This window comes from Pseudomonas sp. 58 R 3 (assembly GCF_900006605.1).
GTDB lineage: Bacteria > Pseudomonadota > Gammaproteobacteria > Pseudomonadales > Pseudomonadaceae > Aquipseudomonas > Aquipseudomonas salomonii.
On the sequence record NZ_CVTT01000035.1, the window covers coordinates 1 to 56184 of the forward strand.

Below are 56184 nucleotides of genomic sequence, written 5' to 3' on the forward strand. Positions count from 1 at the left end.
GGCCTGGCGCTGGTGGCCGAGCCGCTGCCCGCGGCGGATACATCCTGCGACACGCTGGTGATCGCCGGCGGCTGGGGCGTGTACGGCGCCGCCGAAGACCCCGCGTTGGTGCAGTGGGTGCGCGAAAAGGCCAGGCACACACGGCGCATGACGTCGGTGTGCACCGGGGCTTTTTTGCTCGCCGCCAGCGGCCTGCTCGACGGCTGCCGTGTGGCCACCCACTGGACCCGCTGTGAAGAACTGGCGCGCAAGTTTCCCGCGCTGACGGTGGAGTCCAACCCGATCTTTATCCAGCAAGGTGCGGTGTGGACCTCCGCGGGCGTCACCGCCGGCATCGACCTGTGCCTGGCCCTGGTGGAAGAAGACCTCGGCCGCGCCGTCGCCCTGGAAGTGGCGCGGCATTTGGTGGTGTTCCTTAAACGCCCGGGCGGGCAATCACAATTCAGCGCAACCTTGTCGCTGCAAAAGGGCGACAGCCGCTTTGCCGACTTGCATGCCTGGATGGCCGACAACCTCACCCTGGACCTGAGCATCGCCACCCTGGCCGCCCAGGCCGGCATGAGCGAGCGCAGTTTTGTGCGCCACTACCGCACCGAAACCGGCCAGACCCCGGCCCGCGCCGTCGAATTGATTCGCGTGGAAACGGCGCGGCGGCAGTTGGCCGACAGCACTGCATCGATCAAACGCATTGCGGTGCAATGCGGTTTTGGCTGTGAGGAAACCCTGCGGCGCAGCTTTCTGCGGGCCCTGGATGTCACGCCTCAGGCCTACCGGGAGCGCTTCTGCCAACCGGTTTGAATGAAAACGTACAGCGTTGAACCAAGGTGCTATTTTGGCGGCAGTACCCCGTGCAGCGACTTGCGTCCCTCTTCCCTCCGCCCCCGGCGTGACCTGCCCCATGAAGCCATTGCCTGCGATCAACGCCAATCCCCTGCGGGACGATTGCGCGAGCGAGCCCATTCACATTCCAGGGACCATCCAACCCCACGGGTTGTTGTTAACGCTGAGCGAACCGGCGTTGGTGGTGCTGCAAGCCAGTACTAACCTCAATGCAGCCTTGGGGCTGGGGCCTGGAACCTTGACCGGGAAGGCCTTGGCCAGCCTCGTTGGCGATGCGGCGTTGGCCGGCATTCGGTTGGCGCTGGCAGACCTGGATGCGGATGAAGATGAACTGCATCAGGTGACGCTCAATGGCGAGTTGTTTGATGCGTTATTGCACCGCCATCAAGGCCTGTTATTGCTCGAGTTGGAGCGCTCCGTGACGCCCCGGCATGCGGCCCAGATGCACGTGGCCCGAACCTTGCGCCGCCTGCAGTCGGCCAAGAGCCTCGATGGGCTCTACCAGACCTGCGTCACCGAGATTCGCGCCCTGACCGGCTATGACCGGGTTACCCTGTATCGCTTCGAGCAGGAGGGCCACGGCAAAGTCATCGGCGAATCCCTCAGCGACGGTATGCAGCCGTACCTGGGGCTGTGTTTCCCTGCCTCGGACATCCCGCCCCAAGCCCGCGAACTCTACCGGCTGAACTGGATTCGGGTGATTCCCGACGCCGAGTACCTGCCGGTGCCGATCCTGCCGGCCCTGCGCCCGGACACCGGTCAAGCCCTGGACCTCAGCTTTGCGGTGCTGCGCAGCGTTTCCCCGGTTCACTGTCGCTATCTGAAAAATATGGGCGTGCGTTCGTCGATGAGCATTTCCCTGCTCAAGGACGATCAGCTCTGGGGGCTGATTACCTGCGGTCACCGTGAACCCTTGCGCGTGCCCCATGAGTTACGCACCGCCTGTATCAGCATCGGCCAGCTGTTGTCGATGCAGATCACGTTGCTTCAGGAACAGGAGGCGCGTCGTCAGCAGCAGGAAAAAACCGGCATGATCGACAGGTTGGTCGCCGCCATGGCGGCGCAAACGTGCGATGTACTGGAGAGCCTGTTGCCGCACGCCGACACCTTGCTGAGCCTGACAGCCGCCGAGGGGCTGGCCATTCTGGTGGAGGAGCGCCTGCATCGCTTTGGCGTTTGCCCCAGCGAGGCTGACATTCGCGCGCTGTACCCGTGGATTCAGCAGCAAGGTAAAGGCGTGGTCGCCAGCCACCAATTGTCCGCCGACTTCCCGCCGGCTGCCGCCTGCCAGGCCTTCGCCAGCGGCTTATTAGCCTTGCGACTGCCCAAGCCTACGGACAACGCAGTGATGTGGTTCCGCCCTGAGGTCAAAACCACCGTGCAGTGGAGTGGCGAACCGATCAAACACAGCGAGGCGGGTGCGGCGGCGTTAAGCCCGCGTCAGTCATTTGCCCTATGGAAACAGCAGGTCGACGGCAAGGCGCTGCAATGGTCGGCCTCGGAGTTACAGGCCGTGGAGAGCCTGCGCCGTAACGCCCTGGAGCATGACCTGGCGCGCCAGGTACAGCGCGAGCATGCAGCCGTGCGGGCGCGGGATGAGCTGGTGGCGGTGGTTTCCCATGACCTGCGCAGCCCGCTGACGATCCTGCTGATGCAATGCGGCATGATGCACAAGATGATGCCCGCCGACGACACCAAAGCCACCCTTCGCTTGAACACCGCGATTCAAACCATGCAAACCGCGACCGCGCGTATGAACACGTTGCTGACGGACTTGATCGACCTTTCCCGCATTGAAGCGGGGCGCTACCAGGTCGCCTTGCAAGCGGTGGACGTGGCGCCCACGCTCGAGCAGCTCGGGTTGATGTGGCACCCGCTGGCAGCGGCCAAGGGCGTCAACCTCACGTGGCGGACCCAGCCAGGGCTGTGCGTGCAGGCCGACCCTGAGCGTCTGTTCCAAGTGTTTTCAAACCTGCTGAGTAATGCCCTGAAGTTCACTGGCCTGGGCGGGGCGATCGAGGTGATCGCTCAGGCAGCAGGCGACGATGTGCTGTTTCGCGTGTGTGACAATGGCGCCGGTATCGGCGCGGCGCAGTTGCCCTGCATCTTCGAGCGCTACTGGACGTCCCGCGAGGGCAACCCCAATGGCAGCGGCCTGGGCTTGTATATCTGCCATGGCATCGTCCAAGCCCACGGCGGCTCGCTTTGGGCAGAAAGCGTGGTGGGGCAGGGCAGTGTCTTCAGCTTCAGGATCGCGGCGGCGCTCTCAGGTTCTGTCGAGTAGTTCAAACAGCGCCTCAAGGGTCACCTGCGGCGCTTCCTGGAACACATTGTGGCCAACCCCCGGCAACACCTGACGCCGATACACGCCGCTGAAGCATGCCACATCGTCGTCCTCGAGCGGGGCCGGGCCGACGCCATCATCGGCGCCGCACAGCGAGATGCTCGGCACCGAAATCGGCGGCTGCAGCGCCAGTGCCTGCTCGATGGCTTCCAGCGCCGGGTCGCCGGGGGCGTACATGAAGCGATGGCGATAGGAGTGAATGACCACCTCGACAAAATCCGGGTTATCAAACGACGGCGCGGTCTTGGCGTAGAGGCTCGGCCCTGCGGCCCAGGTCGGCGACCACAGCGTCCACAGCAGTTCGCACAGCTCGCGGCGATTGGCGGTCAAGCCGTCCACGCCACGCTGGGTGTGAAAGTAGAACTGATACCACAGGCGATGCTCTGTGTCGGGCGCGCGCGGCTTGAGTGAATGGGCGATGTCCTGAATGTTGTAGCCATCTCCCGTCACCAACCCACGTACGCGCTCGGGCCACAGCGCGGCGACGATACACGCGGCGCGGCCACCCCAGTCAAAACCCGCCAACGTGGCTTGCGGGATGTGCAGGGCATCCATGAAATCCAGCAAATCCTTGGCCAACGCCGCCTGTTGGCCGGAGCGCATGACCTGCGCATTGATAAACCGCGTCGGGCCATAGCCGCGCAGGTAGGGCACCAGCACACGGTAGCCACGCTCGGCCAGCACCGGCGCGATGTCATCGTAGCCACGCGGGTCATAGGGGAAACCGTGCAGCAGGATAATCGGCGCACCGCCTTCGGGGCCGTGGGCTTCATAGGCCACGTCGAGCATGGAGGTGCGCACGTAGAGCAGTGGGGCGAGTGGGGTCATGACGGTCTTCTCGTAGCTGGCCAAAAGTGAAAAACTTTAGTCGAACGCTGTGACGGGAGATCGAACGATCGAAGGCAATATTCTGACTTGTCTGGACACTCGCGCACCAATAATCCCAGTGCTGTCAGGTCATGCCGCTGGCCATTCCAGAATCCGGCCTCTCGCAATGTGCCTTCGGTTTTAAAACCCAGGCGTTTCAATAGCGCTAGCGAAGCAGAGTTTTGCGGATGCACCATCGCTTCTACCCGATGCAACTGCATATGCTCAAAGCCCCAATCAAGCATGGCCTGCAAGGCTTCGCGCATCAAACCTCGCCCGCGAGCAGCAGGTGCCAGTTCGCAGGACAAAGCGCAGCTGTTCCAGGCGCGGTTCCACCTGAACAGGCCACAACTGCCGATCAATGTGCCTTGGTGTTCAAGGCCCCAGCGGGTGCCTGGGTTGGGGTGAGTGCGCCACTGGGCGAAGGTGTCGATAAGGGCTTCGGCCTGGGCGAGGTCAGTCATGGGGTCGGCGCCGAACCAGCGCATGCTCGCGGCATCGGCGTGGATGGCGAACAGCGCGGGGGCGTCGGTGACTTGCAGTTCTCGCAGGCGCAGGCGTGGGGTTGCGAGGGTAGGAAATCCGCTCATGGCGCCAGTGTCGCGACAACCGGATCGCGATCAACGATTTTGACTAAAGGATGCCGCTCCACCTCTACCTCCATGTTTTGCGCACAACCCAACGACGGGTCTGGCCATTGTGCCCAGCCCGCCTCAGGGTTGCCACACGGTCTTTACCCCACTGAGCTTGCGGTCCAGAAAAGTCGCCGCGCTGATCAGCGCCAAGTGGCTCAGCGCCTGGGGCGTATTGCCCAGGTGACGGGCCTGGCTGTCGAATTCTTCGGCGTACAGGCCCAGCGGGTTGGCGTAGCGCAGCAGTTGTTCGAATTCCAGGTGGGCTTTCTCCACCTGGCCGGCGCGGGCCAGGCATTCGACGTACCAGAACGAGCAGGCCGTAAAGGCGCCTTCGGTACCTTGCAGGCCGTCGATCTGGCTGTCGTCGTTGCGGTAGCGATAGACCATGCCGTCACGCACCAGGCTTTTCTGGATCGCTTCCAGGGTCGACAGCCAGCGCGGGTCGGTGGCCGCGACGAAGCGCACCAGCGGCATCAGCAGCATCGAACCATCCAGCGCGGTGCTGCCGATATGTTGCACAAAGTGCCCGCGCTCTTCGTTCCAGAAGTTGCTCCAGATATCGGCGTAGATGGCCTGGCGGGTCTGGTCCCAGCGTGCAAATGGGGCCGGCAGCGAGCGTTTGGAGGCCAGGCGGATCGCGCGGTCCAGCGCTACCCAGCACATCAGCCGCGAATGCAGGAAGTGATGCTGTTCGCCGCGCATCTCCCAGATGCCCACGTCTTTCTGGTTCCAGATTTCGCAGACCTGGTCGGCCACTTCCACCGTGTGCTTCCAGCCTTCATGGGAAATCGCCTCGCCGTATTTGTTGACCAGGTACACCGCGTCCATCAGCTCGCCGTAGATATCCAACTGGATCTGGTCGAATGCCTCATTACCGACGCGCACCGGCTTGGCATCGCCATGCCCGCTCAAGTGGTCGAGTGTGGTTTCCGGCAGTTGCTGACGCCCATCGATGCCATAGAGGATATTGATTTTGGTCGGCTGCCCGCAGCAGTCACTGACCCGGCCTTTGAGCCAGCGCATGTAGCTGTTGGCTTCCTCGACAAAGCCCAGGCGCATAAACGCGTAGACGGTGAACGAGGCGTCGCGGATCCAGGTGTAACGGTAGTCCCAGTTGCGTTCGCCGCCGGGAGACTCGGGCAGGCCGAAGGTGGCGGCGGCGATGATCGCGCCGTGTTTGCGCGAGGTCAAAAGCTTCAAGGCCAGCGCCGAGCGGTTGACCATTTCGCGCCAGCGCCCACGGTAATTGGATTGCGCGATCCAGCCGCGCCAGAACTTCAGGGTGCGTTCCAGGTACAGGTCGGTGCAGTCGTTGGTGACGCGCGGGTCGTCGGCGCCACCGAGGACAAACTCGGCGCCTTCGTCCTGGCTCAGGCTAAAGCGTGCGACTGCCGCCTGGTCTTCGAGGTTCAGCGGATGGCTGCCGACCAGGCGCAGGCCCGGCTGGCCGTCAGCCGTAAACAGCACGCCACCGTTATCGGCCTTCGCCTGGGTCGGCGCGCGCGCATAGTCATGGCGCACGGCGCAGCGCAGGTGAAGGGTGGCTTCGCCGCTGACCACACGCACGCGGCGAATCAGCAGCGGCAGTTCGTCGACGTCTTCGCTGACGGTCAGCAGGTCAGTGATTTCCACCACCGCTTCATCACTCAGCCAGCGGGTTTGCAGCACATTGGTGTCGGGCAGGTAGATTTGCTCGCGGCGCGCGTTGGGCAGGTCGGGAGTGAGCTGGAAAACACCGGCCTCGGGCGTGTCCAGCAGCGAGCAGAAGACCGACGGGCTGTCGAATTCCGGCCAGCAGAAAAAATCGATGCTGCCTTTATCGTTCACCAGCGCGGCGCTGCGCATATCGCCGATGATGCCGTGGGCATCGATGGCGCTTTGGGGTTCGTTCTTGAAATCAACCATTGCCACGAAACTCCGGATAAAGGCTCATGCCGCCATCAATAAACAAGGTGCTGCCCACCACGTAGTCGGAGGCATCACTGGCCAGCCAGACCACCGCATTGGCCACGTCTTCCACGTCGCCTACGCGGCCGTAGGGAATCAACTTGAGCAATTCTTTTTCAGCCGCGCCTTCCGTGGCCGCACGGTTGATTGCGGTGCGAATCGCCCCTGGCGCGATGCCATTGATGCGGATGCGCTGTTCACTGACTTCCTGGGCGAGGGTGCGCATCAGCATCTCCACGCCGCCCTTGGAGGCTGCGTAATTCACATGCCCGGCCCACGGGATGACCTGGTGCACCGAACTCATGTGGATGATTTTGCCGGCCGCCCGCGAGACGCCATCGCGAATGCCTTGGCGGTTGAAGATCCGTACGGCGGCGCGGGCGCACAGGAACTGGCCGGTGAGGTTGACGCCGATCACGGTGTTCCAGTCATCGAGGGTCATGTCGACCAGATTGGCGTCTTTTTGCAGGCCCGAGTTGGCCACCAGAATGTCCAGGTGGCCGAAGGCCTCGACGGTCTGGGCAAATAAACGCTCCACGTCGGCTTCTTTGGACACGTCGCCACCGATGGCAATCGCTCGCCCGCCGCCTGCGTTGATCTGAGCGGCAAGGGCTTGCGCCGGCGCCGCCTGAGAATTGTAGTTAAGCACCACGGCCGCCCCGGCCTCGGCCAACGCCTTGGCCGCACCTGCGCCGATGCCGGAGCTGGCGCCGGTGACCAGGGCCACTTGTTGCTGCAAGGAGATCTGCATTGCCCGCCCACCGTTTTATGAGAGTCCTTTGTGCTGACTGACACGCGTCGGTAGAAGTTCAGCCAGCTCAAATGGGTTTCCCCATGGTGGCGTCGCCTTTATCGGAATAAAAAACACGTTATAAATAATTAAAAGTAATTAATAATCCACTAAAAATCGTTTGACAGGTTATTGCCCTGAGGGTCTTATAGGCACTCATCAATGTGCTCCGCTGGTAGTTCAGAAGTCATCGCGGATATACCTATAAGAGATGCCTATGCACCCATTGGCCTTTATAGGGGAACTACCAGTTCAGGAGGCAGCGCCTGTCCGCGTGGGCGTGCCTAAGTTAGTGATCTTCGATTGCGACGGTGTATTAGTGCAAAGCGAAGAAATCACCCTGTCTGTATTGATTTCCCTGCTGAATGAACAAGCACGTCGTGACGCGCCAGAGGCTAAGGGGCTTGACTCAGTAGAATTCATTGAGCGCTTTCGTGGGCGCAAGATTGCCGACTGCTTACGTGAAGCAGAACAGCGCTTGAATATTTGCCTGGACAGTCAATTCGAACAAACTTTTCGTCAGCATGCACGCGTCGCTTTGACTGCGCAGTTAAAACCTACCGATGGAATCCATGAAGTGCTGGAAAGTCTGACGCTGCCTTTTTGCGTAGCCTCCAGTGCGCCCCTTAATAAAATAGAGCACTGTTTACGCCTCACGGGACTGTTGTCTTATTTTGAGGGGCGCATATTCAGTTGTTACGAACTAGGCCGTTGGAAACCAGACCCTTTGGTGTTTTTAACGGCGTGCGCTGCTTATAACGTCGACCCCCTTGATGCACGGGTTATTGAAGACAGTGTTGCCGGTATTCACGCGGCGGTTGCAGCCAATATAAGTGTGTTGGGTTTTGGGCCAGTGGACCGACATTCAGTGTTGGCCGATGCCGGGGCGTTACCTTTTTCCGATATGCGCGAATTACGTACGTTACTGGCGTGATATGACTACTCAAGGAGGAGGCGCTGTGAAGATTTCAGGTTATACAGAGCGACTAAAGAGTAATGATCAACGGTCGGAGGTGTGGTGGGATTCGTCGCCGGCCGTCTATCTACCTTACAAGACACACTTGCTTGAGAAATACCCCGCAGCCTTCAGTTCCATCGAACAGTTAATGCCCGACACGTTTGCGCAACCCGGCGGGTTCAGTAATGTAACGACAAACCCTCGTCTGGTAACGGCGGTGATTCTTGAAAAACGTGACTATTGGTTGTCGCGGTTCAATCTCGCCCAGTTGGCGCCCCAAGAGTTGCGCAGGAAGCTGTACGACGAAGTGATCGTGCAGGGCGCTTCGGATCTGAAGCAGCGCTGGGTTCAATCCGGCCAGCGTGAAGGCTGGATTTGCGCGCAAGTCGATCCTGTCGATGTGCGCTGCGCTGAACGCATGACTGCCAGGGGAGTGGCGCTGCGTCAGTTGGCTGCGAATGTGATGGTGAAGGTCCCCGCAAGCCTGGAGGGCCTTGCGACGGTTGAGCATCTAGTGGCGCAAGGCAGCTCAGTGAACATCACCTTCTGCTTCACGGTTGCGCAGTTCCAGGCAGGCATCGAGGCCATAGAACGTGCAAGGGGGACTGCACGCAGCAAGGGTGTCGACACCCGCCACTGCCAGTATGTGATCACATTCATGATCGGGCGCTTTGCCTGTCAGCCCGAGTTTGCGCTACAAGCGGCGGAGCGTGGCTTGGCGTTGAGCCCGGAGGACCTGCGCTGGGCCGAGTTGTTGGTTTATGAGCAGGTACAGGCGCTGGTCTCGGCGTCAGCCGCGCCGGTTAAAACCCTGCTTTCCAGCATAAAAGTCGATGTCGACGAGCGTGGCAACAAGCACTGCTGGCACCTGGAGAAGACCGGCTTGTTGGCGACGTGCTACACGCTGACGCCGGAAGTGGTTGAGTTTTTGGTTGAGCGCGAAAGTCGCGGTAAACCGGTGTTTCCTGCGGGGGAACCCTTGAAGCCGCCAGCTTCGACACTTGCGAAGTTGTTGCGTATTCCATATTTCTGCGAAGCCTACTTTCTGGACGGCATCGAGCCTTATGACTTTTGCAACCATGAGGCTTTTATCAACACCTGCAATGAGGCCAACAGTGCGCACCGGCGCCTGGCCGATTTCTGCACGCGACTCTGCCCCCCTGTGCACGCTTTCAGCCGCTCCCTCAATACGATCATGGCGGCCGACTACGGGGTGCTGGTATGAACAAGATGGTCGGGTTATGGGCGCACCCCCGTTCCAGGTCCACGGTGTTGGAACGCGTGTTTATCGAGCGCGGAGACTTCGAAGTCTTCCACGAGCCGTTTGCCCATATGGCATTTTCTGCCGATTCTGAAATCCCGTCGGATGAATGGGATCACAGTTTCCCCACCACTTATCAGGCAATAAAAGAGCGACTGGTAAAGACCAGGGAAACGGCCAACGTATTTCATAAAGACATGTGTTATCACTGCCTCGATGACTTGAAAGTTGACGTGGAGTTTCTGGCGCAACAAGACAATATCTTTCTTGTTCGCGAGCCCGCCAGCAGCATTCTTTCGCATTATCGCGTACACCCCAACATGCCGTTGCAAGCCATTGGGCATAAAGCCTTGTACGAAATTTTTTGTGTGGTCACCAAACTTACCGGCAAAGTGCCCTATGTGATTAATGCTGATGACCTGGCGGCAGATCCGCAACGGGTGATTGACAAGCTGTGTGACTATTTGGGTATTGAATTCCTGCCGCAAGCCATGGTGTGGAAGCGCGAGTGCCCGCCCCAATGGAAAACCTGGAGAAGTTGGCACGTTGCAGCAGAAAACAGTGAATGCATTATTCCATCGAGTAAGCCTTACGCTACTAAAGAGGAACTCGACACTATACCCGCGTTAAAAGCGATGTATGACTATCACCGGGTTTTTTACGCGCGCATGAACGAGTTCTGTCAATAGGGAGCAGGGCATGAAAAAGTTGGTTATTACCGGTGCCGCGAATGGAATTGGTCGGGCAACCCTGGAGCGGGCGATTGTTGAAGGTTACTTTGTCATTGCCGTGGATAAGGACGCGGACGCCCTTAACAGGCTGCAACAGACTTACGGTGCGAGTGTATTGGAGGCTCATGTTGCCGATCTTGCCAATGATGCTGTGATCAAGGGCTTTATTCCAAGCCTGTATGAGCGTCATTCCACGCTCTATGGGTTAGTCAATAATGCAGGGCTGTATCACGGCAAAAGTATTTACGCCTATTCCGATAACGAAGTGGACGAAATGCTTAACGTTAACCTCAAAGCATTACTTTATCTTTCCAAAGACTTCGCCGAACGCGAAATGAAGCACGAAGCGCCGCGCAGCATCGTCAATATCACCTCAGTGGCAGGGGAAGTGGGCAGTTGTGATGCCCTGTACGGCGCCACCAAGGCTGCCGTGATCGGCTTGACCAAGGCCAATGCCTGGAACTTCGCGCCTTTTGTGCGGGTAAACGCAGTATCGCCGGCACTGATTCACGGCACCGCCATCTACGACACCATTCCTGAATATCGGCGGGCGGAGTACGCACGCCAGGAAATTCTCAAGGACCCGATCCTGCCCAGTGGTGTGGCCGAGGTCATCCTGCTGTTGGTCGGTAATGGTTTTCGGCATATGACCGGCAAGGTTATTCCGGTTGATAACGGAGCCTACCCACGATGAACCAGTCCATACCGAAGAAAAAGTTGCTGTTGGTGGGCGCCGGTAACTTGTGCCTGCAAATTCTCAAGATTCTGGCGCCCAGGAACAGGTTCGAGTTTGTCGTGCTGGGGCGCAACGAAGAAGCGACCATCAGACTGTGCAACCTGGTGACGCTGGCGTGCGCACAACTGGAACAGTATGTTGCTATCTCGCCGGTGATCGCTGACTTGACCGATATCGGCAGCGTTACCCAGGTGCTCCGGGAGCACGCGCCGGACATCATCGTGAACTGCGCCTCGTTGCAGTCCTGGCGAGTGATCACCGGGTTGCCCAAACGCTCGTTCGAGCAGCTTGACCAGGCACAGTTCGGTCCCTGGCTACCCATGCACCTGACATTGATGCATGACTTGATGCAAGCCGTGAAGGCCTCCGGTATCGCCACCCTGACCGTCAATGCGGCTTTTCCCGATGCCGTCAATCCGATCCTGGCCAGGGTCGGGCTGGCCCCTGATATCGGCGTGGGCAATGTCGCCAACCTGATTCCGGCCGTGCGTTTTTCCATCGCGCGGTTGCTGAAGTGCTCTCCCGCTGACGTGGAAGTGATGCTGTACGCCCAGCATTATTTCAGCCACTACGTGCCACGCGGCGGCCTGCCCCCGCGTGCCAGCTATCGCTTGCTGTATGAGGTTCGCGGCCGGCGTGAGGTCGCTCGCCTGTCTAATGAGGTGATTTTTTCGACGGTGAAGTCCGAGTTTCGTCGCTTGGGCGGGGTTGATGGGCAGTTTCTAACCGCGTGTTCTGCGGTCACTGTGATCGAAGGGCTGTTCTCACCGACACCGGTACTGGTGCACGCGCCAGGCCCGCTGGGGCTTCCGGGGGGCTATCCGGTCTGGCTTCAGGATGGACGCATCAAGGTGCAGTTCTCCGACGAGTGCCCCTACGACGACGCGGTGCGCCTCAACAGCATTTGCCAAAGCCATGATGGTATCGACGAAATCCATTGTGACGGCTCGGTCACCTTCAACCCCAGGTGCATGGCAATCATGCAGACGATGCTGGGGTACTCCAAGGACATCATGTCGGTTCGGCAGTCTGCGGACTGTGCTCGGGAGTTGGCGGGAAAGTACCTGTCTTTCAAAAATTCAATCGGCTAGGGGCGGTGTGCCATGAGTCAAATTCTGGGGTATGAACACGAGGAAGTAGCCCATTACTCAACGCAGTATTCGCCGGACTTTGTCGAGCGCTGGGACGCGTTGATTGATTGGGAAAAAAGAAAGGCCGGCGAACAGGGGTTCTTTGAGCAGTTGCTGAAAAGTCACGGAGTGAAATCGGTGCTCGATGTATCCACGGGCAGTGGTTTTCATGCCGTGCAACTCAAGCAGGCGGGTTTCGAGGTGGTCGCTACGGACGGTAGCGGCACGATGCTGGACAAAGCCCGAAAAAACTTTCTTGAGCGTCAATTGGCAATTGAATCCCACCACAAGGAGTGGCTTGAGCTCGACCCGGACATGCTGGGCACGTTCGATGCCGTGGTGTGCCTGGGCAGTTCACTGTGCCATGTGTTTGAGGCCAGCGACCGTATAAGCGTGCTGCGCACGTTCAGGGCCTTGCTCAAGCCAGGCGGTGTGTTGATTGTTGATCAGCGTAATTTCCGTGCTATTCGCGCGGGCAACTTCAAATCCAGCGGCAATTATTATTACTGCGGTGCCAGCGCGTCGGTCAGCCTGGGAAGGGTCGATGCACAGGTGTGTGAGTTCATTTACGACTTTGACGATAAACAACGCTACAGCCTGAAAGTGTATCCGTTATTGCCAGCGGACCTGGCCGACGAGATTCGGGCCAGCGGCTTCTCTGCCCATAAGGAATACGGTGATTTTCAGCCTGTCTTCGACGGGATGGATTGTGATTTTGTCATCCACACCGCCCGCGCCGTGTGAGGGCGTCATGATGAGCACACTCGTGCAGAATAATCCTCGCGTGTTGGACAGCGTGGTGTTGGCAGTCGTACTGACAGGGTTTGTGGCCAGCACCTACGGGTTCGGCGTTTATTTGTTCGCCAACCTGGTCGTTGATATGCGCCGAGATATCGGCTTTGACTACACCACTGTGGGCTTGATCACCGGGGGCGCGCAAATAGGTTTCCTGCTGTTTTCTTCGGTCACCAGTTACATCAGTCGTTTTTTCGAAGGTTGGAAAATCAGCCTGGTGTCCACCGTGGTGACGTCTCTGGCCTTGTTGGGCTTGAGCGTCAGCGACACTATTTGGTTGTCGGGTGGGTTGTTGATATTGCTGGGAGGCTGCTCCGCTTCGGTTTACATCCCGCTGGCAGAAATCGTTACCAAGGGTTTTAGCCCAGGTAATCGCTCCCGGGTTATGGGGCTGATCTCCAGTGGCACCAGCTACGGCGTGTTTATCAACGGGTTACTGGTGTCATTTCTCACCTTGCAGGGTGGCTGGCGCTCAATCTGGCTAACGGCCGGCCTTGTGTCATTGGGCCTCTGTGTCGTGGCCTGGTTTCTGTTGCGTAACAGGGGGGCTGACCAGACGGCTGGTTTTTCAGGTGAGCGCTCGCGGTCGCTCGACGGCCAGACGCCATGGCTGAGCCGTTCGCTGTATCTGATCTGGGGCATCGCCTTTCTCAATGGGATGGCACTGCTGCCGTTTCAGACTTACCTGGCACCTTACCTTCGCGATGAATTAGGCGTTTCGGTACAGGACGCAGGGTTTATCTGGACGACGATCGGCGCTGTGGGGATGGCGTCAGGTTTTTTGGTGGGGTGGGTGGCGGACAAAGTGGGTGCCAGGGCGGCCTTGGCCATGTGCTTTCTAAGCGCGGGCCTGGCAGCCCTGCTGGTGTTCAGTTTTAACGCTATCGCGTTGTTCTATTTGGCGGCTTTTTTGTTTGCGCTGGCGTTCTACCCCATCTTTGGGCTGGTCCCCAGTTATATCGGACAAATCGTTGCGGTCAACCGACTGACGCAGGCATTTGGCATTGCCAATGTGCTGATTGGCCTGGGTGGCGTGTGCGGTAACTTTCTGGGCGGGCTGTCAAAAGACCTGACGGGCTCGTTCTCGACAGTCTATTGGGTGGTTTCACTGCTTCTGTTTTTGCAATGCGTGATGGTGTTAATGTTGGGCAAACAGCCTGTTTCGCTGACGGAGGGTGAGCGGCCATGAGCTATTTTGCGCAAGATCCACAACAGAACCTGCATGGGTTTGCGTTCAATCACGAGCGTGTCGAACAGTCGCGAATGAAGCAGAAACCCAGGGTCATTTGGATGACGGGGCTCTCGGCCTCCGGGAAGTCGACCATTGCCAATGCGCTGGATATTGCCTTGCGGGCCCAAGGCCGGTTTACCTGCATCCTTGATGGCGACTCGGTACGCAGGGGGCTGTGTCGTGACTTGGGGTTCACCGACAGCGACCGGGATGAAAACATTCGACGGGTCGCGGAGGTGGCGGGTTTGATGGTGGGGGCGGGACTTATTGTCATTGTCGCGCTGATCTCGCCGTCATCGGCCGGTCGGCATTACGCCCGCTCGATTATTGGCAACGAGCATTTTGTAGAAGTTCACGTGGACGCCCCACTGGCAATTGCTGAACAGCGAGACCCTAAAGGGTTGTATAAAAAGGCGCGGTCGGGCCTGCTCAAGAACTTTACGGGGATTGATTCGAACTACGACACTCCGTTGTTTCCTGAAGTGCATTTGCCGACTGACGTGATGTCGGTTGAACAATCGGTCGGCATTATTCTTGACTGGATGGCGCGTGCGGAGGACCCCGTTCAGCCATTGGTCTTCTAGCCGCGGGGCGGTGACTTCGACTCCAGGAAACGAGGTATTCTCTGCCAGGGCGGAGCATGCAGGTTCTTTCGGGAGTTGGAATGACACATTACACGGGCACTGCAAAATCAATCCGGCTGATCGGCGGGGCCCGGGTATTGGACTTCATCAATACCACCAATGGTCGCAGGCCGCATTCCGCACTCAGGGTTCGGGAAGAACGACTCACCAGTTTCAAGTTCTTCATGGAGTGGGCATTACACGCCTCTTTGCTCTCTGAGCAAGAGTACGCTGACTACACCCCTCTGGTGGTTGACTCGGCTATTTCCTTCCAGCCAGACCTGGACGCCATTATTGCCTTCCGAGAGCTTCTGTACGGCGTTTTCCATACGCTGTCATTACGCCAACCTGTCACCGATGAGGCATTACAGCAGATCAATCTGCACTACCAGCAGGGCACGGCGTGGCGAGTGTTGCGCGCCATCAACGGGGTGCCCGCGTGGGGCTGGCGCACCTGCACCTCTACGCAAGAGTTGACGTCGATGCTGATAGCGCGCCTGGCCACAGACGCGACGCAACTGCTGGTATCGAGCCAGCTTCACGCGTTGAGGAGCTGCAGTTGTACCGATTGCGATTGGATATTTCTCGACCTCTCCAAAAGTAAACAACGCAAATGGTGCCAGATGAGTGTGTGTGGCAGCCGAGAGAAGCTGAGCCGACTCAAACAGGCGGCCGGTCATCTTTAGTTGCAACGCAATACGGTGGGCGACGGGAAGCAATTGCTCCGCTTAATAGGAAACATTACTATTCACGCCCCGCCTTCCAGTGCTCACGCGATGATTCCTCAGCCGCCCCGCAGAACAGGCTTTTTCGAGCATTACGAAGAGTTGATCGGAACCTGGACACGCCGTCTGAGAAACCGTCAGCAGGCCGAAGACCTGGCGCACGACACCTTCGTGAAGGTGCTTGAGTCGCGTTCGGGCGACGTTGAGCAACCGCGCGCCTATCTGCATCAAACGGCGCGCAACATCGCGGTGGACGCATACCGCCGCGAAGACCGGCGAGAGGCGCTGGCGTTGGACGCCATTGATCAGCGTTCGTCCCACAGCGGCGACCCGGAGCATGTCATGCACGCGATCCAATTGGCCGACTCCATCGAGCGGGCCTTGGCCGAGTTGCCGCTTAACTGTCGCAAGATATTTATCTGGCAGAAAATCGAGGGCCTCACCCAGCAGGAAATCGCCATCCGCCTGGGCCTGTCTAAAAACATGGTGGAAAAGTATATGATCCGCACCTTGCGGCATCTGCGCGACCGCCTGGACGCCATGGCCCCATGAACTCTGCCCGTTTTGAAACAGGATCTTCCACGATGGATAGCCGTGCTCGCGACGAAGCCGCGCAATGGTTTGTACGCCTGCAAGACGCCGAGTTGAGCCCCGAAGAACAACAGCGTTTTGATGCGTGGTGTGCCGAGCAGCCTGAGCATCAATACGAATTTGAGGTGCTGCAAGGCCTGTGGAGCACCGCGGACCTCGTGCCCACGGCGCGTTTGCAGGCACTGTGTGAGGACCCGGTCGAACGCCCCAAACGTCGCGCGATGGTGCGTTACGCGGTGGCTGCCAGTGCGGTGGCCATCGCCGTAGGGCTTGGCCTGTTCAGCGGGCTTGATCATCCCAGACCCTACAGCGCTGAGTTCAGCACGCGCTTGGGCGAGCATCGCCAAGTGGCATTGCCCGACGGTTCAGTGATGGACCTGAACAGCCGCAGCGTGGTGGCGGTGCACTATGAAAAGGGCCGACGCGGCGTAGACATCAAACAGGGCGAAGCCATGTTCAGCGTCGAGCACGACACCAGCCGCCCGTTTGTCGTGGCCGCCGGTGCGGGGCAGGTCACAGTCACGGGCACGCGTTTTGATGTGCGCCGCGATGACGACCAGACCCGCGTGGTGGTCGAGGCCGGCACGGTCAAGGTGCAGGGGCGAGCGTCGGATCAGGTCGTGATGCTCACGGCAGGGCTCGGCACCCATGTCGATTCTGCCGGGCAAGTCGTTACGGCGTATGCGGTGAATGCCGATGACCTGACAGCCTGGCGCACGGGCAAGTTGGTGTTCAACAACGCCACCCTCGGCGAAGTGGCGCGGGAAGTATCGCGCTATCGCGAGCAGCCGTTGCGGGTCAACACGGCGGCGGTGAGCAATCTGCGGCTGACCAGCGTGTTCAAATCCAGCGACACGGACGCGCTGCTCAAAGCGCTGCCGCATATCCTGCCAGTGGCCGTACGCGCCTTGCCGGACGGCAGCCAGGAAATTATTTCACGCTGACATTCAGGTTTTTTTCGAGTTCTTCGTCTTCTTCTGCAACTGCAACTGGTTTGCATTAACAGCCGCACATTCTTGCGATCACAGGACTAGGTTCGACGTGAAAAAACTTGTCGTGAACAACACTAAAGTCTCCCGCTGGGCGCCCCTGGCGCTGGCGCTTGCGGTCAGTTCCGCGCTGCCTGCGGCCTATGCGGCCGACGGCATCCATATTCGCTCCCAACCGCTGGGCGCTGCGCTGAGTCAACTGGGCCAGCAGACTTCCCTGCAAGTGTTCTTCAGCCCTGACATGGTGGCAGGCAAACAAGCGCCTGCAGTGGACGGCAACCTGTCGCCCGAGCAGGCCCTGCGCCAATTGCTCCAGGGCAGCGGCCTGGATTACCGGATCGATGCCGGTTCCGTGACCCTTCGCCCACTGCACGGCGGCACGGGTGAAACCGGTTCGCCGCTGGAGCTGGGCGTCACGGATATCAAAGTGGTCGGCGACTGGCTGGGCGATGCCGATGCCCAGGTGGTGCAGAACCATCCGGGCGCACGTACCGTGATCCGCCGTGAAGCCATGGTGGAGCAGGGGGCGATGAATATCAGTGATGTGCTGCGCCGCGTCCCTGGCGTGCAGGTGCAAGAGGCCAACGGCACCGGTGGCAGCGATATTTCCCTCAACGTCGGCGTGCGTGGCCTGACCTCACGTCTGTCGCCACGCTCCACCGTATTGATTGACGGCGTACCGGCGGCGTTCGCCCCGTATGGGCAGCCGCAACTGTCGATGGCGCCGATTTCTGCCGGTAACCTGGACAGCATCGACGTGGTACGCGGCGCCGGTTCCGTGCGTTATGGGCCGCAGAACGTGGGTGGCGTGATCAACTTCGTGACCCGCGCGATTCCGGAGCAAGCCTCGGGTGAAGTCGGCACCACCCTGGAAACCTCCGCCCACGGCGGCTGGAAGCACGTCGACAACGCTTTTGTCGGCGGTACCGCCGATAACGGCATGGGTGTGGCCTTGCTGTATACCGGGGTAAATGGCAACGGCTACCGCAACAGCAATAACGCCAACGACATCGACGACGTGATCCTCAAGACCCACTGGGCGCCGACCGATCAAGATGATTTCTCGCTGAACTTCCACTATTACAATGCCAATGCCGATATGCCCGGCGGCCTGACCCAGAAGCAGTTTGACGCCAACCCGTATCAATCGATGCGCGATTGGGACAATTTCAGCGGCCGCCGCAAGGATGTGTCCTTCAAGTACATCCGCCAGATCGACGACCGTACCCAGGCCGAAGTGCTGACTTATTACATCGACAGCTTCCGTGGCAGCAACATTGCCAACCGCGACCTCAAGACCATCAGTTCCTACCCGCGCAGCTATTACACCTTCGGCATCGAGCCGCGGGTGTCCCATGTGTTCGACGCAGGGCCAAGCACCCAGGAGGTCAGCGTCGGTTATCGCTACCTCAAAGAAGGCATGCATGAACAGGCCAGCAGCCTCAATCTGGTCAACAACGTGCCGACGCCGGGCGGTCAAAATGACGGCCATGTTTACCAGGATCGCACCGGCGGTACCGTGGCCAACGCGTTTTATATCGACAACAAAATCGATATCGGCAAGTGGACCGTCACGCCGGGCATTCGCTTCGAGCACATTGAAACCAATTGGCATGACCGCCCGGTGGTCGCCCTGAACGGCGTGCGCACCGTGGAAAAGAATCGCAAGATCAACAGTAACGAGCCGTTGCCGGCGTTGAGCGTGATGTACCACATTTCCGATGCCTGGAAAGTCTTTGCCAACTACGAAACCTCATTCGGCAGTCTGCAGTACGCGCAGATCGGGCAGGGCGGTCGCGTCAACCAGACGGCCGACGGCCTGAACCCGGAAAAGGCCAAGACCTACGAGATCGGCACACGCTATAACGACAGCGTCTGGGGCGGCGAAGTGACGCTGTTCTACATCGATTTCTCGGATGAGCTGCAATATGTGAGCAACGACGTGGGTTGGACCAACCTCGGCGCCACCAAGCACCAGGGTATCGAAACCTCGGCTCACTACGACCTGTCGAACCTGGACCCACGTCTGGACGGCCTGACTGCCAACGCGGGCTTCACCTACACCAAGGCTACCGCCGAGGGTGATGTGCCGTTCAAGGGCCGCGACCTGCCGCTCTACTCCCGTGAAGTGGTGACGGCGGGCCTGCGCTACGACATCAACCACTGGACCCATAACCTGGACGTCTATGCCCAGTCCGGTCAACGTGCGCCGGGTACCGGCACCACCTACATCACCCAGGGTACCGCCGACGGCCAGTACGGCGATATTCCCGGTTATGTCTCGGTCAACGTGCGCAGTGGGTATGACTTCGGTGCGCAATTGTCGAACCTGAAACTGGGGGTGGGCGTGAAGAACCTCTTCGACCAGCAGCACTACACGCGCTCCAGTGACAACAACGCCGGGTTGTACCTCGGTCAGCCGCGTACGTTCTTCGTGCAGGCCAGCGTTGGTTTCTGATCGGCCGTGTGTAAGAAAAATCGCAGCTCAAGGGCAGCGATTTTTTTTGGCTTTTTTCCATGTACTTACCGAGCTGCCTGAGCCTTGTCAGGAACTGTTTGCGCGAATTCGCCACACAGGTTGTAACCAGCGACGTCGATCGTACTGGTTGTTTTCAGACGCCGAGCCAGGGGCCAGACATGACTTCATCTTCGTTTCAATCCGGCCAGACCGAGGGCCGGTGCACCGTTAATGGCTGGCGTGGGGTTGCCTGCTCCACATCGCCAGGCGAGGAGGGCAACAGCATGGCCCTGTCAACGATGTACGCCGCTGAAACGCTGCGCATGAAAGCGTTCGTGGGGCAGCACAAATTCCAGGCGCCCGTTGCAGATGATTTTGCCCGCGGGCTGCTTGCGCCAGAGCCTGCCAACCGTCCTGACACTCACTGTTTGAGGCAACCCACTTTCCGTTGGGCCGCGCTGCTCAATAGCCTCACCGCCCTGTGGCGAGGGCAAACACCTGGGTGATCCAGTGTTACATGCTGTTATGGGGATTCTCCTGCCACCCGGAACTATCGCGTGGCGCTAACCACATATCCGTTGCTTGCTACCCAGAGGGTGAATCGATGATTCAGGGCCCCCTGGTACTGACTTTCAGGCAAGCATGGATCTGCAAAAGGCGAGAGATGAAGCATGAAGATTGAGGGTGCATTACTGCGCGCGCAGCCAATCGGCGTGGACGGGCCAGAGGTATGTCGGGTTTCATCGCCCCGCGTTTTTCATTCGCCCGGCGATGAGCCATTTGCAACACGAGATTTGCCGTCGCAGCGACCCATGCTGTGGCGTGGAGGCTTGTCTTCGTTGCGCCAGCAGGCCCTGCAAAATGCGCCCACGGTTCGCGCCAACACCACACCACCGGGTCCGAACTCCACCGATAGCCAACTGGCGGGCGAGTTGGCGAAACACTTTGGCGAGCTGCACGGTTTTTTAAAGGAAGGCCGTTTGACGCAGGCATCGTTGCGCCAGATCGCAGCTCAAACCTTGAGTGGAGAGTAAGGTGCGCGACCGTATGATCCTGCTGGTCAGGGAAATTCTCAACCGCCCGCTGCTGAACGACGCGATCATCGACGGTGCGGGGTACATCACCCGTGACAGCCTGAACGCAGCCGCTGCGGCGTTGCTGGGTAACAGCTCCCCCGGCGCCTTCAGCCAGGACCCTTTTCATGATCAGGGCAACGCCGAGGTCGTAAAGGCTTTGCAGGGCTATTTCAAACAATTGCGGGATATACCCAAAGATCGCACGGTATTTTTTGAAACGTTTGAATACCTGGAAATAACCCAACTCAAAACCGTGATGAGTGACCCTGACGACCTCGATTCGCAAGGCCGACCGCTGTTGGAGCCCGCGACTGGGCTACCGAAGAAAAAGTACAGTGAACACTGCGTCTACACCGCCAAGAACATCATTGAGCGCCCAGGCCTGCTGCGTTCGCTGGAACGTGCCAACAACATGCGTTTGCTGGGGCGCCCCAGGCACGAGGGCTGGCTTTGCAACAAAAGCCTGGAACGCTGGCTGGAACAATACGAAGCCCACAAAGCCAGATAAACCCTGGCTGTGTGGGTTGAGCGTTTTACACCTTGAGAATTTTACCGCTGACGGCCACCCCGGCCAGCAGCAGCGCAATCAGCACAAAGGCCGTGCTCAGGCTGCTGCCGTGGGCGATAAACCCGATAACTGCAGGCCCGGCGAGAATACCGGCATACCCCAGCGTGGTGATGGCCGGTACGGCGATATGTTCCGGCATGACCGTTTGTTTACCGACGGCGGTGTACAGCACCGGCACGATATTCGAGCAGCCGGCACCCACCAGGGCATACCCCAGCAGCGCGGTTTCCCAGGCCGGCAATAACGTGGCAAGCAACATGCCAGCTGTGGCCATCGCGCCGCCGATGACGATCACGCGGGTGGCGCCCAGGCGGCGGACAATCGAATCACCGGTCAGGCGCCCTGCGGTCATGGTCAAGGCAAACGCCGCGTATCCCAGGCCGGCGTAGGCTTCATCAAGACCGCGTTCTGCATTGAGGAACACCGCGCTCCAATCCAGCACGGCGCCTTCGGCCAGGAACACGATGAAACACAGGCAGCCGATAAACAACACCACACCGTGTGGCACGGCAAACGCAGGGCCAGAGCTTTCGCTGCCGTAGGGCAGCAGATGAGGCCCGGCCTTTAACAACGCAAGCGCCATGATGACGATCACCACCAGGGTCGCCTGCAACGGCGACAAGCCCAGCCCCAGTAACCCGGCAACCCCCGCCGCGCCGACGATGCCGCCAAGGCTGAACAAACCGTGGAAGCCCGACATCATGGTTTTGCCGCTGGCGCGTTCAACGATGACGGCCTGCAGGTTGACGGTCGAATCCACAGTGCCCAGGCCCGCCCCAAACAGGAACAGCCCGGCTATCAGCAAGGGGATCGAACTGACCGTGGCGAGCATCGGCAGTGCCAGGCAGATCATGATCGTGCCGGCCGTCAGTACCCGTCGGCAGCCGAAGCGAGAGGCGAGTGCACCCGCCATCGGCATCGCGATGATCGATCCGACGCCCAGGCACAACAGCAACAGGCCCAGCGTGCCTTCATTCAGATTGGCGCGCGCCTTGGCGTAAGGCACCAGCGGCGCCCAGGCTGCGATACCGAAGCCGGCGATGAAAAAGGCGATACGGGTCGACATTTGTTCCAACCGCCCGGGAACCACGGGCGCTGGGGTGGGGATGGCAGTCATGAAAAATCCTTGGTTTTGCGTTCAACGAACGATGTCCGGCGCGACATCCTTGCACATCAGGCCCTGTCGAGCGAGCCGGGTTCCCTTCAAGCGAGGGCCCGACACCCTGGTGCGGGTTTATTGTTACAGGAGCGGAACGTCCTCGACGGTGGGGACCACACAGAGAGGCTATCGGATTCTTCGGCGGTGGTCTGGAAGGTGCGTAATCCGCGTGAGAACGGATGAACCCCAGGTTTTTTGCGTTGGATTACCACCTTCCAGTCCACTGCCCACTGTGCAGCCTTTCTGTAATACGCTGCTGCCAAGTGTGTGAGCAACCGGAGAAATACGCCGATGAATATTCTTGTGAAGGCATCGCTATGACGCTGTTCTATGACGCGCGGGGCAATATTTACGGGGTGGTCAGCCCCGGCTATCTGCGCAGCAGAGGCATTGCAGTGCCTGAGTCCGCCAACCTGGCTGCCAGCACTCGAAAAGAATGGACAGCCTCAGCGATTGCGTCGGAGTGTGAGTGGGGCATGTTACCGCGTGCGGGCAATGCCAAGGCGCACCGCTGCGATGGTTTGCTGGTGGGGCCGTTCCAGTCTGCGCCGCCGTTTGACGTGTTGATCGTCAATACCGATGGCACGCTCGCCGAACGCAGTGGTAACGGGTTGACGATTTTCTCCCAGGCGCTGACGGATCAAGGTTTGATGGCCCAGGGGTGTGAGTTGCACGTGCATCACGACAAGCACGATGCAGCCTCGCCGGTGGCGACCTATTCGCAGCCGGCGACCTTTGAACAGGTTGCCGGTTTCTGGTTGGCCTTGGGGCAACCGGAATTCGGGCCAGCAGCGGTAGCCGCTGCCGGTGTTGACGCAGTAACGCTGGGGCAATGTGATTTCAGCCATGTGGCTGCACTGGCGGCGATCGACCCGCAATGGGCCGTCAGCCAGTTTGTCCGTGTGGGCAATCCTCATTGTGTGACGCTCGTCGAGCATGTCCTGGCCTTGCCGGACAATCAGTCGATGCACCAGCCCGCACTGTTTGAGCCGTTACGGGCCATTGCCTTTGCGCCGCCAGGCGGACGCGGCCAACCTTGTTCGGCTGGGGTCAATCTGCAATGGGCCGTACATTCTTCAGGCAATCGGGTCATCGCAAGGGTGTTTGAGCGCGGAGAAGGACCTACCGCGTCCTCGGGTACCAGCGCCAGTGCAGTTGCCTGCGCGGCATGGCGCGCGGGTTGGGTTGACGCCGGCGAGGTGGCCGTGGTCATGCCGGGTGGCACAGTGCCGGTGCATTTACAGTGCGAGGCCGAAACGCTGCTGAGCGTCAGTCTGTTCGGGACTGCATGCGTGCAAGCCTAAAGTATTAGAAGTGGCTGATATCTTGAATACGTGTCAGCCGTTTCTTTATCGTTTAGTTGTATGGTTGGAGTTGGTGTAAGAAGTTTCTTGTTGTTGAAGGTTATTGAATTCTACGAATTTATTATTTTGTAAAAGACGCGTCCGACCACGCTGTGCGAAACGTCTTTTTTATTTTTAAAGGGTCAAATTCCGCCTGAAGTCGCTAAGATTTATTGGGTTCAGGCGCTTTTTCCCGGCAGTTCAATCAATGCCCGATGGGGGGAGGCCTTTCAGTCAAATAATTGATGACGGGTAACTTAGGGATGGTTGAAACATCTGCCGCGCCACGTTTCAAGTTGATACTTCCAGACATAAACAATGACTTTCAGGTACTCGCTTTCAAAGGCCGAGAAGCCCTTGATCAGCCTTACTTCATTACCGTGCATTTAGTCAGCGAAAATCCCTCTCTGGATCTGGAGGCGCTGCTTCACCAGCCGGCTTACCTTGACTTTGGCGAATCCGATGCGGGGCTGCATGGGCACATCTATGCTATCGGCCGTGAGGGGCCCGGCGTTCGGCTCACTCGCTATCGTCTCACCCTGGCACCACGCCTGGCGTGCCTTGCCCATCGACACAACCAGCGGATCTTCCAACAACGCAGTGTGCCGCAGATTATTGCGGCGGTACTTGAGCACCACGGCATTCTGGCGGACGCCTATGCCTTCGAACTGGGCCCCGTGGCCTACCCACCCCGTCCGTTCTGCGTTCAGTACGCGGAAACCGACCTGCACTTTATCCAGCGGTTGTGCGAGGAGGAGGGTATTCACTACCACTTTCGCCATAGTCCGAGTAATCACGTGCTGGTGTTTGGTGATGACCAGACGGTGTTTCGGCGCCTGGCTGCACAGCGATTTTGTTCGACACACGAGTTGACCAAAACAAGAGCTATCCGGCAGTTCGGCGTGCGTCTGGAGACCCGTACCCAGCTGACGGTGCGCCGTGATCATGACTTCGAGCATCCGTCGCTGCGCCTGGAAGACAAGGCCGGGCCTGCATCGACGCAGCGCCTTGAGGACTACCATTACCCGGCTGGTTTCAACGACCATGCGCGAGGTCGGCAATTGGCGCACAGGGGCCTGGAGCGGCATCGGCGCGACCGCCAGCGTGCCGTGGGCAAAAGTAATCAACCGGTGCTGGGCAGCGGCCATTTTCTTGAGCTGTGTGGCCACCCGGACCCCACCTGCAACGACCTGTGGTTGCTCACGTCGGTGCATCACGAGGGGTATCAACCGCAGGTGCTGGAGGAAGCGACGCCTGTGGCGGGCACATTCCATGGCTACCGCAACCGGTTTAGTGCAACACCCTGGCGCGCCGTGCATCGGCCCCCCCTCCGACACCCGAAACCCAGCCTCAATGGCAGCCAAACCGCCATCGTGACGGGGCCATCAGGCGAGGAGGTGCACTGCGACGCCTACGGCCGAGTGAAGGTACGTTTTCATTGGGACCGCCTCGACCCCACGGATGACAACAGCAGTTGCTGGGTACGGGTAGCATCCGGCTGGGCGGGTGATGGCTTCGGCGCCATGCTGATTCCGCGGGTGGGCATGGAGGTGCTGGTAACCTTTCTGGAAGGCGACCCGGACCAGCCGTTGATCAACGGCTGCCTGCCCAATGCGTTGCACAGGCCGGCTTACCCTTTGCCGCAACACAAGACACGCAGTGTGTTGCGCAGCCGCAGTGTTCCGGGGGGCAGGGGTGCCAACGAGCTGCACCTCGAGGACCGCTACGGCGAGGAACTCATCTACCTGCGCGCCCAACGGGACCTGGAACAGCAGGTCGGCCATGACAGTCGCCTTGAGGTGGCGGGAGAGCGGCGGGAAATCATTCGCGGGTTAAGCACGGTTCACTTGGAAAGTGGCGAGCAGCGCCGTATCACCGGGGATCGCACTGTCATGCTTGGCACGAACGATCGGCTGGAGGTGCAGGGAGACAGCCATACGCATATCGGTCAGTCCATGGTTATCCAGGCCGGGCAGCAGATCGTCCTCAAGGCCGGCGCCAGCCTGGTCATCGATGCGGGCGCACAATTGAGCCTCAAGGCCGGGGGCGAGCACCTGATTATCCAGGCGGGCGGCATTTTCAGCAGCCGGCCTGTCACCGTTGGCGGCTTGCCGCCCTTCACTCGGTCGGCGAACCCATTATCGGCCATGGATGCACCGAACCTCTCGACGGCCCAAGGTACCCTTCTGGACGAGGCCCGGCAGTTGGGCGCGGACTTCTGCCCGGTGTGCGAGGCGTGTCGTGAAGGCCAGTGCACCCTCATGCGGAGGGCTGCCTGATGCCAAGTGAGCCGGGCCAGTGGATGGCTGAACAACAGCAGGCGGGGCGCCGACTGTGCTTGATCCTTGATGGTCACCACGACGCATGTCAGCAGCTGTTGGCGGTGCGCAACCTGTCACAGTATTGCTGCCTGTACGCTGAGACCGCCCTGGCCGAGTTGGCAGCGGCGGGCCCGGTGATTCTGCTGGTGGAGCAGGCGGACGACCCCGCGCTGGTTGACCTGCTGCACCACCCCGAAGCGAACTGGGGCTGGTTGGGCAGCCTGCCCGGCGATGATCTGGCTGGTGTGGTTCGGCATTGGCGCGAACGTCTGCTGGTAGGGCGCCAGGGAGGCCAGGCCCTGTATCGCTTTCACGATAATCGCACCTTGGCACGTGCTTTGACCCATTTGCAGGGCGAGCACTGGCCAGTGTTTCTCGGCCCACTGATCAGTGTGTGCTATTGGCACCAAGGCCATTGGTGTCAGGGTGAGAACCCAACGCCCGGTGAGTATCCGGTGCCTGTGCCTGCGCCCTGGCTGAACACGCCCAACCCTCAGGCCGAAGTGATCCTGCACGCCAATATCCTGCGTTATCTACTGACTGAACACAGCGAAAAGCTCGCCGGCTTGGTCGAGTTTCAGGACCCCAGAGTTTGGCTGGCGCAGGTTCTTGAGCAGGCCCGTGCCTGGCAATGGCGAGGCCCCCAGCAGCTCGAGTTTCTGGTGGTGCGCCGGTTGGAGGAGGCGACGCAAGGCAGCACGATGGGGTGGCAGCCGATAGCGGGCGAGGCACCAGCGGAACATTTTGAGCGGGTGTTACGGGAGTGGCAAAAGCATGAATAGGTGGGCGTGCAGCGTTTTGATAACGCTCGGTGTTGGATGGCTCTCGGGTTGTGCGCTGACACCGCCGGCTGAGCGTTTTACGCTGGAGGTGGATTTGCCGGCGCAATTTCGATTTATCGGGGCGGCCAACTACCGTCCCGCCAGGTATGAGCTCTGCACCCTGCCGCAGCGTCGGGGCAAAAGGCCTGAGCGCAAGATCTTTATTGCCGATTACAAACCCGTGGCTGGACGGGTGAGCTATGAGTTCCCGCTGACTGAAACCATTGAGGGGTGCCCTTCGGTGTTGCGTAGCGTGGAGTTCACTCTTTATGCGAAGTGGGGTGAGCTTGACACTGATGTAGGGGGCAGCTTCGCGGCAATGTCTTTCGCAGATCCTATTGAGTCTGAACGCGTAGCAGCGATGCCCGAGTCGGGTGTACAGGAGTTAATTGGACAATGCATGTGGTTTTTCCGGACAGCCGGCCCCGAGCATGCGATCAGAAAACTTTTGGAATGTAACGCGTTGGACGCGCACGGGAAAAGGCAAAAAACGCGCCCGGGTGGTGTAGTACAGAGAGAGCTGCTTCCTGGGAAAAAAGTAAGGCTGACGTTGAGCGTTACAGACGAGGAGGCACCCGCTTTTGAGGATACTTGGCTGGCTGTACCGGGGGGGTGGAGACGGTGCCGGGGTAAAAATTTCGAAGATCTATCCGGATACTGTGGCAGTAATACCACGGACTTTAAACCTATAACGATGCCGGATGGACGTGTCTGCGATGTTTATCCAACGTGCAATTAACAAGGAGTTGACTCATGAACCAGGCAGCATGGAAGCAACCTTTTTTCAGTAACGAGATGTCTGCTTGCCCGTTGAAAGGGCATTGGGCAAGCGTTTCTCTAGTTGACGAAACGGGCAGCGGGAAGGCTTATGGCGGGCTTGTCTACACAATCCAGGACAATACAGGGCGTCTGTACAAAGGAAGGTTGAATGGAGAGGGGTATGCCAAGCTCGAAGGGTTTTACTGTGGCCCGGTAATTCTTTCTCTGGATTCGCAGTATTCCGGCGAGGAGGAGCCGTATTCCAAATTGAGAAAGCGCAAGACTTACCCGTTACCTATCACCGAACTTCAAGCCCGCGCCGAACACACCCGATTTTCAGCGGCTGATGGCCAACGTATAGAGGGCAACCCTGCACAACGCCAGGCCGACCGATTTTATCAGGTTGAGGTGCGCGATCTGGTACGACATATTGCCCATCTGCCGCCGTTTGCCCCCAGAACCTATCACCCCCCAAGGCATGCGCTGAAAATGATGGCCGAGCTGGGGTTCGGTCCGGCGCAGCCCGCATTGTCAGGCGTCGTGTTGTTCCCCAACCTGCACACGGTGTTGGAGGTACGGCCTTTGCGGGCACTGCGCCCGATGTTGTCGACCGATGATCAGTTTTGTGCGTTGAACCTGTATCAATTGGCGTTGATGTCCACATTGAGCTACTGCAATTTTGGCCAGCAGCCTGCAAAACCTCCGGTGGAACACGTCAGTTTTCCCCTGGATCCCAGCGCAGGCAATCTGTTCGCGGAAAAACTCTCGGGGTTTCAAGAAGCCTGGAAGGTCGATCGTGATCAGTCTCAGCGTTTTTTCCCGTTGTATGAAGAGGTTCCATACTCCCAGCGGTTTGAGATTTTGCCCTTCGATCCTGAGTTGTATCCACAGAATCGGCCGAAGCTTGGAGAGAAACAGGAACATCCTGCCAGCCTGCATTTTTTTGATGATGAAGCGTCCGGTACTGATACCCAAGCGTTTATCAGTCATCACAACGAAGTAATTTTGATCGCTGTTCGAGGCACCGCCAGTGGTGCCGATGCACTACGCGACGCTAATGCCCACCAAGTGCCCTTTACCGATGGTGTTGGCAAAGCCCATGAGGGTTTTTATCTGGCCTATCGAGCGATGCGCGATTTTGTTCTGCATTACCTTGATCAATTCCACAACGGCCAGCGCATTGTGATTTGTGGCCACAGCCTTGGCGGCGCCATCGCGTTACTCCTGGCAGAGGGGTTACGCCGAGTTACTCGCGTTAAGTACAACATCCTCCTCTACACCTACGGCGCTCCCCGCGCCGCAGACTCCGAGTTCACCGAAGGCGCCACCGCCCTTATCCATCATCGCATCGTCAACCACAACGATCCGGTCCCCAGTGTCCCTGCCACGTGGATGAATACCACCGCCAAACTCTGGGTGCCGGGCGCCATCACGCTTTTTGCCGCGCCGGGGGCGGGTGGCCTGCTGTTCGCTGCCGGCCTTGTGCGTGTCGGCGGCAACCCTTACCAGCACCACGGCGAACAGCAGCACTTCATGCCTATCAAGCTGGCGGACGGCACGCACTCCTCGGTGTTATGGGCGCCCGGTTGTGAATCAATCCTCGAGGCCGGATGCAACCGGGTGCTGCAACTGCAAGGCGATATGCCCGAGCGTGCCAACCTGTTGAAACAACTGTTCCAGGCCAGCCAGCACTTCATGACCGCCAGTTACATTCCAGCCGCGTGGGCCACTCTGCGTCGCTGGCAGCAAACCGTCGACAGCCAGGGGCCTTTGATCACCGCCAGAGAGTTCGAGTTGATAGACCTGGCGCTCGACACAATGACGCAACAACTGCGCGACAAGAACCGCGAGCTCGAGCGTCGCCGCCCACCGAACCAGCGCGATTATGGGCATGCGCATAACCAGGCGCTGAACGCTGAAGTCGACCGCTTGCGCAGCAGCCGACGTCGATTGGAGTCGTTGCGCTGGCGGCGCCTGGACCGGCGTGACGTGTATGGCAGCCACGCCGACTCCACCGGTTTGCAGCCCAGCGTGAAGCGCTGGTTGCGCCACCCTGAAAACCGCAGGTTGGCGCAAATCGCCAGTATTCCTGCGCCGCTTAAGGACAGCGCCGGGCGGGTGCAGCCACTGGATATCGACTCAATTGTCTGACCCGTTGCTTACAAAAACTCCACCTGTGCCGGCCTGCGTTGCATCAGCACCTTGCCCTTGCGGATCGAATACAACGGCAGGCCCTGGCTACGGATCACCTCGTAGTCACTGTCTGCCGAAAGGACCAGCAGGTTGGCCGGGCGACCGGGTTCCAGGCCGTAACGATCACCCAGGGCCATGGCCTTGGCGCTGTTGTCGGTGACCAGGTCCAGGGCGCTCTGCAGGTTGCGGTAACCCAGCATGTGGCAGATGTGCAGACCGGCTTCCAGCACGCGCAGGATGTTGCCGTTGCCCAGCGGGTACCAGGGGTCGACGATGGAGTCCTGGCCGAAGCAGACGTTCATGCCGGCCTCGAGCAGTTCATTGACGCGGGTGACGCCTCGGCGTTTCGGGAAACTGTCGAAGCGCCCCTGCAGGTGAATGCTTTCGGTAGGGCAGGAGACGAAGCTGATGCCCGAGTGCCCCAGCAGGCGAAACAGTTTGGCGCAGTAGGCATTGTCATAGGAGCCCATCGCTGTGGTATGGCTGGCGGTGACGCGCGCGCCCATACCGCGGCTGCGGGCTTCTTCGGCGAGCACTTCGAGAAAGCGCGAGTGCGGGTCATCGGTTTCGTCGCAGTGCACGTCCACCAGGCAGCCGGTGCGTTCGGCCAGGTCCATCAGGAACTTCACCGAACTCACCCCTTGGTCGCGGGTGTATTCAAAGTGCGGGATGCCACCGACTACATCAGCGCCCAGGCGAATGGCCTCCTGCATCAGCTCGCGGCCATTACGGTAAGACTCGATGCCCTCCTGCGGGAAGGCGACGATTTGCAGGTCGATCAGGTGAGTGCTTTCTTCACGCACCTCCAGCATGGCTTTGAGCGCAGTGAGGTCAGGGTCGGTGACATCGACGTGGGTGCGCACATGCTGGATGCCATGGGCGGCCAGGGCCTGGATGGTTTTCTTGGCGCGAGCCTTGGTGTCTTCCTGGGTGATGGTGGCTTTGCGCTCGCCCCAGCACTCGATGCCCTCGAACAGGGTACCGCTCATGTTCCAGCGTGGCTCACCGGCGGTCAGGGTCGCGTCGAGATGGATATGTGGCTCCACGAAGGGCGGTATCACCAGGTTGCCGGCGGCGTCGAGGTCACCGGCCATTAAGGTGGGGGCCACGGTTTGTGCGGTAATGCGGGCGATCCGGCCGTGTTCCAGGTGCAGATCATGCAGGCCTTCACGGTTGCGCAGGCGGGCATTGATGATATGCATGGGCAAGTTCCTCTTGGCTTTGGATAATCAGGCAGGCAGCCGCCAGGTCATCAGGGTTATCAGCCACAAGGTTACCATCCTCATGGCAGCAGTCGGGTTCATGCCTGCACGTCAGTCAACGGTGCGCGCACGCGCAGGGCTGCGGTGAGTGCGATGTAGGCCAGGGACGCGGCCACAATCCCCACCAATGGCGCCACCCACGGTGAGTGAAACGCCAGCACGGTGCCCACGGCATACGCCGCCAGCCCCGGCCAATTGAACGCCGGCAGGCGTACATCGGCCAGGCGTGGGTATTGGCCGCGATAGCGGTAGAAGAAGTCCGCCATGATGACCCCGCCAATCGGCGGGATCACGGTGCCCAGCAGAATCAGATAAGGCACCAGCAGGTCGTACATGCCAAACAGTGCCAGCAGCGTGCCGATCACTGCGCCGGCCAGGGTCACGGTTTTGCGCCGCCGGGTTCGCAGCAGGTTGCAGCCGGCCACGGCGAAATTGTAGAGGGTGTTGTCCTGGGTGCTCCAGATGTTGAGCAGCAACATGGCCATCGCCGCCATGGCGAAACCTTGAAGCAGCAGTACCTCAACCACATCAGGTTGCTGATAGACGATGGCACCATAGGCACCGATCAACACCATCAAGCCATTGCCGATAAAAAAGCCGATCAGGCTGGCCAGCACCGCGACCTTGGCCGAGCGAGAAAAACGCGTCCAGTTGGTCGCCTGGGTGGCGCCGCTGACAAAGGTGCCGAATACCAGTGTGAGGGCGGTGGACACGTCCAGTTCCGCCGTCGGCACCACGGCCAGCAAGCCCTCCAGGCCGCCGACTTTGACGGTGGCGACCCACATCGACAGCAACAGCAGGATGCCCATGGCCGGCACCGCGATATAAGACAGAATCTCCAGCCCGCGATAGCCCACATAGGCGGTGGCGCAGAACAGCAGGCCAAACAGCACCATCAGTGCGAGCACCGTGCCTTGGTTCAATTCGAAATATTTGCCCAGTACCACGGCGGCGGTGGCGGTGCCCCAGGCATACCAGCCGATCTGGGTGAAGCCGAGGATCAGGTCGCTGAGTTTGCTGCCCACTTCGCCGAAGCAGAAGCGCCCCATCAGGACCGAATTCAAGCCGCTCTTGAACGCGATATAGCCCAGGCCCGCGGCGTAAATACCCAGCAACAGGTTACCCAAAGCCACGACACCGAGCATGTCGGTAAAACTGAACGCCACGCCCAGCTTGCCGCCGGCGAACATGGTCGCGGTAAAGAAGGTGAAGCCCAGCAACACCATGGCGGTGGACGCAAGGCCCTTGCGCGCATGCATCGGCACTTCGCTGAGGGGGTAATCGTTACCCGGTTCTTGCTGCGTCATGGCCTTGCTCCCTGGATGACTGACAGCCGTGCTGTTGCACTGCGCGTGCCAAACCGGCAGCGCGACGTATTTGTCGCCAGGCAGCTGTGTCGAGCGCGCCCAAGAAGGCACGAAAGCAGTGCAGCGGTGAGACAAAGTGGATCAGTCGAACAGCGTCTGGGTGGTCTCGCCACGATGAAACGCAAACGCCGCTTCAAGATCGCTTTCGATGGTGCGCCCACGGGACAGCGGGGGCAGGTCGTCGAGGGTGAAAAAGCCCACTTCAGTGGTTTCAAACCCGGCCGCCGGCGCCAGTTGGTCGACCCGCTCGCACAGAAAGTACAGCTTGTAGAAGTCCCGCACATCCGGGCGATACAAGCCCTTGGCCTTGTGCGTGACGCTGTACAGCGCGCGCGCCGTGACGCTCAGCCCGGCTTCCTCGCGGATCTCCTTGACGATGTTTTCCGCCGCTGACAGGCCGATATCGGCGTAACCACCGGGCAGCGCCCAGCAGCCGTCGGTCAATTCGCGCACCAGCAGAATCCGGTCGCCTTCGATCACCGCGCCGCGTACGTCAATCATCGGGGTTGAATAACGCTTGGCAAAATCCGGCACCAGCCCGGTGATGCGCGCAAGCGGCACATCCGCCAGTTGCGCAAGCATGCTGTGGGCAATCTCGGCAATTTCCTCGAGGCGCTCACGCTCAAAGTCGTCGGTGCAAAAATGCAGCCCCGTGGACGCCAGCGCCTGCAAGCGTTTGGCCTGGGCCAGCCAGAGGTTTTCCATGGGATATTCCTATAGATGTTTGATCATATAGAGGCGGCGCAGGCCGTGTTCCTCGGCGCGATGGGTGTGCAGATAGCCACGGCGACTGTACAGCGCGAGGTCCTCGGTCATCACCTCATTGTGCTCCTGTCGTAAAGGCTCAATCCACAGGCGCTTCGAAGATCGCCTCGATGGGCCGTTCGAACACCTTGGCGATCTTGAACGCCAGCGGCAAACTCGGGTCGTAGCGGCCGGTCTCGATGGCGTTGATGGTCTGGCGCGATACGCCCAGGCGCTGCGCCAGCTCGGCCTGGGACCAACCCAGTTCGGCGCGCAACGGGCGCAGCTGATTATTCATTGATAGCGCCTTGTGCCAATGATCGTGGCCACACACCAGACCCCGCCCATGATCGGCCATACCATAAAGGCCGACAGGCGCGGCAGGCCTGCGGTTTCCAGGAAACCGTAGCTGAAGGTGGTGAGGGCAGTGCACACAAATGCCACGGCAAGTGCTTCCAACTGAATCTTGCGGCCCAACTCATCCATGCTGTTCAGCCTGCGGATGATTGACACTGCCATCGCGATCATCGGAATAACCGGCAGCAATGCCAAGGCGATTTTCGCGGCGCCGTCAGGCATGGAGCGTACAAATGAGCTGGAAATTACCACGCAGGCAACGTACAGCAACACAATGGCTATAAATTCTACGAGGAAGCGTTTAGGCGACATGACTCTCTCCATGAGTAAAGTGTGCTTTACACTAGGTGTTCAGGTTTGTCGTGTCAAGCATGCTTTACATTGGCGCCGGCCAGGCATAAAAAAACCACCCGCAGGTGGTTTTAAACACTCAACCGCTTACTCGCCGCGATAGATGCAACCGCTGGTGCAGGTCTCATGGATGCGAATCGCGCTGAGTTCCGGCAACAGGGGTTTGAGCTCAGTCCAGATCCACTTGGCCAGCACTTCGCTGGTCGGATTCTCCAGGCCCGGGATGTCATTGAGGTAGTTATGGTCGAGGCGCTCGTACAGCGGCTTGAAAATCGCCTTGATTTCCGAGAAATCGCGGATCCAGCCGGTATGGGGATCCAGGTCGCCGCTCAGGTGGATCGCCACCTTGAACGAATGCCCGTGCAGGCGTCCGCATTTGTGGCCTTCCGGTACATGGGGCAGGCGGTGGGCGGACTCGAAGGTAAACTCTTTGAAGATTTCCACAGTATTTTAAGCTCGGTCAGGTATCTGGCAGGCGGAAAGTTTAACAGCTTGACCCCTTGCCGCGCATACCGCTGGGTCAGAGAGCTTGCAGTCGCTCGGCCAGTTCGCCGTTATCGGCTAGTTGCAGAAACTCATCCCCCAGCCGCCGGCTTTCACTCATCGCGGTTTGCCAGTATTTGTTGCGGCTCAAGTCATCGCCCATAAAGCGCTTGAAGTCGCTGCGGTCCGGCAATTTTCCATGGGGCAGGCGGGCCAGGTAGTCCCTGGAGGGCGCCAGTAGCAGCACATCCTGCAAGCCTTGTGGGTTACTGCGCCGCCATGGCAAGCCCTTGTCGAACCAGCCGGGGATCACCCGGTCGGTGAAGTGCGGGTACAGCACAATGTCGTCGCCGTGATAGGGCAGGTCGAGGTGATAGTCCAGCAGGCCACCGTCGCGGTAAGTGCCCGTGCCTGCGCCGGGCAGGTCGCGCACGCCTTGCATCACCATGGGGATGGAACCGGAGGCCAGCAGCGCCTGGCGCAGGTTGCCCAGCTGCAGGTCGAGGAAGCGCGAGGGGAAGTCCGTCAGCGCATGCACCGGAGGCGCCTGGCGCGGGTCGTGGATGATCAACCGCTCAAAATGCCGCGACAGCCGTGCACGGCCACGCAGGTTGTCGGCAATCACCGACGACAGGCCCAGTGCCAATCGCCCACGGTGGTCATCGGCGAGCAGGCCGTGGCTCTTGACCACCATGATATTCAGGCGATAGTCGGGGTTGTCCAGCACCCGCGCATCGCGGCCGGTCAGCAGGTCGTCGAGCATGCGTTGGCAGCTGCGGCTGACTTCGGCCATGGTCACGCCCTTGGCGAAGCGTTGTTCGTTATACAGGCGGCCGAGGTCCAGCAAGCCTTGCACCGGGTCGGGCAGGCACGCACTGGCAAACCGCCAGGAGCCGATGGACGCGCCGATCAGTGCGCGCTCACGCGGCGCGCGTGGCAACCAATCGCCGAACAGCGCCAGGTCCAGGCCTTGAATGCCCAACGCCTTGGGGCCACCGGCCGCACCGGGTAGGATGCCGACATCCGCCGGCGCAAGGCCTTGCTCGCGAATGCGTGTGAAAGCGCGTTTGCCGGCCTTGAGGGTCAGGGCGGGAAACTTGATGTGGATAGCAGTCATACAGGTCTCGGTTGCAGCGAACAGGCAATATAAGAGAAATCCTGCAGCGGTGGGTAAGGTTGCCGATTGAAAATTGCCATGGTGGCAATTCAGTTTCAGTTAAGTTGTCACGGGTACCGTGGTGGCCCATGTCCCTCATCGGGCCGCCCTCAAGGAACATCAGGATACGTAATGAAGGTAAATCTACGCGCGGGCAGGCTAGCGGCGCTGGTAATGCTTCTAGGCAGCGCAAGCCTGTCGGCCCATGACCTTGGGCAGGATGAAGCCCTGCGCCTGCGTCAGGAGGGCGTCATCGCGCCGCTGGAAGAGTTGCTGGGGCCGGCGCTGGAGCGCTATCCGGGCGCCAGGCTGCTGGACGCCGAGCTTGAGGAACACAAGGATAGGCCGGTGCGCTATATCTACGAAATCGAACTGTTGACCGTCGAAGGCGTGGTGCGCGAGATCGAGCTGGACGCCAGTACCGGTAAGCTGCTCAAAGATAAGGAAGACGACTGATGCGCCTGCTCCTGGTAGAAGACAACGTACCCCTGGCTGACGAATTGCTGGCCGGCCTGCAGCGCCAGGGCTACGCAGTCGACTGGCTGGCCGACGGCCGCGATGCCGCGTATCAAGGTCGCAGCGAACCCTACGACCTGATCATCCTCGACCTTGGCTTGCCGGGCCTGCCGGGTTTGGAGGTGCTGGCGCAATGGCGCGCGGCGGCCTTGGCCACCCCCGTGCTGGTGCTGACCGCACGCGATTCCTGGGCTGAACGTATCGAAGGGCTCAAGGCCGGCGCCGACGATTACCTGAGCAAACCCTTTCACCCCGAAGAACTCTACCTGCGCATCCAGGCGCTGTTGCGCCGTTCCCACGGCCAGGCCAACCAGCCGACGCTGCAATCCGCCGGCCTGCACCTGGATGAAGGGCGTCAGTGTGTGTTGCGCGATGGCGACGAGATCCAACTGACCGCCGCTGAATTCCGCCTGCTGCGCTACTTCATGTTGCACCCGCAACAGATCCTGTCTAAAAGCCACTTGGCCGAGCATTTGTATGACGGCGAGACCGAGCGCGACTCCAATGTGCTGGAAGTGCACGTCAACCACCTGCGCCGCAAACTGGGGCGCAGTGTGATCGAAACCCGGCGTGGCCAGGGTTACCGGTTTGGCGCCGCCCCGGCATGAGGTCGATTCAGCGGCGCCTGAGCCTGGGGTTGATCAGCGTCATGGTGGTGGTCGGCGTGGTGCTGGCGCAAACCAGCTTGTGGTTGTTCGAGGCCGGTTTGCAGCGCTACCTGGAAGCCGGGCTGCGCAACGACAGCGAGAACCTGCTGGCGGCACTGGTGCGTGGGCCCGAGGGTGTTCAGTTGGATGAGCAGCGTCTGTCACCGGCCTACCAACGGCCGTTTTCCGGGCATTATTTCCGCATTGATTTTGCCGACGTTCACTGGCGCTCCCGCTCGTTGTGGGACCAGGAACTGCCGCGCCTGACCGAGCCGGGGCTCAAGGGCAACCTGCAACTGGGCCCGGAACGCCAGCAACTGCTGGTGTTGCGTTCGGACTACAAGCGTTTCGGGCAGTTGATTTCCATCAGCGTGGCCCAGGACTACACGCCCGTGCGCGAAAGCTTTCGCTTGATGCGCCAGATCGGCTTGATCATCGGTTTGGCGGCGCTGTTGCTGGTGCTGATCCTGCAACGGGTCACCGTGCGCCGCGCCTTGCGCCCACTGGAGACGGCACGCAACCAGATTGCCCAACTGCAACAGGGCCGGCGCTCGCAACTCGATACCCAAGTGCCGTTGGAACTGGAGCCGCTGGTGGCGCAGATCAACCATCTGCTGGCCCATACCGAAGACAGCCTCAAGCGCTCACGCAATGCCTTGGGCAACCTTGGCCATGCGCTGAAAACTCCGTTGGCGGTGCTATTGAGTGCGGCCTCCAGCGAAGCGCTCAAGGATCACCCCGAACTCGGCAAACTGCTGCGCGAGCAGCTCGATCAAGTGCAGCAACGTCTCAACCGCGAACTCAATCGGGCCCGCCTGGCCGGCGAAACCCTGCCCGGCGCGCTGTTCGACTGTGAAAAAGAATTGCCCGGCCTGCTGGCCACATTGAGCATGATCCACGGTGAACACCTGGATTTGAGCTACCACGTCGACCCCGGCCTGCAATTGCCCTGGGACCGCGAAGACCTGCTGGAGCTGCTCGGCAACCTGCTGGATAACGCCTGCAAATGGGCGGACGCCGACGTGCGTTTGACGCTCAGCGAAACCCCGCGCAGCTTTCTGCTGGGCGTCGAAGACGACGGCCCCGGCATTCCGCAGGCCCAGCGTGAGCAAGTGCTCAGCCGCGGTGCGCGCCTGGATGAGCAGATTGACGGCCATGGCCTGGGGCTGGGGATCGTGCGGGACATCGTCGAGGTGTGGGGGGGGACGTTGCAGTTGCAGGACAGCGAACTGGGCGGGCTCAAGGTGCTGATCGAATTACCCAAACGTTGAGATCGTGCCCACGCGGAGCGTGGGAACGATCATTACACCCGAAACTGATCCATCAACCCCTGCTGCTGATTCGCCAGGCTGTTCAATGCCTGGCTCACCCGTGCCGACTCATTGGCCTGCTCCGACAGCGATTCAGTCACATCCCGAATCGTCGCCACATTGCTGTTGATCTCTTCGGCCACGGCGCTTTGCTGTTCGGCGGCGCTGGCGATCTGCAGGTTCATGTCGCTGATCACCGTGACCGCCTCGCCAATCTGGCGCAGGGCGGTGACCGCCTGGCCAACCTGCTCGACACTGCCCTGGGCCTGGCGATAGCTGTTGCCCATGGAGCCGACCACGTCGGTGGTGCCGCTTTGCAGATGCTCGATCACCCGGCGGGTTTCTTCTACCGACTCCTGGGTGCGCTGCGCCAGGTTGCGTACTTCGTCGGCGACCACCGCAAAGCCACGGCCAGCCTCACCGGCGCGGGCGGCCTCGATGGCGGCGTTGAGTGCCAGCAGGTTGGTTTGCTCGGCGATGCCACGAATCACTTCCAGCACCGAGCCGATCTTCTCGCTATTGGCCGCCAAGCCTTCGACCTGGGCCATGGCGGTGCTCATGTCCGCCGCCAGGTTGCCGATGTTGGTGGTGGTGCGGTCGATCACACTCAAGCCGTCGCGGGTGGCCTGGTCGGCATCGCGAGCAGCGTGTGCCGCCTGGGCAGCGCTGCGGGCGACGTCCTGGGCGGTAGCGCTCATTTCGTGGGAAGCGGTGGCCACTTGATCGACCTGGCGGTACTGCTGCTCCATGCCGGCGCTGGTTTGCGTGGCGATCGCGGCGGACTGGTCGGCAGTGCCACGGGCGTCCTGCACCGAGCGTTTGACTTGGGCAATGATCGGTTGCAGCTTGTCGAGGAAGCGGTTGAACCAGCCGGCCAACTCGCCCAGTTCATCCTGTTTGTCATAGGCCAGGCGGCGGGTGAGGTCGCCTTCACCGCTGGCAATGTCTTCAAGCATGCGCGCCACGCCAAGGATCGGCCGGGTCACGCTGCGGGCCATCAACCACACAAGCACTAAGCCAACCACGGCCGCCAGCAGGCCCAGGCTCAACTCCAGCAGCGTGCCACGGGCGTTGTCCGCGTCCAACTGGGCCTTGAGTGTTTCGGCGGGGCCGACCAGGACTTTCTCCGGCACATCCAGCAACACGCCCCACGGCTTGCCGCCGGGAATCGGCGCGAATGGTGCCAGCACCTTGAGTTGGTGACCGGTACGCAGGCTGCTGGTCTGCGGATTACTGGCCAACACGCTGATCAATTGCGCGCCGCTGGCGCTGTCGACCTGATCCAGACGCTGGCTGAGTTTGCCGGCGTCCGGGCTGTAGCCGGCGAGCAAACCGGTGGGGCTGAGGATGCTGACCTGGGTCTGGCCGTCGTACAGCTTCTGACTGGCCTGTTGGCTCACGGCCTGCAAGCTGTTGAGGTTGATGTCCACCGACAGCGAGGCGATGACTTTGCCGTTGACCATCAGCGGGAAGACGATGCTGGTCATCAGCACCTTTTGCCCGTCGATCACATAAAAGTAGGGTTCGATTACGCAGGGTTTCAGGGTGGCGCGTGGGCAGGTGAACCAGGCGTTGGCTTTTTCGCCGCTGGGGCCGACGCTGACGTCGGCCATGTCGCTTTCGGGCAGCGACATGGAGGTGAGTTTGCCCGGCGTTGGCTGCGACCAGTAGAGGGCGAAGCGGCCTTTGTCGTTGCTGCCCAGTTCCGCCTGATTGGCGAACAACTCGTCCTTGCCGTCCAGCGCATTGGCTTCAAACACCAGCGACAGGCCCAGCAGATCGGGGTTGGCCTGCAAGGCGGCCTTGACCTGGCGGGTCAGGTCTTCGCGGGTATCGAAGGCGTCGAGGAAGCGTTTTTCCGCCTGTTCACGCAAAAATAACACCTGGCGCGAAAAACCATGGCCGTACTGATAGGCGTCCATAAATTGCTGGCGAATGCCCAACGCCTGCACTTCACCTTGGGCCTCGATACGCGCATGGGCGGACGCGTCGAGCATCTGCATGCTGGACGCTTTGACCTGCTGTGAACTCTGCTCCATGCGAAACAGCGACAAACCCACCAGCAGGGTCACGATCCCCAGCAGGCACAAGCCCGCGAGCAGGGTGATTTTCCATTGAATGGAGAGCTGTCTAAGCGACATCGGGACATCCTTACCTGAAAACACAGAGAGACCCGTTTATCGGCTGTTCCGGAAATTTCTTTATTCAAACGTTCAATTTAAAGCCTGAAACGGCGTCGTTTTTTGACATGACGGCCCGCCTGCTGCAAAGTGCGCGCCCTCTAATAAGACCTCTTAAAGCCCGCACGCGGACGCCACCCGATGGCCGCCCGGTCGCGGGCCTGTCTGTTTTTATGTTTTTTGCTTGAGGTAACCATGATTAACGCAGTCATCGCCGCGGTCGGCACCATGCTGGTGCTCAGTTTGTCCCGCGTGCATGTGGTCATCGCCATCATCGTCGGCGCCCTGGTCGGTGGCTTGACCGGCGGGTTGGGCATCGAGGCCACGCTCAAGGCCTTTAACGGTGGCTTGGGCGGCGGCGCGACCGTGGCGTTGTCCTACGCCTTGCTCGGCGCGTTCGCGGTGGCGATTGCCAAGTCCGGCCTGGCTCACGCGCTGGCGGACAAGGCGCTGCTGCTGGTCGATCGCCAGGAAGCCACCGGCGGCAGCCATGTCAAATGGCTGCTGATCGGCCTGTTGTGGGGGGTGGCGATTGCTTCGCAGAATATTCTGCCGATCCATATCGCGTTTATTCCGCTGCTGGTGCCGCCACTGCTTTACGTGCTGACCAAGCTGCAACTGGATCGTCGCCTGATCGCCTGCGTAATGACCTTCGGCTTGATCACGCCGTATATGTTCCTGCCGGTGGGCTTCGGCAATATCTTCCTTAATCAGATCCTGCTGGCCAACGTGGCCAAGAGCGGCGTGGACATCAGCCAGGTCAACGTTACTCACGCGATGGGTTTGCCGGCGCTGGGCATGGTGGTCGGTCTGCTGGTGGCGGTGTTTATCAGCTACCGCAAAAAGCGCGTGTATGACCTGGAAAAAATCGAGCGCGTCGAGCAAGTGGCGGTGCAGTACAACCCGCTGACCCTGCTGGTGGCCGGCCTGGCAATTGCCTCGGCGTTTATCATTCAGCTGTGGCTGGACTCGATGATCATCGGCGCGCTGGCTGGGTTTCTGATCTTCTCGGTGTCGGGCATTGTACGCTGGCGCGAGACCGACGACCTGTTCACCGAGGGCATGAAGATGATGGCGATGATCGGCTTCATCATGATCGCCTCTTCGGGGTTTGCCGAGGTGCTCAAGGCTACCGGTGACGTGCGTTCGCTGGTGGAAGCCTCGGCGGCATTCATCGGGCATAGCCGTGGGGTGGGTGCGTTGCTGATGTTGCTGGTGGGGCTGTTGGTGACCATGGGCATTGGTTCGTCATTTTCTACGGTGCCGATTCTGGCGGCGATTTTTGTGCCGTTGTGTGTGCAACTGGGCTTCAGTCCGTTGGCGATTGTGTGCATCGTGGGGACGGCGGGTGCATTGGGCGATGCCGGTTCGCCAGCGTCGGACTCCACGCTCGGCCCGACTTCCGGCTTGAATATCGACGGCCAGCATCACCATATCTGGGACACCGTGGTGCCGACCTTCCTGCACTACAACATTCCGTTGCTGGCGTTTGGCTGGATTGCTGCGATGACCCTCTAGTATCTGGAACAGGTTCAATTGTGGCGAGCAGGCGTGCCCTGCGTTGGAGCGCGAAGCGGTCCTGAATCCAGGCACCTCGATCTACCTGGCGTGTTACGGCGCCTGAAAAGGGGGCTGCTACGCAGCCCAGCGCAGGGCAAGCCTGCTTGCCACAACAGTCCAGTCGCCACTCAGCCAAGGTGTCCTACAGATATTTCGCCACTGGCCGTTAACCTCTCAAGTCGCCACGAATAAGAGAGAAAAGCCATGCGTCTGAGTTTGAAGGCCAAAGTCCTGTCCCTGGCCGTTGTGCCGGTGTTGTTGTTTGCCGTGGTCATCAGCCTGACCACGGTGTGGATCCTGCAGGGCCAGGCGCGCAATGAGGTGGATGAAACCCGCCAGCGCCTGCTCAACGACGCCAAGGCCACCCTGCAAGGTTATGTGGAAGTGGCGATGACCACCATCAAGCCGCTCTACGACGCGGCCGCCCCCGGCGATACGGCGGCGCGGGCGCAGGTGGTCAAGCTGTTGTCCAACACGGCTTACGGCAAGGACGGCTACTTCTTCGGCTACGACTCCGAGACCATCCGCCTGTTCAAGGGCAACAGCCCCGACGGCGTGGGCAAGAGTTTCAAGGACAACCGCGACCCCAACGGTGTCTACGTCAACCGCCACCTGGTCAAGGTCGGCAAGGACGGCACCCACTACCTGCAATACAGCTCCACGCAACCTGGCCAGACCGAGCTGGTGCCCAAGCTTGGCTACACCGAGTACCTGCCCAAGTGGGACATGGTGATTGGTACGTCGGTGAACCTCGATGGCATCGAAGCCCAGGTGGCGGTGGTCGAGGCCAAGGTCGAAAAACGCATGGAAGGCGTGCTGCTGAGCATCCTCGGCGTGGCGGTGGTGGTGCTGTTGGTGATTGCAGCGGTCGGCATGCTGGTGGCCAATACCATCTTGCGCCCACTGAACCTGATGAAAGCCAACCTCGACGATATCGCCGCGGGCGAGGGCGACTTGACCCGCCGCCTGGCCATCACCAGCCAGGATGAGCTGGGGGAATTGGCCGGCGCGTTCAACCGCTTCGTCGACAAGATCCACGGCCTGGTGCGTCAAATCACCGAAATGACCGCGCAACTTACCGGGCTGGTCAGCCAGGTGTCCGAGCAGGCCCAGCGCTCGGAAACCGCCATGGAGCGCCAGCGTCACGAGACCGATCAGGTGGCGACCGCCATCAACCAAATGTCCTCGGCAGCCCACGAAGTGGCACGCAGTGCGCAAGGCGCCGCCGTCGCCGCGCAACAGACCGACGCCGAAGGCCAGGCCGCCAAGCGGGTGGTGGACGGCAGCATCGCGCAGATCCATGCACTGGTGAATGACATTCGCAGCAGCGGCGTGTCCCTCGACAGCTTGCAGCAGGATGTGTCGTCGATTGTCAGCGTGCTTGGCGTGATCCGTTCGATTGCCGAGCAGACCAACCTGCTGGCCCTCAACGCCGCCATCGAAGCCGCACGCGCAGGCGAAGCCGGGCGTGGTTTTGCGGTGGTCGCCGACGAAGTCCGCGCGCTGGCCAGCCGCACGCAAACCAGCACTCAGGAAATCCAGGGCATGATCGACCGCTTGCAAAAAGGCACGGTTGCCGCTGTGGATGCCATGCGCCGCTCCAGCGATGCCGGTGACGGCACTTCTGCCCAGGCCAACCAGGCCGGCGCGTCGCTGGACACCATGGCGCAGTTGATCGGCACCATCAACTCGATGAACGCGCAAATCGCCAGCGCCGCCGAAGAGCAGACCGCCGTGGCCGAAGAGATCAACCGCAGCGTGCATCAGATTGCCGTGGCGGTGGACAGCGTGGCCGATGAAACCCAGTTGGGCGCGCAAACCTCGCGCAGCCTGGCGGACCTGGGCCAGCGCCTGGGGCAATTGGTGGGGCAGTTCAGGATCTGATCAACCCTGGCTTCAGCGTATGTTTGCCTGGCGCTGATACGCATAGGCCTGTCACCGCCCCTGCGTTAGACGCCACGCATCAGCAGGCCGAAGCGCAGGTCCATGTCGCTCGGCAGTGGCACATACACCGTGTGCCCATCCCCCGGCGCCACGTCTATGGCCTCGCCCTTGGCGTTGTGCAGGTTGGCGAGGTCAAAGTGAAAGTTGCCGGCCGGTGTCATCAATTCCAGATGATTGCCCACGGCAAAGCGGTTCTTCACCTTGACCTCGGCCAGCTCGGCCCGGCGTTCGCCGGTCAATTCGCCGACAAACTGCTGGCGCTCCGACACTGAGCTGCCGTTCTGGTAGTTCTGGTATTCGTCGTGTACATGGCGACGCAGGAAACCTTCGGTGTAGCCACGTTGGGCCAGGGACTCAAGATTGGTCATCAGGTTGCGGTCAAACGCTCGGCCCGCCACCGCATCGTCAATGGCCTGGCGATACACCTGGGTGGTGCGCGCGCAGTAGAAGTGGGACTTGGTGCGGCCCTCGATCTTCAGCGAATGCACGCCCATGTGCGTCAGGCGCTCCACGTGCTGCACGGCGCGCAGGTCCTTGGCGTTCATGATGTAAGTGCCGTGTTCGTCTTCGAAGGCGGGCATCTGCTCATCCGGGCGGTTGGCTTCTTGCAGCAAAAACACTTGGTCGGTCGGCGCACCGATACCCAAGGTCGGTTCACAGTGCTGGACGATATCGCCCGTGGCGTTCTCCACCGCCGGCGTGGCCGAGTATTTCCAGCGGCACGCGTTGGTGCAGGTACCTTGGTTGGCATCGCGCTTGTTCATATAGCCGGACAACAAGCAGCGCCCGGAATAGGCCATGCACAGGGCGCCATGCACAAACACTTCCAGCTCCATGGCGGGCACCTGTTGGCGGATTTCGCCGATTTCTTCCAGTGATAACTCTCGCGACAGAATCACCCGGCCGATACCTTGCTGCTGCCAGAACTCGACGCTGGCCCAATTCACTGTATTGGCCTGCACCGACAAGTGAATCGGCATGCACGGGAAGTGACGGCGTACCAGCATGATCAAGCCCGGGTCGGACATGATCAACGCGTCCGGGCCCATGGCGATCACCGGGGCCAAATCCTTGAGGAAGGTCTTGAGCTTGGCATTGTGCGGGGCAATGTTGACCACCACGTAGAAACGCTTGCCCAGTGCATGCGCCTCCTGGATGCCGAGCGCGAGGTTGGCGTGGTCGAACTCGTTATTGCGCACCCGCAGGCTGTAGCGCGGCTGGCCGGCGTAGACCGCATCGGCGCCGTAGGCGAAGGCATAACGCATGTTTTTCAGGGTGCCGGCGGGGGCGAGCAGTTCGGGGGCAATCACGGGGGGCATGGGCTCAGGTCGCAAAAGGTCGCGAGGGTAAAGGAGCTGGCCTGAGTATTTATTGATCCAGGTCGGGCTTTTGCCGGTTTTTGTATCGCCGTGTATGGGGGGGGGGGCTGTTCTACTTCAATACCTGCGCCACCCGCTACGAACGGCTTGGGGATGATTGGCGTGCACACGCCCGAATACGCGGGCGATTCAGGCACTGTTGAACGAGGCCAAGGCGATTCAGTGAGGCGGTCTATGCTTGAAGGGCACTCCCAGGTTTTGCCGCGGACTAAGCAACAGGGCCGCTGAAGGCCCTCTGCTTTTCTGACATGGACCGGACATGAACCAAACCAACCTTCAATTCAAAACCCTGCTGTTATTGCTGGTCCTGGTGACCATCGCCTTTATCTGGATATTGCTGCCGTTCTACGGCGCGGTGTTCTGGGCGGTCATCCTTGGCATCATCTTCGCCCCGATGCAGCGGCGCCTGCAGCAACGCTTCAGCTGGAACCGCAACCTGACATCGCTGGCGACTCTGACGGTGTGCCTGGTGATTGCGATTCTGCCGGTGATCATCACCAGCGTGCTGCTGGTGCAAGAGGGCGCCACCCTCTACAAAAATATCGAAAGCGGTAAGTTGGACGTGGCGGGCTATATCGAACAGTTCAAGAACTTCCTGCCGCCGTACTTCCAGCACCTGCTCGACCGCTTCGGCATGGGCAACCTGGAGGGCCTGCGGGAAAAGATCGTCAAGAGCGCGATGCAGGGCAGCCAGTTCTTTGCCACCCAGGCGTTCAGCTTCGGCCAGGGCACGTTTGATTTCCTGGTGAGCTTTTTCATCATGCTGTACCTGTTGTTTTTCCTGCTGCGTGACGGCCCGGAACTGGTGCGCAAGGTACGTACGGCGGTGCCGTTGGCCGAGCCGCAAAAGCGCCGGTTGCAACTCAAGTTCAATCGGGTGGTGCGCGCCACGGTCAAGGGCAACGTGCTGGTCGCCGTGACCCAGGGTGCGCTGGGCGGTTTGATCTTCTGGTTCCTGGACATTCCCAGCGCGTTGCTCTGGGCGGTATTGATGGCGTTTCTGTCGTTGTTGCCGGCGGTCGGCGCAGGGATTGTGTGGGGGCCGGTGGCCGCCTACTTCCTGTTGAGTGGCTCGATCTGGCAGGGCGTGGTACTGGGCTTGTTCGGCGTGTTCGTGATCGGGCTGGTGGACAATGTATTGCGCCCGATCCTGGTGGGCAAGGACACCAAGATGCCGGATTACCTGATCCTGATCTCGACCTTGGGCGGCCTGTCAGTGTTTGGCTTGAATGGCTTTGTGATCGGGCCGCTGGTGGCGGCGCTGTTTATGTCCAGCTGGGCGCTTTTTGTCGAAAGCAAACCGCGGGTCAAGCTGCCATTGCCATAGATTTCAGGCGTGAAGCCTGAAGTTCGACACCTGCTGTTGCTGTTGTTGCGCAGCGGACAGTGAGGTGAGCGGGCCGCTGATGGTTTCGCCATCGCGTACCACATACCAGCAGGCCAATAACCCAAGCTCCCGGAGTGGGGCGGGGACGGCACTGCCGACAACGGACATGATTTGAACAGTGGGCATAGGGACCTCCAATGGCTATGGGGGTCACCTTACGGGCTGATGGCGCGTAGGAAAAATCACCCATCTCGATAGTCAACATCAACGCCAGGCGTCAATCGACCACTTGATCGAGCATGTTCACCACTTCCTGTTCGCTGAGCAGGCCTTTGCGCACCAGGTTTTCTGCCAGCAGCGCGAGAAATTTTGCACTGCGGTGGCCTTCAAGGTGCTTGAGTTCGGTGAGTGCGCTGTAGACCTTGCTGGACGTGCACAGGCCAGCGGTGCGGTGCGGGTTTTGCGTGGGCATGTTCAGTCGTCCTTAATTGTTATTGGGTGGACCGCTCGATAGTGAGACCGTTGGGTGACGTAAACATGACAGCGCAAGCTCAGGTCTTGCAAGTGGACATTTGACAGTCATGATGTGGGATTGCGCATCGGGCATTGTCCTCATAGCGACCTTGGCATGATAAAACCGGGCTTTTCAGGCAAAACACAGGCAAAACCCAAGCAAAAAAAGACCCCGCGTGTGGGCGAGGCCTGTTCATTTCCAACCTGACTGCGTATTACCAGCCGCGGCCATAATAACCGTGGGGAGGGCCGTAGTAGCCGCGCGGTGGGCCGTAATACACCGGTGCCGGGCGGTAGTAAACCCGCTGTTGCACATATACCGGCGGTGGCGGTGCGTAGTAGACCGGCGGCGGCGCGGCATACACCGGTTGCGGCTGCACATACACCGGTTGCTGCACGTAGACCGGCTGGGATTGGCTGGCAACTACGGAGCCGACAACGGCTGCGCCGATCAAACCACCCAATATGGCCGGGCCACCCCAACCACCACCGTGGGCGGAGGCTTGGCCTGCCATAGCGAGTGCGCCGATAAGCAAGGCGATTTTGGGGATTTTACGAATCATGGTCATTCCTCGGTTAGCCCCTGCGCTTGTGGTCTGCAATCAATAGACTCAAGGATTGTCGCGGGGATACTTTTAAGACAACGTATTTCTGAAAAACAGCACCGCCGCTAGGTAAAGGTTGTGTAAGGTCTGTACCGATTTGCTTACTCAAAGGAGTTTTCCATGCAGATGCACCCCAACAAGGACACCCAACTGTGCATGTCATTGTCGGCGCGTCCCGGGAATTTTGGCTTGCGATTTCACAACCATCTGTACGAACAACTGGGGCTGAATTTCTACTATAAAGCCTTCAGCAGCCAGGATTTGCCCGGTGCGATCGGCGGTATTCGGGCGCTGGGCATCCGTGGTTGCGGGGTGTCCATGCCGTTCAAGGAAGCCAGCATCGCCCTGGTGGATGAGCTGGACGCTTCGGTCAAGGCCATCACCTCGCTCAACACCATCGTCAACACCGACGGCCATCTCAAGGCCTACAACACCGACTACATTGCGGTGGAACAACTGCTGAAAAAACATGCGGTACCCAAAGACTCGACCTTTGCCCTGCGTGGCAGTGGCGGTATGGGCAAGGCGGTGGCCAGTGCCCTGCGCGATGGCGGCTACGCCAACGGCGTGATTGTGGCGCGCAATGAAGCGGCGGGCCGGGCGTTGGCGCAAAGCCTGGGGTATGAGTGGCGAGCAGAACTGGGCGAGTTGCGCCCGCAGATGCTGGTCAACGTGACGCCGATCGGCATGACCGGCGGGGCAGAGGCGGACCAGTTGGCCTTTGACGCCGACGCTGTGGACGCTGCTGAGACTGTGTTCGATGTGGTGGCGATCCCCGCGGAAACGCCGTTGATCCTGCGTGGGCGTGCCCAGGGCAAACGGGTGATTACCGGGTTGGAAGTGATCGCGATCCAGGCGTTGGAGCAGTTTGTGCTGTACACCGGTGTGCGGCCGACGCAAGAGCAGTTTGAGGCGGCGGTGGCCTTTGCCCGAACCTAAAGCGCTGCGCAGGTCCAAATGTGGGGGCGGGCTTGCTCGCGAAGGCGCAGTGTCAGTCACTGGATATATCGACTGATCCACCGCCTTCGCGAGCAAGCCCGCTCCCACATTTTAGATCGGGTTAAGCCTGTTCCAGCTGGGCCAGGCGTTCTTCCAGCGCTGCAATCCTGGCTTCAAGCTCCTCAATACGCTCCACCGAAACCCCACCGGCCGAGCGCTCCACCGGGCTCCCGCGTGCCGCGATAATCGCCTCAATATCCGCCGGATCCCCCAACGCATGGGTATAACGGTCTTCCCGTTGCCCGGCCTGGCGCGGCACCAGCACCGCCAGCCCGCGTGCAATCAGGCGTTCGAGCTGGTGCACGACCTGTTCGGCGTCTTCAAAATCATGCATGCGGCCGCTACGGGTCAGCAGTTCGTTGACGGTCTGCGGCCCACGCAAAAACAGCAGCCCTATCAGGATCACCTGGGCCGGCACCAGCTCCAGCGCCTTGTCCACCCGGTGCTCCCAGCGGTCGGCGCGGCTGCCCATCACCAGGCGGGTAAAGCCCTGGCCTTCGAGCACCCGCAGGCTCTGGCCGACCTGGCCCTGGCTCAAGTTGGTCACCGGTTCCCGGCTGGTCTTCTGGTTGCAGGCCAGCACCAGCGCATTAAGCGTGAGCGGATAGGTTTCCGGGTTGGTCGCCTGTTTTTCGATCAGGCAGCCCAGGATGCGGATTTCCGTGCTGTTCAGGCGTGGCTCAGCAGTGTCGGTGTCGTGCTCGGCGGTCATCGCGCTTTCCCTATGCAGTGAAGCTCACTAGCCTAATCCTGAAAAAATAAAAGACAAGCCGCAGGCATGGCTATAATCGCCGCTGGTTCAAACCCTGCCATTACCGTGAGACTGTCATGACTATTTCCCTGTACGCCGCTTCTATCCCGGTCTTCAAGCAAATGCTCAACGCCCTGAGCGATGTACTGAACAAAGCCGAAGCCCACGCCACCGCCAAGAACATCGAACCCAACGCCTTGCTGCAAGCGCGTCTGTTCCCGGACATGTTCCAGCTGGTGCGCCAGGTGCAGATCGCCGTCGACTTCGCCAAGGGTGTTTCCGCGCGCCTGGCCGAAATCGACGTGCCGAAGTACGAAGACAGCGAAGTGACCTTCGCCGACCTGCAAGCGCTGATCGCCAAGGTGCTGGCATTTGTCGACACCATCAAGCCTGAGCAAATCGACGGCAAGGAAGGCATCGAAATCATCACCCGCCCAGGCACGCCGAAAGAGAAGCGCTTCAGCGGCCAGTCCTACCTGCTGACCTACGGCCTGCCGCAGTTCTTCTTCCACGTCACCACTGCTTACGCTTTGCTGCGCCATAACGGTGTGGAAGTGGGCAAGCGCGATTACATGGGCGCTTTCTAAGCCTCCAGATACAAAAAAGCCCGGGGTCGTTCTTGTCGAACGCCCCGGGCTTTTTTACGCCTTATGGTTAAGCCGTTTGCTCTTCCTTGCCCAGGCAAGCGGCTGCCGTGAACAGCACATCGGTGGACGAGTTGAGCGCGGTTTCCGCCGAATCCTGCAGCACACCGATGATGAAGCCCACGGCCACCACCTGCATGGCGATCTCGCTGGGAATGCCGAACAGGCTGCACGCCAGGGGAATCAGCAGCAACGAGCCACCGGCCACACCCGACGCGCCGCAGGCGCATACCGCCGCGACCACGCTGAGCAGCACGGCGGTTGGCATGTCCACGGCAATACCGAGCGTGTGCACGGCGGCCAGGGTCAACACGGTGATGGTAATCGCCGCGCCGGCCATATTGATGGTGGCGCCCAGCGGGATCGACACCGAATAAGTATCTTCATGCAGGCCCAGGCGTTTGCTCAGCGCCAGGTTCACCGGGATATTCGCCGCCGAACTGCGCGTGAAGAACGCGGTGATGCCGCTTTCGCGCAAGCACATCAGCACCAGCGGATAAGGGTTGCGGCGCAGTTTCCAGAACACGATGGCCGGGTTGATCACCAGCGCGACGAACAGCATGCAGCCGATCAGCACCACCAGCAGGTGGGCATAACCGAGCAGGGCGCCGAAACCGGAGGTGGCCAGGGTCGAGGCCACCAGGCCGAAGATGCCCAGCGGCGCAAAGCGGATGACCACGCGCACGATCAGGGTGACGCCGTTGGACAGGTCGTCCAGCACCGTGCGAGTGGTAACACCAGCATGGCGAATCGCGATGCCCATGCCGATGGCCCAGGCCAGAATACCGATGAAGTTGGCATTCATCAGCGCGCTTACCGGGTTATCCACCACGCTCAGCAGCAGGCCTTGCAGCACCTCGCCGATGCCGCCGGGGGCGCTGACGGTGGCGTCATGGGTGGCCAGTACCAAAGTCGACGGGAACAGCATGCTGGCAACCACCGCGACGACGGCAGCGGCAAAGGTGCCGAGCAGGTACAGGAACAGGATTGGCTTGATATGGGTTTCCTGGCCATGTTTATGGTTGGCGATCGACGCCATGACCAATACAAACACCAGAATCGGTGCAACGGCTTTCAGCGCGGTGACAAACACCTTGCCGATAAACCCGGTGGCGCGCGCCGCCTCGGGCAATAACAGGGCGAGCAGGATACCGGCCAGCAGGCCGATGACAATTTGGGTGACCAGGCTGACGCGCATCAGTCGTTGCAGCAGGGAAGGGGCAGCAGTCATAAACAGTTGTCTCTAGTTTTTTTAGTAGGACGCAGCATTGCAGGCAGGTAGCGCCGTAGGAAGCAGGCCCAAAGTCTAACATGCTGTAGGAAGCGTCCCATTCGGTGCGGCATTCCGTCACCCGCACCTGTAGGGTTTGGCCAGGCCAAGACCTATTCTGTTAAGATTGCTGCCTCTCATCTTTCCTCTCTGTCAGCGAGCCCTTCGGGCTGTCGTTGATGTCGTCGTTTCTGGAGTTTTCATGTTGTTCCCTATCCTGCTGCTGTCGGCCGCCGGTTTTACCGTGCTGACCACAGAATTCATCATTGTCGGGCTGCTGCCGTCGATCGCCCGCGACCTGAACGTCAGCGTGTCCCAGGCCGGGCTGCTGGTAACGCTGTTCGCATTTACCGTGGCGGCGTTCGGACCGTTCCTGACCGCATACTTCGCTCGGTTCCAGCGCAAGCGCCTGTTTATCAGCATTCTGATCATGTTTGCGCTGGCCAATACCGTGGCGGCATTGGCGCCGAATATCTGGGTCATGGCCTTGGCGCGCTTGATTCCGGCGTTGGGTTTGCCAGTGTTTTGGGCCTTGGCGAGTGAAACGGCAGTGGATATCGTCGGGCCGGAATTCGCCGGCCGGGCCATTGAAAAAATCGGTTTCGGGATTGTCTGCGCCACGGTGTTCGGCATTCCGGTGGGCACCTTGATTTCCGATATGTTCGGCTGGCGCACCGCGTTTGCCATTCTCGCCGTGGTCGCGTTGGCCAAGGCCTTGCTGCTGTTTATCTACCTGCCGGTGACCACACCCAAGAACGATCAGGTGAGCCTGCGCTCGCAGTTCAAGATCCTGCGCAGCCCGTTGATGCAGGGCCATATCCTGCTGTCGATCCTGGTGTTCAGCGGCATGTTTACCGCATACACCTATCTGGCGGACATCCTCGAGCGCCTGGCCGGCTTCGACGGCACGCGGGTGGGCTGGTGCCTGATGGGCTTTGGCGCGGTGGGCCTGATCGGCAACGCCCTTGGCGGGCGTGCGGTGGACCGTCATCCGCTGATTGCGTCCATGGTGTTCTGCGCGTTCATGATCGCCGGCATGGTCGCGGTGGTCCCGGCGATTCACTCCAGCATTGGTCTGGCAGCGGCGATGGCGGTGTGGGGCGTGACCCAGGCGGCGATGTTTCTGGTCAGCCATGTGCGCCTGATGAAAGCCGCGCCCCACGCCCCGGCGTTTGCCGCGTCGTTGAACATCGCCGGGGCCAATCTGGGGATTGGCCTTGGGGCCATGGTGGGTGGGCATGTGATCGACACCCTGGGTCTTGCCAACCTGGGCTTTGCGGCGTCCGGGTTTATCCTGGTGTCGATCCTGCTGGCGCTGTGGTTGATGACCGTGAAACCTATGCCTGCCCGCGCTTGATCGTTCCCACGCTCTGCGTGGGCATGCATCCTGTGACGCTCCGCGTCACCGCGTTAACAGCAGGACGCGGAGCGTCCGAGGCGGCATTCCCACGCGGAGCGTGGGAACGATCAACCTTGCCGTCAGGGCAGGGCGGTAAACAGCTCGCGCCGCGCCCCTTCGGTAATCGCCACGATGCCGGGGTGTTTGATCTTGCGCTCCACCGAGATTGCGTAGAACGACTCGGTGACCGCATCGGTCTGGCCGATCAGCGCTACGCCATATTGGCGCACCACCTCATCGGCGATCACGCTGGGGGCAATAAATATCCCGCTGCCCGACTGCCCAAACGCCTGCATCAACGCGCTGTCGTCGAACTCACCGATGATCCTCGGCTGGATCTGCTGCTCGGCAAACCAGCGCTGCAAGCGGCTGCGCACCACCGTCTCCGCACCCGGAATCAATAACGGCGCGCCCTGCAGGCAGTGTGGGAAATCGCCGCCGTATTGGTCAGCCAACGCCTGAGTGGCAAAAAAGCTGATGCCGCATTCCCCGAGTTTCTGGCTGTAGCCTTTGATGTCCAAATGCGTAGGCATCGGGCTGTCGGAGATCACCAGGTCCAGGCGCTGAATCGCCAGGTCGGCCAGTAAGCGTTCGAGTTTGTCTTCACGGCAGGTGATGCGCATCGGCTCGCTCAGCTCCATGGTCGGCGCGATCAGCCGGTAAACGATGGACTTGGGCACCACATCCGCCACCCCGACCCGAAACAGGATCTGCTGTTCGTCGGGTGCTGCGCGCAACATGGCTTCCAGTTCGTTACCGGTCTGGAACATCTGTTCGGCGTAGGGCAAGGCCCGTCGCCCGGCTTCGGTGAGTTCCAATTGGCGACCGACGCGTTGAAACAGCGCGATACCAAAGGTCTGCTCCAGCAGGCTGATCTGGCCGCTGATGGTCTGGGGCGTGAGGTTCAGCTGCTCACACGCGCGCACAATACTGCCGGTCTTGGCCACCACCCAGAAGTAATGCAATTGTCGATAATTGAGCATGGCGGCCTACACTTCGTAAAAATCGAAGTATATATGAGAAAAATACGAATTTTACTGAAGTGTTCAGCTGCATAGAATGCCTCGCTATCGAGGGGCCACTATTTGGACCCAATGGTTCTAACGAGGAATACATGATGAAACTCAATTCCCTGGGCGCGGCGTCCGTCCTTGCGCTTTCATTGGTGATGATCAGCGGCTGTGATCAAGTCGAAAAGAGCGCGCAGCAGGTGCTGGGCAAAGCCACCGAATCGGCCAAACAAGCCATCGATGACACCCACAAGGCCGCCGAGCAGGCATTGAGTGAAGCGACCCAGGGTTTGATCCAGCCTGAAAAAGACGCTGAGCAGGCCGAAAAAGAATCTGAAACCGAACGTAAAGAAGCTTAATTTCCCAGCACAACGTCAGGACTGACCTATGGACTACCTTTTACAACTGGCCGCCAGCCCGACCGCCTGGGTCGCACTGGCCACCTTGATCGTCATGGAGATCGTGCTGGGCATCGACAACCTGATCTTCATCTCGATCCTTACCAATAAATTGCCCGAGAAGCACCGGGCCAAAGCGCGGCGTATCGGCATCAGCATGGCGTTGATCCTGCGTCTGGGCCTGTTGAGCACCATCGCGTTTATCGTGCAGTTGACGGCGCCGGTGTTCGAGATCTTCGGTCAGGCGTTCTCCTGGAAAGACATGATCCTGATTGCCGGTGGCCTGTTCCTGGTGTGGAAGGCTACCACCGAGATCCACCACAGCATGGACCCGGAGCCCGAGGACAAGGCCACCGTCAGCAACACCGTGGCCATCGGCTTTGCCGCTGCGATTGGGCAGATCCTGTTGCTCGACCTGGTGTTCTCCATCGACAGCATCATTACCGCCGTGGGCATGACCGAGCACTTGCCCATCATGATCATCGCCGTAGTCGTCTCGGTGATCGTGATGTTGGTGGCGGCTGAACCGTTGGCCAAGTTCATCAACGACAACCCGACCGTGGTGATGCTGGCCCTGGGCTTCTTGATCATGATCGGCATGACGCTGATCGCCGAAGGCTTCGGCGCCCACGTGCCAAAAGGCTACGTGTATGCGGCCATGGCGTTCTCGGCGGTGATCGAATGCCTGAACATTGCCCGGCGTAACCGCCACAAGCGTTTGCTCGCTGCCCGCCAGTAAGCGCTGAACCCAAAAGCCGGCTGCGCTCACAAGAGCCCAGCCGGCTTTTTACTGTCTGTTAGAATCGGCCCACTTGTTACCTTGAGGTCCACCATGAACGAGCCGATTCGCCTCACCCAGTACAGCCATGGCGCGGGTTGCGGCTGCAAGATTTCGCCCCAGGTGCTGGAAGTGATCCTTGCCGGCAGCGGCGCACAGAACCTCGACCCCAACCTGTGGGTGGGCAACACCTCGCGCGACGATGCGGCGGTGTACGCCATCGATGACGAGCGTGGCGTGGTCTCCACCACCGACTTTTTCATGCCGATTGTCGATGATCCGTTCGACTTCGGCCGTATTGCCGCCACCAACGCCATCAGTGACATTTACGCCATGGGCGGCGACCCGCTGATGGCCATTGCGATTCTGGGCTGGCCAGTGAATGTGCTGGCGCCGGAAGTCGCCCGCGAAGTGATCCGTGGCGGTCGCTCGGTGTGCGACGCCGCCGGCATTCCACTGGCGGGCGGGCACTCCATCGACGCGCCGGAGCCGATATTCGGCCTGGCCGTGACCGGCATCGTGCAAAAGCGCCATATGAAGCGCAACGACACCGCCACCGCGGGTTGCCAGCTGTACCTGACCAAACCGCTGGGCATCGGCATCCTTACCACCGCCGAGAAAAAGGGCAAATTGCGCGAGGCGGATATCGGCCTGGCCCGTGACTGGATGTGCACGCTCAACAAGCCTGGCAGCCGTTTTGGCAAGTTGGCCGGCGTCACCGCCATGACCGATGTCACCGGTTTCGGCCTGTTGGGGCATTTGGTGGAAATGGCTGACGGCAGTGGTCTCACGGCCCGCATCGAATATGCCAGAGTCCCACTCCTGCCAGGGATCGAAGACTACCTGGACCAAGGCTGCATGCCCGGTGGCACCCTGCGCAATTTCGACAGCTATTCAAGCAAACTGGGGCGTCTGCAGGAGCTGCACAAGCGCGTGCTGTGCGACCCCCAGACCAGCGGCGGCCTGTTGATCGCCGTCACCCCGGAGGGCGACGCCGAATTTCGCACCGTGGCCGCAGAACTGGGCCTGAGCCTTGAGCCGATCGGCGCACTGGTTGAGCGACAGACCCACGCGGTAGAGGTGTTTTGATGGCAATTGACATCACCGACTACCGCAGCATCTTCCTCAATGACCGGCCGATGATGGATACCCGCGCGCCGATCGAGTTCACCAAGGGCGCGTTCCCCGGTGTGGTCAACCTGCCGCTGATGACCGACGACGAACGCCAGCGGGTCGGCACCTGCTACAAACAGCAAGGCCAGCAAGCGGCCATCGTGCTGGGTCATGAGTTGGTGTCCGGGGCCATCAAGGCCGAGCGCATCGAGCATTGGGCGCGGTTCGCC

The 56184-nt window shown here is 60.2% G+C and carries 55 protein-coding genes and 1 pseudogene (1 of these 56 only partly in view); 35 read left to right on the forward strand and 21 right to left on the reverse strand.

Annotated elements, in window-relative coordinates:
- Window positions 1-798: GlxA family transcriptional regulator (locus BFP92_RS05040; protein ID WP_065912293.1), on the forward strand; the 798-nt coding region annotated here is incomplete at its 5' end.
- 100 nt (window positions 799-898) lie between these two features.
- Window positions 899-3124 (forward strand): ATP-binding protein, encoded by a 2226-nt coding sequence (locus BFP92_RS05045; RefSeq protein WP_065912294.1) that lies wholly within the window; start codon window positions 899-901, stop codon window positions 3122-3124.
- Here the strand turns inward: BFP92_RS05045 and BFP92_RS05050 are convergent.
- The 4 genes from BFP92_RS05050 to BFP92_RS05065 all read right to left on the reverse strand — a co-directional run bounded on the left by BFP92_RS05050 (window position 3107) and on the right by BFP92_RS05065 (window position 7384).
- Window positions 3107-4012, reverse strand: coding sequence for an alpha/beta fold hydrolase (locus BFP92_RS05050; RefSeq protein WP_065912295.1), 906 nt, complete (start codon window positions 4010-4012; stop codon window positions 3107-3109). The two genes, BFP92_RS05045 and BFP92_RS05050, sit on opposite strands and share 18 nt — an antisense overlap.
- Window positions 4009-4641 carry a GNAT family N-acetyltransferase gene (locus BFP92_RS05055; RefSeq protein ID WP_083221700.1) on the reverse strand — a complete coding sequence of 211 codons (633 nt, stop codon included), beginning with the start codon at window positions 4639-4641 and terminating at the stop codon, window positions 4009-4011. Before BFP92_RS05055 ends, BFP92_RS05050 begins: the two co-directional genes overlap by 4 nt.
- A gap of 123 nt (window positions 4642-4764) precedes the next feature.
- Entirely contained in the window at window positions 4765-6591 is a 1827-nt protein-coding gene (locus BFP92_RS05060; RefSeq protein WP_065912297.1) for a glycoside hydrolase family 15 protein, read from the reverse strand.
- Window positions 6584-7384, reverse strand: coding sequence for a glucose 1-dehydrogenase (locus BFP92_RS05065; protein WP_065912299.1), 801 nt, complete (start codon window positions 7382-7384; stop codon window positions 6584-6586). Before BFP92_RS05065 ends, BFP92_RS05060 begins: the two co-directional genes overlap by 8 nt.
- A gap of 256 nt (window positions 7385-7640) precedes the next feature.
- Here BFP92_RS05065 and BFP92_RS05070 point away from each other — a divergent pair, with 256 nt between their 5' ends.
- From BFP92_RS05070 to BFP92_RS05140, 15 genes are all read left to right on the forward strand, one after another.
- Window positions 7641-8357, forward strand: coding sequence for an HAD family hydrolase (locus BFP92_RS05070; RefSeq protein WP_065912301.1), 717 nt, complete (start codon window positions 7641-7643; stop codon window positions 8355-8357).
- A 25-nt stretch (window positions 8358-8382) separates the two neighbouring features.
- On the forward strand, window positions 8383-9606 hold the full coding sequence (locus BFP92_RS30165) for a transaldolase family protein (protein ID WP_139114033.1): 1224 nt from the start codon (window positions 8383-8385) through the stop codon (window positions 9604-9606).
- A complete protein-coding gene (locus BFP92_RS05080) occupies window positions 9603-10331 on the forward strand; it encodes a sulfotransferase-like domain-containing protein (protein ID WP_065912303.1) in 729 nt (242 codons plus the stop codon). Before BFP92_RS30165 ends, BFP92_RS05080 begins: the two co-directional genes overlap by 4 nt.
- A gap of 10 nt (window positions 10332-10341) precedes the next feature.
- On the forward strand, window positions 10342-11067 hold the full coding sequence (locus BFP92_RS05085; protein WP_065912304.1) for an SDR family oxidoreductase: 726 nt from the start codon (window positions 10342-10344) through the stop codon (window positions 11065-11067).
- Window positions 11064-12200 carry an SDR family oxidoreductase gene (locus BFP92_RS05090; protein ID WP_065912305.1) on the forward strand — a complete coding sequence of 379 codons (1137 nt, stop codon included), beginning with the start codon at window positions 11064-11066 and terminating at the stop codon, window positions 12198-12200. Before BFP92_RS05085 ends, BFP92_RS05090 begins: the two co-directional genes overlap by 4 nt.
- 12 nt (window positions 12201-12212) lie before the next feature.
- Window positions 12213-12983 (forward strand): class I SAM-dependent methyltransferase, encoded by a 771-nt coding sequence (locus tag BFP92_RS05095; protein ID WP_065912306.1) that lies wholly within the window; start codon window positions 12213-12215, stop codon window positions 12981-12983.
- A gap of 10 nt (window positions 12984-12993) precedes the next feature.
- Window positions 12994-14223: an MFS transporter gene (locus BFP92_RS05100; RefSeq protein WP_065912385.1), complete on the forward strand. Its 1230-nt coding sequence runs from the start codon at window positions 12994-12996 to the stop codon at window positions 14221-14223.
- Complete coding sequence (gene cysC, locus BFP92_RS05105) at window positions 14220-14849, forward strand: adenylyl-sulfate kinase (RefSeq protein WP_065912308.1); 630 nt, start codon at window positions 14220-14222, stop codon at window positions 14847-14849. The genes BFP92_RS05100 and cysC overlap by 4 nt, the downstream gene beginning before the upstream one ends.
- 80 nt (window positions 14850-14929) lie before the next feature.
- Window positions 14930-15574: a CGNR zinc finger domain-containing protein gene (locus BFP92_RS05110; RefSeq protein WP_065912387.1), complete on the forward strand. Its 645-nt coding sequence runs from the start codon at window positions 14930-14932 to the stop codon at window positions 15572-15574.
- A gap of 90 nt (window positions 15575-15664) precedes the next feature.
- Window positions 15665-16165: a sigma-70 family RNA polymerase sigma factor gene (locus BFP92_RS05115; RefSeq protein WP_065912313.1), complete on the forward strand. Its 501-nt coding sequence runs from the start codon at window positions 15665-15667 to the stop codon at window positions 16163-16165.
- Between the two features lie 32 nt (window positions 16166-16197).
- Window positions 16198-17148, forward strand: coding sequence for a FecR family protein (locus BFP92_RS05120; protein ID WP_065912314.1), 951 nt, complete (start codon window positions 16198-16200; stop codon window positions 17146-17148).
- Window positions 17149-17245: 97 nt separating this feature from the next.
- The gene (locus BFP92_RS05125; RefSeq protein ID WP_065912315.1) at window positions 17246-19651 is read left to right on the forward strand and encodes a TonB-dependent siderophore receptor; all 2406 of its coding nucleotides are present in this window, start codon (window positions 17246-17248) and stop codon (window positions 19649-19651) included.
- 284 nt (window positions 19652-19935) lie between these two features.
- The gene (locus BFP92_RS05130) at window positions 19936-20157 is read left to right on the forward strand and encodes a hypothetical protein (protein WP_065912316.1); all 222 of its coding nucleotides are present in this window, start codon (window positions 19936-19938) and stop codon (window positions 20155-20157) included.
- A 165-nt stretch (window positions 20158-20322) separates the two neighbouring features.
- On the forward strand, window positions 20323-20685 hold the full coding sequence (locus BFP92_RS31050) for a hypothetical protein (protein WP_139114034.1): 363 nt from the start codon (window positions 20323-20325) through the stop codon (window positions 20683-20685).
- A 1-nt stretch (window position 20686) separates the two neighbouring features.
- Window positions 20687-21235 carry a type III secretion effector protein gene (locus BFP92_RS05140; RefSeq protein ID WP_065912320.1) on the forward strand — a complete coding sequence of 183 codons (549 nt, stop codon included), beginning with the start codon at window positions 20687-20689 and terminating at the stop codon, window positions 21233-21235.
- A 25-nt stretch (window positions 21236-21260) separates the two neighbouring features.
- On the opposite strand, the gene BFP92_RS05145 is transcribed toward BFP92_RS05140, so the two are convergent.
- Window positions 21261-22412 carry an MFS transporter gene (locus tag BFP92_RS05145; protein WP_065912322.1) on the reverse strand — a complete coding sequence of 384 codons (1152 nt, stop codon included), beginning with the start codon at window positions 22410-22412 and terminating at the stop codon, window positions 21261-21263.
- 359 nt (window positions 22413-22771) lie between these two features.
- Here BFP92_RS05145 and BFP92_RS05150 point away from each other — a divergent pair, with 359 nt between their 5' ends.
- The 5 genes from BFP92_RS05150 to BFP92_RS05170 all read left to right on the forward strand — a co-directional run bounded on the left by BFP92_RS05150 (window position 22772) and on the right by BFP92_RS05170 (window position 29849).
- Window positions 22772-23758, forward strand: coding sequence for a hypothetical protein (locus tag BFP92_RS05150; protein ID WP_065912324.1), 987 nt, complete (start codon window positions 22772-22774; stop codon window positions 23756-23758).
- Window positions 23759-24060: 302 nt separating this feature from the next.
- Complete coding sequence (gene tssI, locus BFP92_RS05155) at window positions 24061-26076, forward strand: type VI secretion system tip protein TssI/VgrG (protein WP_065912326.1); 2016 nt, start codon at window positions 24061-24063, stop codon at window positions 26074-26076.
- Window positions 26076-26900 (forward strand): DUF4123 domain-containing protein, encoded by an 825-nt coding sequence (locus BFP92_RS05160; RefSeq protein ID WP_065912327.1) that lies wholly within the window; start codon window positions 26076-26078, stop codon window positions 26898-26900. The genes tssI and BFP92_RS05160 overlap by 1 nt, the downstream gene beginning before the upstream one ends.
- Complete coding sequence (locus tag BFP92_RS31990; RefSeq protein WP_065912329.1) at window positions 26893-27678, forward strand: hypothetical protein; 786 nt, start codon at window positions 26893-26895, stop codon at window positions 27676-27678. The genes BFP92_RS05160 and BFP92_RS31990 overlap by 8 nt, the downstream gene beginning before the upstream one ends.
- A 14-nt stretch (window positions 27679-27692) precedes the next feature.
- A complete protein-coding gene (locus BFP92_RS05170) occupies window positions 27693-29849 on the forward strand; it encodes a lipase family protein (RefSeq protein ID WP_065912331.1) in 2157 nt (718 codons plus the stop codon).
- 8 nt (window positions 29850-29857) lie between these two features.
- Here BFP92_RS05170 and codA read toward each other — a convergent pair whose 3' ends face one another.
- The 8 genes and pseudogenes from codA to BFP92_RS05210 form a co-directional block, all read right to left on the reverse strand.
- The gene (gene codA, locus BFP92_RS05175; protein WP_065912333.1) at window positions 29858-31093 is read right to left on the reverse strand and encodes a cytosine deaminase; all 1236 of its coding nucleotides are present in this window, start codon (window positions 31091-31093) and stop codon (window positions 29858-29860) included.
- Window positions 31094-31191: 98 nt separating this feature from the next.
- Window positions 31192-32460 (reverse strand): cytosine permease, encoded by a 1269-nt coding sequence (gene codB / locus BFP92_RS05180; protein WP_065912335.1) that lies wholly within the window; start codon window positions 32458-32460, stop codon window positions 31192-31194.
- A gap of 141 nt (window positions 32461-32601) precedes the next feature.
- Entirely contained in the window at window positions 32602-33225 is a 624-nt protein-coding gene (locus tag BFP92_RS05185) for an NUDIX hydrolase (RefSeq protein ID WP_065912337.1), read from the reverse strand.
- A 9-nt stretch (window positions 33226-33234) separates the two neighbouring features.
- Window positions 33235-33345: pseudogene (locus BFP92_RS31995) on the reverse strand (GNAT family N-acetyltransferase); the annotation flags it as partial.
- Window positions 33346-33364: 19 nt separating this feature from the next.
- Entirely contained in the window at window positions 33365-33562 is a 198-nt protein-coding gene (locus tag BFP92_RS05195) for a helix-turn-helix transcriptional regulator (RefSeq protein ID WP_056858770.1), read from the reverse strand.
- Entirely contained in the window at window positions 33559-33933 is a 375-nt protein-coding gene (locus BFP92_RS05200; RefSeq protein ID WP_065912339.1) for a hypothetical protein, read from the reverse strand. Before BFP92_RS05200 ends, BFP92_RS05195 begins: the two co-directional genes overlap by 4 nt.
- A 126-nt stretch (window positions 33934-34059) precedes the next feature.
- The gene (queD, locus tag BFP92_RS05205) at window positions 34060-34416 is read right to left on the reverse strand and encodes a 6-carboxytetrahydropterin synthase QueD (RefSeq protein WP_003237990.1); all 357 of its coding nucleotides are present in this window, start codon (window positions 34414-34416) and stop codon (window positions 34060-34062) included.
- Window positions 34417-34492: 76 nt separating this feature from the next.
- Entirely contained in the window at window positions 34493-35572 is a 1080-nt protein-coding gene (locus BFP92_RS05210; protein ID WP_065912340.1) for a patatin-like phospholipase domain-containing protein, read from the reverse strand.
- 171 nt (window positions 35573-35743) lie between these two features.
- Between BFP92_RS05210 and BFP92_RS05215 the strand changes: the two genes are divergently transcribed.
- The 3 genes from BFP92_RS05215 to BFP92_RS05225 are packed head-to-tail and all read left to right on the forward strand — an operon-like array spanning window position 35744 to window position 38045.
- Entirely contained in the window at window positions 35744-36067 is a 324-nt protein-coding gene (locus tag BFP92_RS05215; protein WP_065912342.1) for a PepSY domain-containing protein, read from the forward strand.
- Window positions 36067-36735: a response regulator transcription factor gene (locus BFP92_RS05220; RefSeq protein WP_065912344.1), complete on the forward strand. Its 669-nt coding sequence runs from the start codon at window positions 36067-36069 to the stop codon at window positions 36733-36735. Before BFP92_RS05215 ends, BFP92_RS05220 begins: the two co-directional genes overlap by 1 nt.
- The gene (locus BFP92_RS05225) at window positions 36732-38045 is read left to right on the forward strand and encodes a sensor histidine kinase (RefSeq protein ID WP_065912346.1); all 1314 of its coding nucleotides are present in this window, start codon (window positions 36732-36734) and stop codon (window positions 38043-38045) included. Before BFP92_RS05220 ends, BFP92_RS05225 begins: the two co-directional genes overlap by 4 nt.
- 32 nt (window positions 38046-38077) lie before the next feature.
- Here BFP92_RS05225 and BFP92_RS05230 read toward each other — a convergent pair whose 3' ends face one another.
- Window positions 38078-40225 (reverse strand): methyl-accepting chemotaxis protein, encoded by a 2148-nt coding sequence (locus tag BFP92_RS05230; protein WP_065912348.1) that lies wholly within the window; start codon window positions 40223-40225, stop codon window positions 38078-38080.
- 237 nt (window positions 40226-40462) lie between these two features.
- Here BFP92_RS05230 and BFP92_RS05235 point away from each other — a divergent pair, with 237 nt between their 5' ends.
- Both BFP92_RS05235 and BFP92_RS05240 read left to right on the forward strand, forming a co-directional pair.
- Window positions 40463-41782, forward strand: coding sequence for a Na+/H+ antiporter family protein (locus tag BFP92_RS05235; protein ID WP_163005458.1), 1320 nt, complete (start codon window positions 40463-40465; stop codon window positions 41780-41782).
- 246 nt (window positions 41783-42028) lie between these two features.
- On the forward strand, window positions 42029-43708 hold the full coding sequence (locus BFP92_RS05240; protein ID WP_065912352.1) for a methyl-accepting chemotaxis protein: 1680 nt from the start codon (window positions 42029-42031) through the stop codon (window positions 43706-43708).
- Between the two features lie 65 nt (window positions 43709-43773).
- Here the strand turns inward: BFP92_RS05240 and yegQ are convergent, their stop codons facing one another.
- Window positions 43774-45087 (reverse strand): prephenate-dependent tRNA uridine(34) hydroxylase TrhP, encoded by a 1314-nt coding sequence (gene yegQ, locus BFP92_RS05245; protein ID WP_065912353.1) that lies wholly within the window; start codon window positions 45085-45087, stop codon window positions 43774-43776.
- 319 nt (window positions 45088-45406) lie between these two features.
- On the opposite strand from yegQ, the gene BFP92_RS05250 reads away from it, so the two are divergent.
- Window positions 45407-46474: an AI-2E family transporter gene (locus BFP92_RS05250; RefSeq protein ID WP_065912354.1), complete on the forward strand. Its 1068-nt coding sequence runs from the start codon at window positions 45407-45409 to the stop codon at window positions 46472-46474.
- Window positions 46475-46477: 3 nt separating this feature from the next.
- Here the strand turns inward: BFP92_RS05250 and BFP92_RS05255 are convergent, their stop codons facing one another.
- The 3 genes from BFP92_RS05255 to BFP92_RS05265 all read right to left on the reverse strand — a co-directional run bounded on the left by BFP92_RS05255 (window position 46478) and on the right by BFP92_RS05265 (window position 47556).
- Window positions 46478-46660: a hypothetical protein gene (locus BFP92_RS05255; protein WP_017135285.1), complete on the reverse strand. Its 183-nt coding sequence runs from the start codon at window positions 46658-46660 to the stop codon at window positions 46478-46480.
- 91 nt (window positions 46661-46751) lie between these two features.
- Complete coding sequence (locus tag BFP92_RS05260; protein ID WP_010211349.1) at window positions 46752-46946, reverse strand: hypothetical protein; 195 nt, start codon at window positions 46944-46946, stop codon at window positions 46752-46754.
- Between the two features lie 256 nt (window positions 46947-47202).
- A complete protein-coding gene (locus BFP92_RS05265; protein WP_017135284.1) occupies window positions 47203-47556 on the reverse strand; it encodes a hypothetical protein in 354 nt (117 codons plus the stop codon).
- Between the two features lie 156 nt (window positions 47557-47712).
- Between BFP92_RS05265 and BFP92_RS05270 the strand changes: the two genes are divergently transcribed.
- Complete coding sequence (locus tag BFP92_RS05270) at window positions 47713-48531, forward strand: shikimate 5-dehydrogenase (RefSeq protein WP_065912355.1); 819 nt, start codon at window positions 47713-47715, stop codon at window positions 48529-48531.
- A gap of 121 nt (window positions 48532-48652) precedes the next feature.
- On the opposite strand, the gene BFP92_RS05275 is transcribed toward BFP92_RS05270, so the two are convergent.
- Window positions 48653-49303 carry a YceH family protein gene (locus BFP92_RS05275; RefSeq protein ID WP_065912357.1) on the reverse strand — a complete coding sequence of 217 codons (651 nt, stop codon included), beginning with the start codon at window positions 49301-49303 and terminating at the stop codon, window positions 48653-48655.
- A gap of 116 nt (window positions 49304-49419) precedes the next feature.
- On the opposite strand from BFP92_RS05275, the gene BFP92_RS05280 reads away from it, so the two are divergent.
- Complete coding sequence (locus BFP92_RS05280) at window positions 49420-49929, forward strand: DUF1993 domain-containing protein (protein ID WP_065912359.1); 510 nt, start codon at window positions 49420-49422, stop codon at window positions 49927-49929.
- Between the two features lie 67 nt (window positions 49930-49996).
- On the opposite strand, the gene sstT is transcribed toward BFP92_RS05280, so the two are convergent.
- Window positions 49997-51217 carry a serine/threonine transporter SstT gene (sstT, locus tag BFP92_RS05285; RefSeq protein WP_065912361.1) on the reverse strand — a complete coding sequence of 407 codons (1221 nt, stop codon included), beginning with the start codon at window positions 51215-51217 and terminating at the stop codon, window positions 49997-49999.
- 241 nt (window positions 51218-51458) lie between these two features.
- Here sstT and BFP92_RS05290 point away from each other — a divergent pair, with 241 nt between their 5' ends.
- The gene (locus tag BFP92_RS05290; RefSeq protein ID WP_065912364.1) at window positions 51459-52613 is read left to right on the forward strand and encodes an MFS transporter; all 1155 of its coding nucleotides are present in this window, start codon (window positions 51459-51461) and stop codon (window positions 52611-52613) included.
- 122 nt (window positions 52614-52735) lie between these two features.
- On the opposite strand, the gene nhaR is transcribed toward BFP92_RS05290, so the two are convergent.
- Window positions 52736-53638: a transcriptional activator NhaR gene (gene nhaR, locus BFP92_RS05295; RefSeq protein WP_065912365.1), complete on the reverse strand. Its 903-nt coding sequence runs from the start codon at window positions 53636-53638 to the stop codon at window positions 52736-52738.
- 134 nt (window positions 53639-53772) lie between these two features.
- Here nhaR and BFP92_RS05300 point away from each other — a divergent pair, with 134 nt between their 5' ends.
- The 4 genes from BFP92_RS05300 to mnmH form a co-directional block, all read left to right on the forward strand.
- A complete protein-coding gene (locus BFP92_RS05300) occupies window positions 53773-54024 on the forward strand; it encodes a hypothetical protein (RefSeq protein ID WP_065912366.1) in 252 nt (83 codons plus the stop codon).
- Window positions 54025-54052: 28 nt separating this feature from the next.
- Entirely contained in the window at window positions 54053-54802 is a 750-nt protein-coding gene (locus BFP92_RS05305; protein ID WP_065912367.1) for a TerC family protein, read from the forward strand.
- Window positions 54803-54895: 93 nt separating this feature from the next.
- Window positions 54896-55930, forward strand: coding sequence for a selenide, water dikinase SelD (gene selD / locus BFP92_RS05310; RefSeq protein ID WP_065912369.1), 1035 nt, complete (start codon window positions 54896-54898; stop codon window positions 55928-55930).
- A protein-coding gene (gene mnmH, locus BFP92_RS05315) for a tRNA 2-selenouridine(34) synthase MnmH (protein ID WP_065912371.1) crosses the window boundary here: on the forward strand, window positions 55930-56184 show its 5' portion. The gene runs 849 nt beyond the window's last position; only the first 255 of its 1104 coding nucleotides appear in the window; its start codon is at window positions 55930-55932; its stop codon lies beyond the right edge, outside the window. Before selD ends, mnmH begins: the two co-directional genes overlap by 1 nt.

Excerpts from the sequence above, each read along its gene's own strand:
- BFP92_RS05265 (WP_017135284.1), bottom strand. The coding sequence starts at position 47,556 with ATGACCATGATTCGTAAAATCCCCAAAATCGCCTTGCTTATCGGCGCA.
- BFP92_RS05255 (WP_017135285.1), bottom strand. The coding sequence starts at position 46,660 with ATGCCCACTGTTCAAATCATGTCCGTTGTCGGCAGTGCCGTCCCCGCC.
- BFP92_RS05055 (WP_083221700.1), bottom strand. The coding sequence starts at position 4,641 with ATGAGCGGATTTCCTACCCTCGCAACCCCACGCCTGCGCCTGCGAGAA.
- BFP92_RS05270 (WP_065912355.1), top strand. The coding sequence starts at position 47,713 with ATGCAGATGCACCCCAACAAGGACACCCAACTGTGCATGTCATTGTCG.
- BFP92_RS05275 (WP_065912357.1), bottom strand. The coding sequence starts at position 49,303 with ATGACCGCCGAGCACGACACCGACACTGCTGAGCCACGCCTGAACAGC.
- BFP92_RS05100 (WP_065912385.1), top strand. The coding sequence starts at position 12,994 with ATGAGCACACTCGTGCAGAATAATCCTCGCGTGTTGGACAGCGTGGTG.
- BFP92_RS05220 (WP_065912344.1), top strand. The coding sequence starts at position 36,067 with ATGCGCCTGCTCCTGGTAGAAGACAACGTACCCCTGGCTGACGAATTG.
- yegQ (WP_065912353.1), bottom strand. The coding sequence starts at position 45,087 with ATGCCCCCCGTGATTGCCCCCGAACTGCTCGCCCCCGCCGGCACCCTG.
- BFP92_RS05300 (WP_065912366.1), top strand. The coding sequence starts at position 53,773 with ATGAAACTCAATTCCCTGGGCGCGGCGTCCGTCCTTGCGCTTTCATTG.
- codA (WP_065912333.1), bottom strand. The coding sequence starts at position 31,093 with ATGCATATCATCAATGCCCGCCTGCGCAACCGTGAAGGCCTGCATGAT.
- BFP92_RS05130 (WP_065912316.1), top strand. The coding sequence starts at position 19,936 with ATGGCCCTGTCAACGATGTACGCCGCTGAAACGCTGCGCATGAAAGCG.
- BFP92_RS05225 (WP_065912346.1), top strand. The coding sequence starts at position 36,732 with ATGAGGTCGATTCAGCGGCGCCTGAGCCTGGGGTTGATCAGCGTCATG.
- BFP92_RS05185 (WP_065912337.1), bottom strand. The coding sequence starts at position 33,225 with ATGGAAAACCTCTGGCTGGCCCAGGCCAAACGCTTGCAGGCGCTGGCG.
- BFP92_RS05210 (WP_065912340.1), bottom strand. The coding sequence starts at position 35,572 with ATGACTGCTATCCACATCAAGTTTCCCGCCCTGACCCTCAAGGCCGGC.
- BFP92_RS05085 (WP_065912304.1), top strand. The coding sequence starts at position 10,342 with ATGAAAAAGTTGGTTATTACCGGTGCCGCGAATGGAATTGGTCGGGCA.
- BFP92_RS05230 (WP_065912348.1), bottom strand. The coding sequence starts at position 40,225 with ATGTCGCTTAGACAGCTCTCCATTCAATGGAAAATCACCCTGCTCGCG.
- BFP92_RS05170 (WP_065912331.1), top strand. The coding sequence starts at position 27,693 with ATGAACCAGGCAGCATGGAAGCAACCTTTTTTCAGTAACGAGATGTCT.
- cysC (WP_065912308.1), top strand. The coding sequence starts at position 14,220 with ATGAGCTATTTTGCGCAAGATCCACAACAGAACCTGCATGGGTTTGCG.
- BFP92_RS05240 (WP_065912352.1), top strand. The coding sequence starts at position 42,029 with ATGCGTCTGAGTTTGAAGGCCAAAGTCCTGTCCCTGGCCGTTGTGCCG.
- BFP92_RS05145 (WP_065912322.1), bottom strand. The coding sequence starts at position 22,412 with ATGACTGCCATCCCCACCCCAGCGCCCGTGGTTCCCGGGCGGTTGGAA.
- codB (WP_065912335.1), bottom strand. The coding sequence starts at position 32,460 with ATGACGCAGCAAGAACCGGGTAACGATTACCCCCTCAGCGAAGTGCCG.
- nhaR (WP_065912365.1), bottom strand. The coding sequence starts at position 53,638 with ATGCTCAATTATCGACAATTGCATTACTTCTGGGTGGTGGCCAAGACC.
- BFP92_RS05260 (WP_010211349.1), bottom strand. The coding sequence starts at position 46,946 with ATGCCCACGCAAAACCCGCACCGCACCGCTGGCCTGTGCACGTCCAGC.
- BFP92_RS05150 (WP_065912324.1), top strand. The coding sequence starts at position 22,772 with ATGACGCTGTTCTATGACGCGCGGGGCAATATTTACGGGGTGGTCAGC.
- BFP92_RS05280 (WP_065912359.1), top strand. The coding sequence starts at position 49,420 with ATGACTATTTCCCTGTACGCCGCTTCTATCCCGGTCTTCAAGCAAATG.
- tssI (WP_065912326.1), top strand. The coding sequence starts at position 24,061 with ATGGTTGAAACATCTGCCGCGCCACGTTTCAAGTTGATACTTCCAGAC.
- BFP92_RS05120 (WP_065912314.1), top strand. The coding sequence starts at position 16,198 with ATGGATAGCCGTGCTCGCGACGAAGCCGCGCAATGGTTTGTACGCCTG.
- BFP92_RS05080 (WP_065912303.1), top strand. The coding sequence starts at position 9,603 with ATGAACAAGATGGTCGGGTTATGGGCGCACCCCCGTTCCAGGTCCACG.
- BFP92_RS31990 (WP_065912329.1), top strand. The coding sequence starts at position 26,893 with ATGAATAGGTGGGCGTGCAGCGTTTTGATAACGCTCGGTGTTGGATGG.
- BFP92_RS05050 (WP_065912295.1), bottom strand. The coding sequence starts at position 4,012 with ATGACCCCACTCGCCCCACTGCTCTACGTGCGCACCTCCATGCTCGAC.
- BFP92_RS05250 (WP_065912354.1), top strand. The coding sequence starts at position 45,407 with ATGAACCAAACCAACCTTCAATTCAAAACCCTGCTGTTATTGCTGGTC.
- BFP92_RS05215 (WP_065912342.1), top strand. The coding sequence starts at position 35,744 with ATGAAGGTAAATCTACGCGCGGGCAGGCTAGCGGCGCTGGTAATGCTT.
- BFP92_RS05045 (WP_065912294.1), top strand. The coding sequence starts at position 899 with ATGAAGCCATTGCCTGCGATCAACGCCAATCCCCTGCGGGACGATTGC.
- BFP92_RS05200 (WP_065912339.1), bottom strand. The coding sequence starts at position 33,933 with ATGTCGCCTAAACGCTTCCTCGTAGAATTTATAGCCATTGTGTTGCTG.
- BFP92_RS05290 (WP_065912364.1), top strand. The coding sequence starts at position 51,459 with ATGTTGTTCCCTATCCTGCTGCTGTCGGCCGCCGGTTTTACCGTGCTG.
- BFP92_RS05115 (WP_065912313.1), top strand. The coding sequence starts at position 15,665 with ATGATTCCTCAGCCGCCCCGCAGAACAGGCTTTTTCGAGCATTACGAA.
- BFP92_RS05065 (WP_065912299.1), bottom strand. The coding sequence starts at position 7,384 with ATGCAGATCTCCTTGCAGCAACAAGTGGCCCTGGTCACCGGCGCCAGC.
- selD (WP_065912369.1), top strand. The coding sequence starts at position 54,896 with ATGAACGAGCCGATTCGCCTCACCCAGTACAGCCATGGCGCGGGTTGC.
- BFP92_RS05090 (WP_065912305.1), top strand. The coding sequence starts at position 11,064 with ATGAACCAGTCCATACCGAAGAAAAAGTTGCTGTTGGTGGGCGCCGGT.
- BFP92_RS05095 (WP_065912306.1), top strand. The coding sequence starts at position 12,213 with ATGAGTCAAATTCTGGGGTATGAACACGAGGAAGTAGCCCATTACTCA.
- sstT (WP_065912361.1), bottom strand. The coding sequence starts at position 51,217 with ATGACTGCTGCCCCTTCCCTGCTGCAACGACTGATGCGCGTCAGCCTG.
- BFP92_RS31050 (WP_139114034.1), top strand. The coding sequence starts at position 20,323 with ATGAAGATTGAGGGTGCATTACTGCGCGCGCAGCCAATCGGCGTGGAC.
- BFP92_RS05195 (WP_056858770.1), bottom strand. The coding sequence starts at position 33,562 with ATGAATAATCAGCTGCGCCCGTTGCGCGCCGAACTGGGTTGGTCCCAG.
- BFP92_RS05305 (WP_065912367.1), top strand. The coding sequence starts at position 54,053 with ATGGACTACCTTTTACAACTGGCCGCCAGCCCGACCGCCTGGGTCGCA.
- BFP92_RS05070 (WP_065912301.1), top strand. The coding sequence starts at position 7,641 with ATGCACCCATTGGCCTTTATAGGGGAACTACCAGTTCAGGAGGCAGCG.
- BFP92_RS05060 (WP_065912297.1), bottom strand. The coding sequence starts at position 6,591 with ATGGTTGATTTCAAGAACGAACCCCAAAGCGCCATCGATGCCCACGGC.
- BFP92_RS05160 (WP_065912327.1), top strand. The coding sequence starts at position 26,076 with ATGCCAAGTGAGCCGGGCCAGTGGATGGCTGAACAACAGCAGGCGGGG.
- BFP92_RS05110 (WP_065912387.1), top strand. The coding sequence starts at position 14,930 with ATGACACATTACACGGGCACTGCAAAATCAATCCGGCTGATCGGCGGG.